The sequence below is a fragment of the Streptococcus sp. E29BA genome, from assembly GCF_041807805.1.
Classification (GTDB): Bacteria; Bacillota; Bacilli; order Lactobacillales; family Streptococcaceae; genus Streptococcus; species Streptococcus entericus.
Map to the genome: position 1 here is coordinate 1 of NZ_JBGTZA010000015.1, position 54,414 is coordinate 54,414.

The following is a 54,414-nucleotide window of genomic DNA, read 5'->3' on the forward strand; positions in this document are numbered from 1 at the left end:
AATTTGTTGCTTAAAGTCATCACTAAATTGACGACGGATTTTTCTAGACATAGAGTTCTCCTGTTTTCTTTAGTGTAACCGATTCAAAGCTTACCTCATAGTCCACAGGACATGTATGGTTATCGTTGGAAGGGCGAAGAGTATGTCATAGAACCTCATGAAGCTGAGGTTGTGAAAGAGATTTTTTCATGGTATTTAGATGGTCGGTCTGCCTCAAGTATTGCCAAAGAACTGGAAGGTAGAGGAGTGTGTACTAGAAGAGGAAATCGGTTTACCAAGCGAGTCATCCACAATATCTTGAATCAAGAAGCCTATACAGGACAGTTGGTGTTACAGAAAACCTACCGTCCAGCATTTGGTCATCGTTCGGTAGAGAATAAGGGGCAAATGAGCAAATATTTGGTAGAACAAGCCCACGAAGCGATTGTTTCTCAAGCACTTTTTAAGGCGGTTCAAGAAGAAAAACGTCAGCGAGCCAGCCGTAGACGTTCTAAGCATGAAGGAGTCGGTCTTTTTCAGGGGAGAGTCTATTGTGGACAGTGTCAATTAGATATGATTTATAGTCTTGAGAAGAAAAAGGATGGAGCAAGAAGGATTCGCTATTCTTGTCGAACACGAGCTAAAAGTGGAGTGACGGCTTGTTCTAATCGAACGATTACTGAAGAAGCTATTGTTACTCAGCTTCAGCAACAAGGCATTTCACCTCAAGAAATCAAGCGATTGGCATTTAATAATAGGACAAAGGAGTTGATTATCACTTATCGAGATAATCAAACAGGTGTCATACCACTGACGGAAAGGACAAGACCATGAAGAAAGTAACGAAGTTAGAGCCAGTTAAACAAGTCAGTCAACACTTGCCTATTCCAACACTTGCCAAACGCCGAGTGGCAGGATATGCCAGGGTGTCTACTGACCATGATGACCAAGCTACTTCCTATGAGGCTCAGGTTCAGTATTATACGAGCTATATTACAGGACGAACAGATTGGGAGTTTGTGGGGATGTATTCGGATGAAGGGATATCAGGGACATCAACCAAGCGTCGCACAGGATTCCGACAGATGGTGGACGATGCCTTGAAGGGAAAAATTGACCTTATCATTACCAAATCTGTCAGCCGATTTGCCAGAAATACTGTTGACTCTTTGACAACGGTTCGTCAACTCAAGGAGGCTGGGGTTGAGATTTATTTTGAGAAGGAAAACATTTGGACCTTTGACGCCAAGGGAGAGTTGCTTATCACTATTATGTCAAGTCTAGCTCAAGAAGAGAGTCGTTCCATTTCGGAGAACGTGACTTGGGGACGCAGGCGACAGTTGGCACAGGGCAAGGTCACCTTTTCCTACAGCCAAGTAATGGGCTTTCGTCAGAAAGAAGGAGGAGGGTTTGAAATTGACCCAGAAGAAGCCAAGATTGTCCGTTATATTTTTCAACAGGTTTTATTGGGGATAAACCCCAATAGAATCGCCTCAGACCTAACCCAGCAAGGCATTCCTACGCCAGCAGGCAAGAGTCGTTGGAGCTATGGCACTGTCAAGCGAATGCTTCGAAATGAAAAGTACAAGGGTGATGCCCTTCTTCAGAAACATTTTACAGTAGACTTCCTTACCAAACGTCAGAAAGCTAATGAGGGAGAATTGCCTCAGTATTATGTGGAAGATAGCCATGATGCCATTGTAGACCGAGAAACCTTTGACGCCGTTCAAGTTGAGCTTGATAGACTAGAGCAGAAACGGCAGACAGGCAATCATTTTTCAGGTAAGTTAATCTGTGGAGATTGTGGATCAAGTTTTGGTAGTAAGGTTTGGCATTCGACCAGTAAGTATAAGCGAACTATTTACCAATGCAGGTCCAAGTATAAAGGAAAAGACAAGTGTTCGACACCTCATTTCACTGAAACCCAAATCAAGGACTTATTTGTACAAGGGCTTAATCGCCTGCTCGTTCATCAGGAAGAAGTGTTGTCTAATTTATCTGCCTTGCTTCAGATAGTTGGGGATTGTTCTACGTTTGAAAGCACCATTTCTACTCTGGAGAAAGAATTGTCAGACCAGCATTATGCCCTGGAGTCCCTCATTGACCGACACGCTCGTACTAACTTGCCACAGGAAGACTTTCAAGAACGGTATGAGTCTTTAGCTCGCAACTACTCAATAACAAACGATAATCTCTCACAGGCTCAAGAAGAATTAGCCAGTCAAAAGCATAGAGAAATAGAGCTGAAACAGTTTATTGATGGGTTGGCGAATACCCCTCACTTAGTGGAGACCTTTGACTTAAAACTATGGCAGACAATGGTTGATAAAGTTATTATTAGAGATAAGGAACACGTCTGCTTTCATTTCAGAGATGGCAGTCAGATAGACCTATAACCTTGAGCGTACCGAGCAGGTACGCTTTTTTTGCGTTTTGTGGTATAATTTTAGAGAGATATGGGAAGTTTTATCTTATTTTTGCACCCCCTTGAAAGGTAAAAGGTTAGATTGTATGATTAAGGTAATTGCGACAGATATGGATGGCACATTTTTAGATCATAGGGGACTTTATGATCGTGAACGATTTGAAACAGTCTTAAAAGAGCTAGATCATCAAGACATCCGATTTGTTGTGGCTAGTGGGAATAATATGGGACGTTTGTCCTTGATGTTTGAGGGTTTTTTAGATAGGATTGCCTTTGTTGCAGACAATGGTTGTCATGTGATTGATCGTGGTGAAGAGCTGGTGCGCAGGACAATGGACAGGCAGTTAGTTGCTGATTTTCTAGCTTATTATCAGGACAAGCAGGCTGATTATTGCATTTCTATCACCACTGCAAACGGTCTTTATCTGTTGGAAAATGCTCATTTTCCGTTTAATCATTTCGCTATCGAAGCTGAACAAATGGCGCTCTTTTTATCTCGAATAAAACGTTTGACCAGTTTTTCTGAGTTGCCTGATGAACCGATATTAAAACTGGGCATGATGTTACCAGAAGAACAGTGTGATGACATCATTACGGTCTTTAACACTTATTTCTCAGGAAATTTGACTGCTACAACCAGCGGATATGGATCAGTTGACGTTATCGAAACAGGTTTACACAAGGCTTGGGGTCTGCAACATCTCTTGGATAAATGGGGTATTTCAGCAGAAGACCTCATGGCATTTGGTGATGGGGGCAATGATATTGAAATGCTTCAACTGGCTCATCATTCCTATGCAATGGACAATGCTCCAGATGCAGTGAAAGACGCAGCTCATTTTCTAGCGCCAAATCATCGTGATCATGGCGTTCTGAGTGTTATTGAACGAGAAGTGCTCACTAAAATTTAAGTGTGAAGGAGATGCTATGAATTTTAATAAATCAGTTGTGCTAACTGTTTTTCTATCTTTTTTATCTTGCTTTTTGCTATGGACCTATTGGTCAAGTGCGGCAGGCTTAGTTGATACAGGCTTCAAGGCTGCACAGCCCTTCTTGCTAGGAGCTGGTATTGCTTATATTGTCAATATTGTCATGAAAGCCTATGAGAAATTATGGCAGATTCTTTTTAACCAAAAAGCCCCTAAGTGGCGACAGTCTGTCTCTCTTTTACTGTCTTATCTCAGTTTCATCTTACTTGTATTCATCATTTTTAGCGTGGTTTTGCCCGATTTGATTTCAAGTATTAAGACCTTACTAACAGTGGATATTGACCATATTAGAGAGGTGATTGCTGATCTGCAGGAGAAACCTTGGGTGCAAGAGTTGCTTGAAAAAACGGGTGCGAATACGGATTTGAGCCAGCAGATTGCGAATTATAGCCAGCAACTCCTGAATCAGGTCTTAAACATTTTAACCAGCATGTTGACGTCTGCCACCTCCATTGCGAACACTGTCATGACTGTTTTTATCAGTTTAATTTTTTCCATCTATGTTCTGGCAAGTAAAGAGAGTTTGGGACGCCAGTTTTCCTTGCTGATTGATACCTTCACCGGAAAATTTGCTAAGACCATTTACTATTTGATTGGCATCTTTGACCAGCGGTTTCGTGGCTTTTTTGTCAGTCAGAGCTTAGAAGCGGTGATTTTGGGAAGTTTAACCTTTATAGGCATGAGTTTCTTGAAACTCCCTTATGCAGGGACGATTAGCCTTCTGATTGCCTTTACAGCGATTATCCCGGTTGTTGGTGCTTATATTGGAGTAACCATCGGGACCATCCTGATTTTGACCCAGTCTGTTCAACAGGCGATTATCTTTGTTATTTTTGTAGTCTTGCTCCAACAATTCGAGGGCAACCTTATCTACCCACGTGTGGTGGGCGAGTCAATCGGTCTACCTGCAATTTGGGTGTTGGTTGCGATCACTATCGGTGGTGCTGTTGCAGGGATTTTAGGTATGCTAGTTGCTGTTCCGGTCGCAGCCAGTTGTTATCAAATCTTGAAAGATTGCATTCATAAAAAAAATAAGACCACCTTGTCTTAAAATCAGTCCTCCATTGCGAATAATCGTGTGGAGGAATTTTTATGTATTCTGTTGAATTTGCGCAGGGCCCTTTACTACCCAGAGAGCGATTGTTAGCTTACGGTGCTGAACAGCTGAGCAATCAAGAGCTGTTAGCTATCTTACTGCGAACAGGCACACGAGGCGAACCTGTTTTTAATATTGCTAATCAAATCCTGGCGCGCTTGACCAATCTGGCTGACCTAAAAACCTTATCCGTTCAAGAATTACAAGCCTTGCCAGGCATCGGGCAAGTCAAAGCGATTGAGTTCAAGGCGATTATCGAGCTTGCTAGCCGCATCAAAGATGCTGAATTTACTCGCTTAGATCGTGTTCTCAGCAGTCAAGGGTTAGCTAAGAAAATGATGGCAGAGCTAGGAGATAAGAAGCAGGAGCATTTAGTAGCTCTTTATCTGGACAGTCAAAATAAGATTATCCATCGCGAGACCGTTTTTATTGGTGGTGTGAGGCGTTCCGTTGCTGAGCCGAGGGAAATTCTCTACCATGCTTGCCGTAGCATGGCGACGTCAGTAATTGTTATTCACAATCACCCATCCGGTGTCTGCACACCTAGTCCTGAGGACAAACAATTCACCCAAAAATTAAAACGCTGCTGTGATGATTTGGGGGTTATTCTACTAGATCATTTGATTGTGGGTAAACGACAGTATTATAGCTTTAGAGAAGAAGGAGATGTTTTAAACTAAACAAGAAACCTTCTGAACCTAGTTAGTCTTATCATGATAACCTTTCAAAGTGGTTGGTATTCTTCAACTGTCAAGTCTCATCCCTAAAATCTGGAAGGAAATCAGACGTAATAGCCAGTAAAAGTAGTCAATAAGGCTGTTAAGTCATGATCCTTACGCTTTTTTATCTTGACTAATCTAACTGCCATTGAAAAAAATGTGACTGAATAGATAATCCAGTCACAGGTATTTATAATTGGTTAACGACGTAATCAAACAACCGCTCGTCTTCTTGGCTGACCTCGTGCAGCAACTCGGGGTGCCACTGGACGCCTAGGAAACGGAAATTCGGCAGGCTAGACTCGACAGCTTCGATGGTTTGGTCATCCACAGCACGTGCCACCACGCGTAAGCCATCGGCGAGTCTGTCAATGGCTTGACGATGATAAGAATTGATGTGCGCACGTTGCCCATAGACCTTGCCCAGCAAAGAATCCTGTTCAATCGCAATCTGGTGTGTCTTGACATGAGGTAAGTCACTTTGCCAGTGGCTAACAATATCTTGATGGAGATTGCCACCAAGAGCGACATTGACCAGTTGAGTACCACGGCAAACCGTAAACAGAGGTTTCTGGTGTTGTCTGGCTAACGCGATGATTTTCAACTCGCAGAGGTCACGTTCCAAACTGTAGTCATCTTCAAAGGCATCTTTTTCTTGCCCGTAGAATTTAGGGTCAATATTTTGCCCACCGATGAGAATGAGTTTATCAACCAACTGCACATAAGTTGATAGAAGATCGTCTTGTGTGGTCATTGGAAAGACGAGAGGAATACCGCCAACTTTTTCAACCCCTTTAGCAAATCCTGTTGGGACATAGGTCCACGGAATATTATCAAGTGCGGTGTTGAGGCGTTGATTGGCAAAAATACCGATGAGAGGTTTTGTCATAAATTATCCTTATCTTGTGAGTTATTTGTCCAGTATAGCATAAGAGTTGACGTCTGTAAAATAGCGATTTATGATAACAGTGATAGGAAAATATAAACTAAAAAGGAGTAGGACGATCTTATCAGTCTTGGGGTGATAGGCGTCACACTCCTTTTGTCAGGATAGGCTTAACTCTCTTTTTGACGGTTCATAAAGTAGAGCAAGGTTTGAAGTTCGCTCGTTAAGTCCACATACTGGACAATCACGTCATCAGGGACATCGAGATTAACTGGTGAGAAAGACAGGATGCCTTTAATACCAGCATCGACTAAAATATCTGCAATTTCTTGTGACTTCACACTTGGAACAGTCAAAATAGCAGTCTCAATATCTGTGCCCATCAGATGTTTTTTGATGTCTGAAATCCCGTAAATCGGAACATGGTCACCAATGGTTCCTCCGACTATGGGATTCTCGTCGGTATCAAATGCCATGGTAATTTTCATCTTGTTGCGGTCATGGAAACGGTAGTGCAAGAGAGCCCTACCGATATTTCCAACACCGACAATCAACACGTTTGTCACGGCCTTGTCGTTGAGAATATCTGCAAAGAAATCGGTCAATTTTTTGACATCATAGCCAAAACCACGGCGTCCCAGTTCACCAAAGTAAGAGAAATCACGGCGGACAGTCGCAGAGTCAATCCCCATAGCTTCGGCAATTTGCTTAGAGTTGGCGCGTTCGATTTTTTCAGCATTAAATCGTTTGAAAATACGGTAATACAGAGACAGTCGCTTAGCTGTCGCATTTGGAATCGTCTTATCTGACATCACAAGCTCCTTAAACATAATCTATGTCCTATTATAAATAAAGTTTGTGAAAAAAGCAACGTTAAAATTCACAAAGTTGTATTAGTGATTGATGTTAGCCTGTTTTTATGGTACACTAAAACAAAGTGAACAAAGAGAGATAATTTTATAGTGAACAATAGACAAAAAGAATTAGGAGAATTTTATAAAGAGTTGCGTTTAGCGCGAGGTGTCAAGCAAAAAGATGTTGCAAGAGGCAATCTGACAGCTTCGCAGTTATCAAAATTTGAGCAGGGGCAATGCATGTTATCAGCAGATCGTCTATTGCAGGCAGTCGAGGGCATAAACATGACATTTGCTGAATTTGGTCATGCTTTGAATGGCTACAAAGATAGACCTTTTATGATTTTTGGCCATCGTCTTAGCCAAGCTTTTTTTGAAAAAGACCTCCTTGCTCTTGAAGCTTTATTAGCGGAATTGGATAATGATAACATTCACCAAAGGTTACTGCAAGTTATGGTCAAAAACGCTATTTTTTCACTTGATCCATCAAGAAAGATTTTCGAAGAAGACATTGAGCTGTTGACGACCTATCTCTATGATGTTGAACAGTGGACAGCTTTTGAACTCTACCTGTTTACGAATACCGTATCGGTCTTAGATGTTTCAGACATTATTTTTTTAGGAAGAGCTTTGATTAAACGGTCGATTCTTTATCACTCCTTACATAATAATAAGAGGATGTATAAATTCGCTTTATTAAACATCGTTTCAACATTATTGGAGCGCAAGGAACTGTCTCTAATTGAGTACTTTATGTCAGAGTTTTTAGAACAGTTTTACAAGTATAGTGTCCTCGGAACGATTGACCTAGAAGACCTTAAAGCTTACCTGGATGCTTTGGTGATTTTGAAAAATCCCGAATTATTAGGAATTTTACATCTAAAATTAGAGCAACTCTTAACTATCTACGATAAAACCACTGATTAGATGGAGTAGGTCGTGTAGAAGCTGGACGGATGATTGCAATATTTAGTGTGATACCGCCTAGAGTAACTAAGGCAAAGAAGTTTTTAAAACTCATGTTGGTTCACCTGACTAATGATTTTTATTTATATACTATATACATTGTACAATGGTTTTAGGGTGATGGTTAAAAATCGCATATTTGAAATTTTTCATCTATAAAATTTCAAATATGCGATTTTTTCGTTTGGCTAATAAATAGTGTTAAAATGGAATTAAGGAAAAGCGGAGTTGCTGATAAACTCTAACACAATCTTATCTTTGTAGGGAGGAAAATACAGATGAAAAAACTTATCAAAACACTTCTTGCAACATCTCTTTTGGGACTGAGCTTAGCTGGTATTGTAGAAGCGAAACAAATCGGTTACTTTCACCGTTTCACAATAACAAGGGATTATGCCAGAACTTACTACGTTCAAAAAGATCATGCAAATTATCCCTATATTCAAAACCTAGAGGATAGTGCTGGTATGGGGATTAGAGTTAAACATGTTCTAGTAAACTCTAATGGTGAAGCTCGTAGTGATGTTTATAAAACTTGGTGTGGGGATCGTACGGAGCATGCTAACTGGGCGACTGCTGGTTACATCTATGCTCTTGATATGGCTCGTGAGAATCCTTGGGATGGTCCAGCTTATATTACAGGTAGCTGGTCTCCAAACTAAAATCGCATCATAACTTCCAACTCCGTTTTTCTATTTTTATTATATCGGAGGCTACGATGTTTTATTGGAAACTCGCTCGTTACAAATGGGTGTATGTTACAATTGGTTTTTTCTTTCTTGCCTTGAGCTTTAAAGAACCTGTCATCCATTACTTAACCTTTAACCCTAATGCCCCTGATTTGGCTAATTTTGACGGTTTGAAAATCAAAAATGAGATTCTTCAATCTATGTTAAGCGTGGAGAATCGTCTCTTTGATTTTAATATGAAAAATGTGGAATTTCTAGTTTTGCTCATCGTGTTGATGGGTTATGATTATGCTAGCTTGAAAGACAAGTTCATCAGATTAGGTATCGGAAAAAATACGACCTATCATAAGATGAGAAAATTTTTGAAAATCCAGCTTGGCTTACTGGCTAGTTCAATCTATCTTTTTATGTTTTGGCTGTTAATCATTGGTTTAATGATTGCCACAGGTACAAGTTTAGAAGATCGGCACCTTCATGGTTTTTTAGATGGTAGCCTATTAGACCATTTCTTTTCAGGCAAAATATCTTATTTAATTTTCTTTTCATTATGGATGGCTTTGGGTGTTTTTATAAATTGTCTCTTGTATTTTAAAGTCTTGGATATTACAAAAAACTTCTTGCGTGGTGCAGGTTTCTATTTTATCTGTTTAATTCCTGGTTGTATGTTGTTGTATTATATTTTACCGAGTTGGTTTGTTCCTCTAACAAGCCTTTTATCTATCACTTACTTTGATTGGACAATCCCAAAACTTTTATCACCCTTCATTCCTTATCTCATTGGTTACGGAGTACTTTCTTATTATGATAGAGACATCTAAATGGAACACTTTTATCAAACCCTTGCTGATTTTGTTGGGGCGAGTCGGGCTTTTGCAGGTGTTTGTATGGCTTTTATTAGGCAGATTGAGCCGACAGTTTACGGTTTCCATAACGGGTACAACTTTTTTTAGACAAGGGCTGTGGACATTCTTGGGAATTGATGACTTTGGTAATCCTTATTTTGATTTAATTAAGTTATTGCTTGTTTTTTCTATTTTGGGGATTGGTTTTTTAAGTACGATTGCCTTTACCAGCGAGCTGTCGGAGCAGTTCTATCATGTTATCAAGTATCATAGTGCTAATCGGTTCACTTATCTATCTAAACGATTGCGGTTTCAACTTAAGTTTTTCTTGGCTGATGTTATGGTTTGGTTGCTGACATCGCTAGTGATTTACTTATACACCAAAGACTTAGGCATCGCTGTCTTGCTGGCTCAGTTTTTAGTTGTCAATTTCTTGGGAGCTTGGCTAATTTCTCTTTTAGCACCAAATACCATGTACAGTTTACTAGGATTTGTGCTACTTATTTTTAGCCAAGAGTTTTTATTTAATAATATTCTTTTAACCCTTATTCTATTTATCGTAGGTATTGGGGGATTATTCTTACTGCCTTTTGGCAGTCAATTATGAGGTGATGAATCATGACATTAACAATTTTGAATGGAAGTAAGCGTCTGGCGGATAAGGTCATCCTTGATGATGTCACAGTCACATTTGACAATGGCTATATCTATGGTCTTAAAGGCGATAACGGTTCAGGCAAGACTGTTATTTTAAAGCTATTAGCAGGTTATTACAGATTGGATACAGGAGAAGTTTATCAAGATAAAACCCTCATCAGAAACTCCAACAACTACATCACTGATGCAGGGCTAGTGATTGAACATGTCGAATTTTTACCTTATCTGACCTTGCTAGAGAACTTGAAACTCTTAAAACACCTCTCTCCCAAGATTACAGATGAGAGCATCGACTACTGGATTGATTATTATGGTCTAGGAAAATTTAAGACAATCGCTTATAAAAATCTCTCCTTGGGAACCAAGCAAAAGCTAGCGCTTATTCAAGCTTTTATCCATCAGCCAAAGATTTTGCTGTTAGATGAGCCGATGAACGCTTTGGATGAGAAAAGTGTTGCCTTGACAAAGGACCTTATCCGTTCTTATGGACAAGCAGCTGACCGATTGGTCATTATGACTTCCCATATCTCAGAAAATATTTCTGACTTATGTCACGTTACTTGTTTACTTCGAAATGGCAAACTTTATAGACAGTAAAAATAAGCGATATAGAACTAGGTCAGCTAAAAAAACGTCGTTGTCAAAGCCTTGCACGGTCTAGTAGGACAGTCCAAATCTTAAAAGATGGAAGCATAGGGTACTGTGTTTTGTTCAGATCTCAAATAGTGTTAATGTTAAATAGGCTGGGACTTTTTGTCCCAGCCTATTTACTAATTATATTGACTTCTATCCAGCTTCATCAGGTAGAAGTAGAGGTCGCCAAATTGACCAGTATAGTCAATGTCATGACCGTTTAAGGTAACTTTTGTGACCTTGTAATGGTCAGCTAATGGTGCAGAGCAGGTCAATTGAGAGCGCTCATAGTCCTCATAGCTGTCATATTTGAGTTCAAAGGGTTGTTGTGACGAGTTGAGGTAAGTAATAACTAGCATGTTGTCACCTTTCTATTGTTCTGTTTTAGTAAAAATACCACGTTCCACTAAGCTATCCATTAAAAAGTAGAACTTGTCTTGGTGCATTTTGTGCTCAGGATTTTTGAAAATATTAACCAGACGAAGACCCGAACGGTCAGTGATGTTCAGCTTGGCTCCGGTCAAATCAGCATTGATGATGAGCTTGAGCGGAAAACCATTACCTGAATTGGGCAACTCCTCTAGCAAACGGGTGAGTTCATAATTGCCGACTTTGGTTTGGGTAAAGGTTGTGTCTCGTAAGGTATAGGGCTTGACCGCTGGGTTGATGGTGTAGCGGTACTTGCAATCTTTTAATGAAATAGTTTGTTCAAAAGCCATAAGTTATCCAATTACTTTCTTTAAGGTAGTGGCAAAAGCGGTTATCTCTTCTAAGGTGGTGTGATGAGATAAGCTGATGCGGATGGATTGTGTGATTTTTGGGGACTTGTCACCGTATAGGGCGATTAAGACATGGCTGGGTTCAACATTCCCAGCGGTGCAGGCTGAGCCACTCGAGATGGCAAAACCTGCCAAATCCATTTGCGTGAGCAACAGGGCGTTGTTGGCTCCATCAATCGATAAGTTAATCACATGTGGTAAGGCCTCGTCAGGACTGTTTAACGTTATGCGCGGATGACTCAGTTGTTGCAATAATTCCTGTTTGAGATGATGAACAGTAGCTAGATGTTGCTCTAGTTGTTCCGTACAAGCTGCTAGGGCAGCGACCATACCTGAGATGCCGATTAAGTTTTCAGTTGAAGCTCTGCGACCGGCTTCTTGATTGCCACCGTGTAGGAGTTTGTCAAATGCCTCTGTTTTAGCATAGAGAAAACCGACACCTTTTGGACCATAAAATTTATGAGCAGAAGCAGAGAGGAAGTCAATCGGTAAACAATTTAGGGAAATCGGTAGTTTGCTAACGACTTGAACAGCATCCACATGAAAGGCTGCTTGATGGTGGACTAAGAGGTCGCCTATCTCACGAATGGGATTGAGATGCCCAGTTTCGTTATTTGCCCACATGAGGCTAACCAAGATAGTGTCAGGTCGTAAGGCTTCCTCAACCTGTTGAGGAGAAATCGTACCGTCCTCAGATGGTGGTAAAAGCGTTACGTCAAAGTCAAAACGTTCCTGTAGATAAGCCAAGACATCAAGTACAGCATGGTGTTCCATCTGACTGGAAATGATATGTTTACCTTTGTTTTGATTAGCTAAAGCATAGCCCTTGAGGGCGAGGTTATTGCTTTCTGTTCCACCAGAGGTGAAAATAAACGCATCAGCATTAGCGTCAAGCAACTGTGCAAGTAACTGCCGGCTTTCCCTTAGTAATTTGCTTGCCTGTCGTCCAAGAGCGTGTAAGCTTGATGGGTTGCCAAAAGTTTCAGACATGGTGGTTGTCATCGCTTGGATGGCAGCTTCTGACAAGGGACTGGTTGCGGCATAATCTAGATAAATCATCTTAGTAATCCGTATCCTCATCGTCATAGTAGACAAAGAGAGGGCTGAGAGGTTGGCGTTCGTGGATGCGGATAATGGCATCGGCAATGAGCTCACTAGCCGTCAAATAAGTGATGTGTTCTGGTACTTTTTCTTTTGTCTTAACAGAGTCGGTCACTAAGATTTCTTTAATAGGAGCAGCATTAAGGATTTCAGCTGCACCGCCAGCAAACAAGCCATGGCTAGCCACAGTATAAATTTCTGTCGCTCCGCCACGTTCGACAATTTTGGCAGCTTCCGCAAAGGTCTTACCAGTATTCAAAATATCGTCAATCAAAATAGCTTGCTTACCAGCAACATCTCCGATAATATAGCCTTCTTCACGCATCGCATCATCTTGAGCATAGTCGATAATGGCTAAAGGTGCTTCAAGAACTTCAGCCAGTGCCCTTGCCCTACGGATACCAGAGTTTTTAGGACTTACCACGACCACCTCATCGCCCCTTAGCCCCATATCGATGTAGTGTTTGGCAAATAGCGGAGCAGTTAGGAGGTTATCTACTGGCACATCAAAAAATCCTTGGATTTGCACGGCGTGCAGATCCAGTGTTAAGACGCGATCGACACCAGCCTTAACCAGCATATTAGCAACAAGCTTGGCAGTAATCGGTTCACGGTCTTTGGCGATACGGTCTTGACGAGAGTAGCCAAAGTATGGCAAAACCACGTTAATCGAATTGGCACTGGCTCGCTTGCAGGCATCAATCATAATCAAGAGTTCCCAGAGGTAGTCATTGACAGGACTGTTGGTCGACTGGATGATGTAAATATCGTCTCCACGAACACTTTCTTCAATGTTAATCATGATTTCACCATCGGAAAATTGACGCGAAGATAATTTCCCCAAGGGAATCCCTGCTGCGGTAGCAATTTTTTCAGCAATCTCAGGGTTTGAGGTCAGGGAGAAAAGTTTTAATTGTTTATCAGCATAGCGCTCTGCCATAGTCAACTCCTTTTGTTTCGATTAGTTTTATTTTACCAAAAAAATCTGATTTTGTCTTATCTTTTCTTGGGAGAAGACGACAAACACATGAAGAAAAAGACTTGCACCACAGGTGACCTGGCAAGTCTTTTATATAGAGTATATTCAGAAAAATTCATGATATTTGGCAGACAAACGTATTGCGTAAGCACTTGTGACATCACGTTGTCCTGTTAGGAGCAGGAGCTTGTCCTGCATCTCAAGACCTCTGATTGTCTTCTGCAAGGATAGCACACATCGCCAGTTTGACAAGCACTCCTTTGACTAACCGTACTTGTCGCATCACACCTTCATGTGTCATCCCTAGTTTCTCCATCATGCGCCCAGAAGCAGGATTGCGCACATCATGAACAGCCTGAATGCGGTTAAGCCCTATCTCATTAAAACCAAAGGCAAGCAGGGCTTGTCCAGCTTCTGTAACGTAGCCCTTGTTCCACCAGTGTTTACCGATACAGTAGCCGACCTCAGCCATGCTGTCTCGTTCAGAGACGGCCACAAAACTAAAGGTGCCAATAAGCTGTCCAGTTTCCTTGATAACCATGCCCCAGTTATAAAAATCGGGCCTGTCGTACTGTTTGGTCCAGAGAGACAGGAGTTCTCGAGTGTCTGCTGGACTGGCGTGGGTGTCCCAGGTCACGAAGCGTGCAACGTCCTCATCGCTAGCCCAGTTTTTGTACATCTGTTCAGCGTCAACTAGGGTCAATGGTCTGAGTAATAACCGCTGCGTTTCAATCTCAGAAGTTCCTAAATGATGCATAGCTGTCCTCCTAGTATTTCTTTTTCAAGGTGCTAGCAAATCGTGCTACTTTACTTTTGGCGTACTTGAAGTTGATTTGGTGTTTGTCTAAGAAACGTTCAAAATCAGCTCGTCCTTGCTCAGCATCAGTCACCTCAAGTTCCAGCTCATAATCTTTGATGTCAGCGTAAATATTGCTGTCAATAGCGAGCAAGCCGATGTCCAAAGGAACCTCTCGCCGTCTGGTGGTCAAATGCCCCAAGATAGAGAGTGCATCTAAAGGAAGCTTTTTTTCTAATAATTTGTCTCTAATCAGCCCGTCAGGTAGGACAAACTCTTGTTTAAGGGACTTGACAGTCTTTAAGTTCAGCGACTGGTTAAATTCGAGATTTCCAATATCTTGAGGAATTTTCAAAGTTAACTCCGCACGGTCAAGGTAAGTTCTTATACGAAGCGACAGGCGTTTTGACTTGAGGATAAAGTCTGCGCTGTCAATGTAGTAGTTTGTTTGTTGAATCGGTTTGAATTGCTGATACAGGCCATCTAGTCGTCTGAACTCATCGATGGTCAGCAGTGTCTTGTATTCAATTTCTAAATTGGTCATCACTTTCCTCTCGAAAATAGCTAATCTGTGGTATAATAAAGTGTTATGTTCATTTTACTACAAAATGAAGCTCTTGTACATGAAAGGAGTGTCGAGATGTTTGAATGGGAAGAATTTTTAGATCCTTATATTCAAGCGGTGGGGGAATTAAAGATTAAATTAAGGGGGATTCGCAAGCAGTTTCGTAAGCAGGGCTTACATTCGCCTATCGAGTTTGTGACGGGGCGGGTCAAGTCTGTAGAGAGTATCGTCGAAAAGATGGAGCGCTATGAGGTTGACCTAGCTGATATTTCAGAAGGTATCGAGGACATTGCTGGTTTACGTGTCATGGTACAGTTTGTTGACGATGTTTACAAGGTTGTTGAGCTCCTTCGTCAAAGGCAAGACATGACGGTGATTTTAGAAAAAGACTACATCGCTAATATGAAAGACAGTGGCTATCGCTCTTATCACGTGATTGTCACGTATCCTGTCGAAACCATAAAAGGTCGGCGTGAGGTCAATGTTGAAATTCAAATCAGGACCTTATCGATGAACTTTTGGGCGACGATTGAGCATTCCTTGAATTACAAGTACCAAGGCAATTTTCCAGATGAAATTCGCCACCGTTTGGAGGTGACCGCTCGAATTGCCCGTGAGTTGGACGATGAAATGAGTAAAATTAGAGACGATATTAGAGAGGCTCAGTTGCTCTTTGACCCTGTTGTGGGAACATTGAGTGATGGGGTTGGAAATAGTGATGATACAGACGAATTCTACCGTTAAACGTGTGGCAATCATTGCCAACCATAAATTTCAAAGCAAGAAAATTGCCAACAAATTATTTACAACACTCCGTAAGGATGAGCGATTTTACTTGACAAAAAAATCACCTGACATTGTGATCACCATCGGTGGTGACGGGGTTCTGTTATCGGCCTTTCACACCTATGAAAATGAGTTAGAGCATGTGCGATTTGTTGGTATCCATACTGGTCATTTGGGATTTTACACTGACTATCTGGAACATCAGGTGGATGAACTGATTACCACTTTGCGCGAGGATACAGGAGAGAAAATTTCTTATCCAATCCTTCAAGTTTCCATCGCCTTAGCTGATGGTAGGCGCATTCGCGGGCTTGCTCTCAATGAGTCAACCATTAAGCGGATTGAAAAAACCATGGTCGCTGATGTGCTTGTTCATAATGTCAAATTAGAGCGTTTTCGTGGCGATGGGCTATTAGTGGCTACTCCGACTGGTTCTACAGCTTATAATAAATCACTCGGTGGTGCAGTTCTCCATCCGACTATTGAGGCGCTTCAACTGACTGAGATTGCTAGTATTAACAATCGGGTTTACCGTAGCATCGGTTCATCGATGATTGTGCCTAAAAAAGACCATATTGAGGTCTATCCTAAAAAAACTGGGCGCTACATCGTTTCTGTCGATAACAAAACCTATACCTATAAGGACATTGTTAAAATAGAGTATCAGATAAGTCCTCAAAAAGTTCATTTTGTTTCGACCCCTTGGCATACCAGTTTTTGGCAACGGGTTAAAGATGCCTTCTTAGGAGATTTGGATAGATGAGATTCACCTTTACCGCGGATAGGATCTGTCAGGTCAAGACCTTTCTGAAAGCACAGGATATTTCCCGAGGACTGTTAGCCAAAATCAAGTTCCGAGGTGGTGGGATTTGGGTCAATGGCAGAGCCGAAAATGCTGTTTATCATCTGTCAATCGGAGATGTGGTAACAGTTGATATTCCTGATGAGACCGCTTTTGAAAATTTGGTGGCTATCGAGCACCCTCTGACCATTGTTTATGAAGATGATCATTTTCTAGCCATTGATAAACCTGTCGGCTATGCGTCGATACCGAGTGCTATTCACAGCAACACCATCGCCAATTTTGTCAAACATTATCTAGTAAGCCAAAATTATTCTAATCAGCAAGTGCACATCGTGACCAGATTAGATCGTGATACCAGCGGGCTCATGCTCTTTGCCAAGCACGGCTATGCGCATGCCAGGCTGGACAAACAGCTCCAGTCTAAAACTATCGAAAAGCGCTATTACGCCCTCGTTGAAGGAGAAGCAGAACTTCCAGATGAGGGTGAGATTGTAGCACCGATTGCTCGTGATGAGGAATCTATTATCACCAGACGGGTTCATGACTCTGGCAAGCCAGCCCATACTAGTTTTCAAGTGATTGGGCGTTATGGAGCGGTAAAGTTGGTGGATATTCAACTCCATACCGGGCGTACACATCAGATTAGGGTACATTTTTCTCACATTGGTCACCCTTTGTTGGGAGATGATTTGTATGGAGGAAATTTATCCTATGGCATTCATCGGCAGGCGTTGCACTGTCATTCCCTGAGCTTTTTTCACCCCTTTGAGGAGAAACAAATCAACCTGAGTTCAAACTTGACAGATGACATGGAAAAGGTTATTATAGAAACTGTTGAAAAGCGGATACCCACTGACCAAAGATAAAACATAGGAACAAGGAGTTAGAGATGGAAATTCGGAATTTATTTGGTGAATTAAAGCAGAAAATTGTTGGTAAGCACATCAAGATTGTCTTCCCTGAGGGCAATGACCATCGTGTGGTTCGTGCCGCAGCTCGTATGAAATTTGAAGGTCTGGCTGAGCCAATTATCCTTGGTAATCCTCAAGATGTTCATAGTTTATTGACAGACCTTGGCTTTTCTAACCCTGGTATCGAGATTATCAACCCAAATGACTATGCTGATTTTAATCAGATGAAAGAGCTTTTTGTTGAGATTCGTAAAGGCAAAGTCAGCCCAGGAGATGCTGAAACTATTTTGCGTGATGTGAACTATTTTGGCGTGATGCTGGTGCAAATGGGCTTGGCAGACGGGATGGTTTCTGGTGCTATTCATTCAACAGCGGATACGGTTCGTCCAGCCCTACAAATCATTAAGACAAAGCCAGGTATCTCACGGACGTCAGGTGTTTTCCTGATGAACCGTGAAAATACTAATGAACGTTACATTTTTGCTGACTGTGCGATTAACATTGATCCAAATGCTCAAGAATTAGCTGAAATTGCAATCAGCACAGCTGATACTGCAAAAATCTTTGACATTGACCCTAAAGTCGCTATGCTCAGTTTCTCAACGATGGGAAGTGGTAGCGGTGCTCAGGTTGAAAAAGTTGTTGAAGCGACTCGCCTGGCAAAAGAATCTCGCCCTGACTTGGCCTTGGACGGTGAACTCCAGTTTGACGCAGCTTTTGTTGAGGCTACAGCTAAACTCAAAGCTCCTGATAGCCCAGTTGCCGGTCAGGCAAACGTCTTTATCTTCCCAGACTTGCAATCAGGTAATATCGGCTATAAGATTGCACAACGTTTGGGCATGTTTGAAGCCGTTGGTCCAATCTTGCAAGGTCTTAACAAACCAATTAATGACCTATCACGCGGATCAAGTTCAGAAGACATTTACAAGCTGTCAATCATTACCGCAGCACAAACGTTAGATAACTAAAAAAAGAAGTGACCTCACTTCTTTTTTTAGTTATCCATGGTTTATTCAAATGTTTTCCAGAAACCGCGACCGACAAACCAATAGGCGATGATTAGAATGACGAAAGCGAGGGCGGTCAGTCCTGCGCTAATCAGGTGAGCTGAGACAAAGCTACTCATAATGATTGAGCCAATGATAATGAACATTCCAAGAAACATCACACCAAGCATGGTAAAAGCGACAACCCACTGGCCATGGCCACGACTAAAGAGCTGGTTAATGTTTTGCCAGTTAAGGTCTAAGAGTTTGTAATCTCGTCGGTAAGCCCTTAGACCGACTAAATAAGCGGCTGCCAAATAACCAATGGTGTAAGCAAGGATGAGGAGTGGGGATAGTCTTAGTATCAGTCCACCTAGAATATGAAGTGCGAGAATTGGAACGATTTGAACCAAGAGAAGGGTATAAAATTTTGACTGTAAAAAGCTAATAAAATTAATCGGTAGCGTGCGGATAAAGTTTAGATTTTCCCGTTCGAGGGAGATCCCCACAGACAAGAGGCTTGTCGCACCAGTTGTCAATGCGCCTAGCATTAAGCCTAAAACCAAAGCAGTACCATAGTAACTTGGCGCAATAGCTGAAAAGTTAGCACCCTCAGAGCCGACAATTGGCATCAAGCCGCTAAACCCGACAATCAAAGGCATCAAGAAAGCCTGCATGAGTAAATTACCATCCTTGATTGTGCTAAGATGCTGACGAACGATGGCCTCTTTTAGGCTGTATTCTTTTGAGTTTGTTCGTTTTTTGCGTGTCACCTGCCCTTGGTTGGCACTGATTTTTAGCATTTGGTCAAAGTATGTCGGAATAACTCGTTTTAGAATATAGATGACCAAGGCAATCAGGAGGGCATTAGGTAACCAGAAGTGCAAGACGCTGTCGAGGCTAAATGGGTTTGCCACAACATGATAAAATCCAATAAAGTAAGGAATCTTAGCCGTGATTAGACCACCGTCTTCAGCCAGACGAACACTAGTTGAGCTACTTTGCACTAAAAAAATTAGACCAACAGACAGAAGAGTTGATAGGACAACTAGACCTGTTGAGATGATTTTTTTATGGCGACTTTTTTCAAGGACTTGACCAATTCTATCCAGAAGAAGGAGTGACACCGTATTGATGGCCAGTAGCAAGAGTAAAAACATAGGAAGTGTCAATACTATTGCAATGACTGGCGATCCAATCTGCCAGTAGGCGATGGCTAGCAGAGACAAGAGAGGAATGAGGTAGGTCAGAATAGCAGGCTGAGCGGCTAGTAGCTTAGCCAGATAGACTTCCTCTGACTTGACTGGCAAAGAGAGGTAGAGCTTGGTGTCTTTACTGTCGTAAAAGACGGCAAACAGGCTGTTAAAGCCAGTTCCCAGTGCAATCAAGCTAAACAAGGCAAGTTGTATTGAGAAATAGCCTGGTGACTTGCTGTAATCAATACCGATAAACATGGTTGAATAGAGGACAAAGAAAACGAAGCTGAGTATGAGAAATTGGTTACGAACGCCCCTAATCACTGAAAACTTTTTCTTTGGTTTCTGGGCTTGCTTGGCTTGAACCTGTGAGGTGACTTGAGGATGGGCAGATAGGAAGTTAATATTTAAAAGTTCTTTGACATTGTTCCAATTCATCTCAGCTACCTGTACTTTCTTGCTGACGACCAGCCAGCTCCAGATAAATGGTCTCTAAGTCCTTGTCTGGGTAAGTTTGGCGCAAGTCGTCCAAGGTTCCAACAAAGATAAGTTGCCCTTTTTTCAAGATCCCGATACGGTCACACAGTTGCTCTGCTACTGATAAGACATGGGTTGAAAACAGCACGGTATGTCCAGCTTGGGCATGTTCTTTCATGAGACGTTTGAGGTCAAATGAGGCTTGTGGGTCTAATCCAGTCAAGGGCTCGTCTAAAATCCAGATGTCAGGATTTGGAATGAGGGCACCGATGATGATTGCTTTTTGCCGCATCCCATGCGAAAAGCTATCGATGAGATTATCCTGCTTATCAGTCATGTCAAACAGAGCACAGAGGTCACTAATACGCTGCTCTGCCATGTCCTTAGACACTCCATAAATGCTCGCTAAAAACTGCCAATACTCACGTGCAGTCAGATGTAGAAAGATGTCAGGTGAATCAGGCACATAAGCAATTTGTTTTTTAATGGCATCGCGGTGCTGGGTCAGGAGCAGGTCATCAACATAAATCTCTCCATAAGTCGCCTGAATAATGGAGGTTAGAAGGCTGATCGTTGTGGTTTTGCCAGCACCATTGTGACCGATAAGTCCAAAAATTTCCCCGTTGTTAATGGTTAGATTGAGGTCAGATAGTGCCTCAAATTCTCCATAAAGTTTAGACACATGGTCAAAACGAATCATAACATCATCTCCTTTAGATTTAATAGTTCAAATTTATTGTACTGCTATCTCAAAACAAAGTCAAGCCGCAGTCAACTCTCTCACGAAAAATGTGGTATAATACATCGTAGAATAGGAGGATATGACATGACAAGTATTTTAGTAACGGGCGCTTCCGCAGGTTTTGGGCGTGCCATTTGCCATGATTTGGTGAGCGCTGGCTATACAGTTGTTGGTGCAGCGAGGCGTTTTGATAAATTGCAGAGCTTAAAAGCAGAACTAGGAGAACGGTTTATTCCAATTCAGATGGACGTGAGCGATAAGGCTTCTGTGACGGCTGCGCTGTCGGAACTGCGTGAGCAAGGTGTGGTGATATCAGGCTTAGTAAATAATGCTGGTTTAGCCTTGGGGCTTGATAAGGCACAGGAAGCAGATTTTGCTGACTGGGAAGTCATGATAACAACAAATGTTGTTGGTATGACTTATCTGACGCACCAGCTCTTGCCTACCCTTGTTGAACAGAAGGGCTATATCATTAACATTGGCTCTATTGCAGGTACTTACCCTTATCCAGGTGGGAATATTTATGGGGCGACCAAGGCGTTCATGAAACAGTTTAGCCTGAATTTAAGGGCGGATTTATCAGGCACGGGTGTTCGTGTGAGCAACCTTGAACCTGGTCTTTCAGGAGGTACAGAATTTTCGACTGTTCGCTTCAAAGGTGATGCCCAGCGTGCACAAGAACTTTATGACGGCACAAACAGTCTCCAACCTGAGGATATCGCGCAGATGGTCACATGGTTGTTTCAACAGCCACCACATATCAACATCAATCGTTTAGAAGTTATGCCAACTAGCCAAAGTTTCTCTCCATTAGCTGTTTACAGACAGTAAAAAAAGAATGCTGGGTATGCCAGTATTCTTTTTCTAATTAGTCAGAGAGACCTTGTTGATTTTTAGTTTTGAGTGCATTGTTCTCAAAGAGGAGCTGAAGTTGCGCTTGATTGTCTGTTTTCAAGCCACTTACCCAGAGTGCTTGGAGTTCTTCCTTGTCAGAGGATACTCCTTGAGAGAGGACATCAGGTTCACCTAAGAGGTCAACTGCTTGTGTATAGGTCATGCCTTCTTTAAGCTGTTCAAAGGTTTTTGCATCAATCTTGGGATCTCTGATAAAGTAAAAATTAGAGATTGAACGTGCGATGGCGCTGTCTTGGTAGAGTTGGACAAGGACTTCAACATGTTCAAACTGCCAGCGGTACACGTCAAGCGTGACATCTCCAGCTGGTACTTGTTCATGAGAAACAGGTTCGCCAAATAATTCTTTCAGTTTTGAGAGATTTGTCCCGCCTTTAAATTCTTGATCTGCTTTAGCAAGACTAATGTCATTAAATTTTAGTCGAATATCAGAGTGCTTGGCTACAATCTGTTGAGATTCAACAGAAGAAGTTGTGTCATCAGTCTGATTGGTTTTTGAACAGGCCATTAACCCAAGCGACAATATAGTAACAATCATCAGATTAAAAAAGCGTTTCATAAAAAATTCCTTTATCCTATAAACTATAGAGATATTATAACATAGAACTTATTGTTTGTCACTTGTTATAGGAAGGGCTAAATATGGTATAATGGAGGGACGAGATGTTGCTCCAATTTTTATGAATAGAAAAGAGAAAACATGCTAAAAAAGAATGATGTGATTGATGTTGAGATTGTAGACCTGACCCATGAGGGGCAGGGGGTGGCTAAGCACGAGGGGCTGGTCTTTTTTGTGGACAATGCCCTACCAGGTGAGCAGATTGCCATGCGGGTCTTGAAGGTCAAAAAATCGGTTGGCTTTGGTAAGGTGGAGACCTATCACAGCCTGTCACCCCACCGAAATCAGGCACTTGATACGAGCTATCTACGGACGGGGATTGCAGATCTGGGTCACTTGACCTATGACCAGCAGCTGGTGTTTAAGACTGCTCAGGTTAAGGCTGCTCTAAGCAAGATTGCAGGGATTACGGATGCTCCTATTTTGGATACTCTCGGTATGGCGCAACCTCTGGCTTATCGCAATAAGGCGGCTATTCCTGTCCGCCGTGTCAATGGACAGCTTGAGACGGGCTTTTTCCGAAAAGGGTCGCATGACCTCATACCGATTGAGGATTATTATATCCAGCATCCAGAGATTGACCGCTTGATTAAGGTGACGCGAGACTTGCTTCGTCGGTTTGACCTAAAACCCTATGATGAGGCGACGGGAGCTGGACTGATTCGCCACCTCGTGGTCCGTCGTGGCTATGCGACAGGGCAGCTGATGTTGGTGATTGTGACAACCCGTCCCAAGATTTTCCGTGTTGAGCAGCTCATCGAGCGGCTGACCGCTGACTTCCCTAATCTCGTTTCTATTATCCAGAATATCAACGACCAAGCGACTAACGTGATTTTTGGTCAGGAGTTCATCACGCTTTACGGTCGCGACACGATTGAGGATCAGCTCTTAGGAAATACTTACGCCATTTCAGCCCAGTCCTTTTATCAGGTTAACACGGAAATGGCTGAGCAACTCTACCAGACGGCGATTGATTTTTCAGAGTTGAGTACAGACGATGTTGTCATTGATGCCTATTCTGGGATTGGTACCATCGGCCTCTCTATAGCAGGTCAAGTCAAGGCTGTTTACGGAGTCGAAGTCGTGGACAAGGCTGTCGCAGATGCGATGAAAAATGCCCAGAACAACGGCATCATGAACGCCCATTATGTCTGTGATACGGCTGAGTCTGCGATGGAAAAATGGCAGAGCGAGGGGCTTCGCCCCAAGGTCATTATCGTCGACCCACCACGAAAAGGGCTAACCGAAAGCTTTATCCGTGCCAGCTCTGCCATGTCCCCAGAAAAAATCACCTACATCTCCTGCAACCCAGCCACCATGGCACGTGATATTAAGCTTTACCAAGAACTCGGCTACCAATTGACCAAGGTGCAACCAGTGGATCTTTTTCCACAGACGCATCATGTGGAGGTAGTGTGTTTGCTGGTGAAAGCCTAGAAACCCTTGAACGAAAGTATGTTAAAAAGCCTTGGAGACAAGGCTTTTTAGCTTGGAGTGGGGTAATATCAGAGTAACTACCTCAGTTGAGGTAATTGAGTTGCTGGGGGATTTGAGAGAGATTTATTTCCGTAGACACATGGTGGGGACATGGAGTAAGGAGTATGAGGGAATAGATGTCCCCCCTCTCTTAAGTCACCGATATGGTCGGTAGAAGTGAGTGTATAGAAAATGATACAAATATCGGTTCTGAAACCCTTGAAATATCTTGATTTCAAGGGTTTTATGATTGTGGACCAGTTTTCCTTATGACTATCTTTTTTACCGATTAAGACAGTGTTTTGGTATTTGCACCCCCTTTGCTTAAATCGTTAAAAAGTATAGGTAAAAAACTTCAAAAATATCGCTTATATCGCAAAATATAACTGGACTTATTGTGGTTCTAACGGTAATATGTACATACAAAAAAAGAAAAGAGGAAAACAGTATGACCAGCACACAACCAAGATTGAACGCTTTTGAGGAACTTGCCGAGGTATTCCGCAAGACCTACCTTGAGATGGAAGTTGGAGAAGAAGTTGAAATTGGCAAGTTAGCACCCCTTGAGGTTGATTACAAAGCCTTGATTGAGGAGGGTATTTTTACAGCCACCTACCAGATGGCAGAGGACAAAACTTTAACCTACACCTTCGAATGCCTAGACTTCGAAGCCATCCAAAGTATTTTTGGACCAAGCGGAAATCGTGATTCAACTAACTTCTTCAAGCAAGAGGTCAAAATCCTCAAGAGAGAAGTAGCTTAGAGACTATTACAAGAGGGCATTACCTTAAGGAGTAATGCCCTTTTTTCTTTACACGAGTTACGGGATATCAAAGCCTATATAGTTTGTCGAAGATGGGTGCTGCTGTGTTATAATAGTGTTATTGGGTCATAAAAATTTTATCGTTTTCTTTCGTATTTACGAATAATTAGGTAGAAGTCTATCACGGTATACTAGAATGGAGATAAGATTATGACACGCTCAACCCTTGAATTTATCACTTGCCCTAAATGTAACCATCAAAGTGGCTTTACAGCCTATCAGAGTATTAACGCTACCCTTGCACCAGAATTGAAACAGAAAATTGTTGACTGGGAGCTGTATAAGTTTTCCTGTTTGAATTGTGGTGAACCAAGGTTTGTTTATTATGAGACTTTGTATCACGATATGGAGCACCGACTTATGCTTTATTATGTACCTGCTATGGCTAACAGAGAACGGGAACAGATAAAGATGGAAGATGTATTCAGTCAAATTAAGCAGGTCGAAGGCGATAGGTACTCTAACTCTTTTGATACCTACAACTTCCGTATTGTTTCTGATATGGAGGCATTCATTGAGAAAGTGCAGATATTTGATGCAGGGTATGATGATAGGCTTGTTGAATTGATGAAGTTTATCCTCGCACCCAAGGAGGAAGAGGATATCCAGTTCAGCTATGACCATATGGTATTCACTAAAGTAGGTGATGACAGGTATCAGTTTATGTTCATCTATGAAAAACGTGCTGTCGCTTCGCTCAAATTTTCAGAGGAGATGTATGAGCATTTTCAGTCGGAATATTCTGGTCTTCTTGATGATTCATACTTTGTGGATGAGGCTTGGGCTTATGGGACGATTGCTAGAGGTTAGAGTTTATGTCTTATAAAATTTACACTCTCGCCTTGAGATTCCGGAAGGCAATCGAAAAAACACGAGATAAAGGCGAACTCGATATTGATTCCACTTTAAAATTTTTCATTCGAGCCTGTTGCAGCTCTGCTAGTTCTCTTGTGGCAAAGTTTCTTTTTGAAAATGCTATTAAGATCGATATTGTTTATGAAGCAGAAGGCTTTGACACCATCTTGTTGGCTGCTTGCTGGCTCTGAGGTGAACTTAGCTGTCAAGGTGGGCAAGGAATTGGAAGCACAGGGTGTTAAAGTCCGAGTTCTTTCTGTGCCCTCCACAGAGTTCTTTGATGCGTAAGATGCAAGTTATAAAGAAGAGATTCTGCTAGATACCATCCCTCGCCGTCTGGCAATCGAGATGGGCACGACCCAAAGCTGGTACAAGTATGTCGGCCGAGATGGTGCGGTTCTCAGTATCAAGGCTTTTAGGGCCTCAGCACCAGCAGCAGAAGTGATTGCCAAGTAAGGCTTCACTGTCGATAATGTGATTGCCAAAGTAAAAGGCTTAAGTTGGCTTTATAAGACAACTAAAAACTCTGTCAACAGATTCAATGTTGGCAGAGNAGAAGATACTCGCATCTCGTTGTCTTATGACCATTTGGTCTTTACAAAAGTAGGACCTGAACACTATCACTTTCTCTTTCTTTACAGGAGTGAGGCTATTGCTTCGGTTGAAGTTGATCTGGATTTATATGATCAATTAGAGGATGAGTATCGCTTTGTTTACCAAGATGCGATTTATCACGTTGATGAGAAGTGGGCGCATCATGTTATTGCAAGTAATTAGTTAATGACTGCCATTCGCTTATCTGCTCTTCAAGGTTTGCCAGTCACTTATGTTTTTACCCATGACTCGATTGCGGTTGGTGAAGATGGCTCTACCCATGAGCCGATCGAGCATTTGGCAGGTCTTCGTGCGATACCGAACCTGAATGTCTTCCGTCCAGCGGATGCACGGGAAACCCAAGTAGCATGGTATCTCTCTTTAACGAGTCAGTCAACACCTTCTGCCCTCGTTCTTACTCGCCAAAACTTGACAGTAGAGGAAGGGACAGACTTTGCCAAGGTTTCAAAAGGTGCCGATGTGGTCTATGAAGCAGAAGGCTTTGATATCATCTTGTTGGCTTCTGAATCTGAAGTCAACCTAGCTGTTAAGGTAGCCAAGGAGTTGGACGATCAAGGTAGCAAAGTACGTGTCGTATCCGTTCCATCAACAGAACTCTTTGATGCCTAAGATGCAAGTTATAAGGAAGAAATTCTGCCAAATACTATCCGTCGTCGCTTAGCCATTGAGATGGGGCAACGCAAAGTTGGTATAAATATGTTGGCTTGGATGGGGATGCTCTAGGTATAGATAGTTTTGGGGTCTCAGCACCAGTAGCAGAAGTGATTGCCAAGTAAGGCTTCACTGTCGATAATATGATTGCCAAAGTAAAAGGCTTAAGTTGGCTTTATAAGACAACTAAAAACTCTGTCAACAGATTCAATGTTGGCAGAGTTTTTAGTTGCAAAAGAATAAATTGAAAGAAAAAGTGATTTTTAGAATATTATTCTGTCAAGTCGTTCATATACTTTTCAATCTGAAGATGCATTAATTTATTACCATAGATCCTAGATAAATCACGAGCTTCCAAGTAATAATCCATTACTTTATCATTGTCTAGGAACTCCTTGCTTCCATTACCAACTATGATTAATAAAGGAGCCAGTTGATAACTAGTCTCATATTCTTTACAAACCTCTATCGTTTCCATTGCAATTTGTATAGCCTCTAATGCTTGACCTTTGGCAAGTAAATGATGAGCATAGTTATATCTCGTTCTTATATAACCAAAAAGAAATTCCTGAGAGTCAAAGTCTTTCTCACTATATAGTTGGGTGAGTTTTTGATAGTTCCTTTCATATTCTTCATCACGTCCAACTAGTGAATAAAAATTAGCAAGGGTATTAAGTATCTTTAGATAGACAGAATGCTTTTCGCTCACAGAAGTCATTGTTTTTTCTAATAAAGAAATAGCCTTATCTCTTTCATTGTAGGTGTAGAATAAAATGATGGTATGAACCCAAGTTAGGTAGGCCTCCTCATCTAGTGATAAAAATGATTGTTTTTCCTTTTCGAGATTGTAGAGATACTCAAGGTCTTTATAATTTCTGTCTTCTAATAACTTAGTTGATAACCTCATGAACTCCTTTAAATTAGAGACAGACTCGATCTGCTCATCGAAAAAATAATCTATTGTGACATTAAGCCGACCTGCTAATTTGTGTAAAAGAATAGCTGTAGGCATATAGTTGCCTCTTTCAATTTTACTAATTTGGCTTTGTTCACAAATGCCTTCAGCTAATTCAGACTGTGACAAACCGTACTCTTTACGCTTAGTTTTCAATTTATCTGCAATATTGACCATTATTTCTAGTCCTTTCTATAATAATACGAAAACGCCCTATTGAAGTGTATTATATATTATACAACTTGTGTTTTAATATTTCAAATCAAAACAAAATTCTTAGGAGAATAAAAAAAACTTTATATACATAAAATCTGTTGACTATTTCATGTTTATATGATAATATGATTGCATGAAAAAGAAAAGAGGTAACTTTATGAACCGCAACCACAAATTTATTAAACTAGTATTACTTTCACTATTTATTTTTAGTTCAGGGTTAAGTTTACCTCGTACCAGTGAAAAGAATCGGAGCCAGAAACTCCCAAACATTATAGTTATAAGAGAAAAGTTATAGTTATAAGAGAAAAAGCGACAAAGTCTACAGGACTTGATGTCGGAAAAGCTGATTGATACATTTTTTTAAAAAACTAAAGTAAGAATGATTCATCTATCCATAATTGAGTAAGGGGCTGTACATGTTTAAAAAATATGCCTGTACTATGCAACATGACCAATCTGACTGTGCTGCAGCAGTTGTTTCAACAGTACTTTTATCGTATAAAAAAGAACTGTCAATCATGAAGATTCGTGAGATTATCGGGACTGATATGTATGGAACAACTGTGAGTGGTATCGTTTCAGGACTTGAGAAGTTGAACTTTACTGTTAAAGCAGTCCGAGTCGCACAAGAAGATTTGACTTCTAAATTAACATTTCCTGCAATTCTTCAGATTAAGAACGATTTAGGGCAGAACCATTTTGTTGTTTTACATCGTATCAAGAGGAATGGAAAATTTCTTGTAGCAGATCCCGCCAGGGGGATGCTTAAAATGACTCGTGATGAATTAGAAGAGGTTTATCAGGGAATCACTCTCTTTATGGTTCCTAATTCGGATTTTGAAAAGGGGAAACTAAAAGGGAAAGGTCTACTAGAATTATTCGGTACGCTGATATTTAGCCAAAAGGGACTGGTTGTTACCGTAATATTGGCTTCCTTTATATTGAGTATCATTGGCATTCTATCTAGTCTATTTTCAAAGGTCATTATGGATGAAGTTATTCCTTATGGCTTGAAAAATAGTTTATACCTTTTCTTGATTGTCTTTGGAATTGTGTCATTTTTACAGAGTCTACTATCTGCCTTCCGCCAACATATTTTGTTATTTCTATCCAGAAAAATAGATATCCCTGTTCTGATGGGATACTATGACCATATCATTCACTTACCATACAGTTTTTTTGGTAGCCGAAGAGTAGGGGATGTCCTAACACGCTTCCAAGATGCGATGACGATAAAGAATGTTTTTACGTCAGTATCAATTTCATTAGTTATGGATATCACCTTGTCCGTTATCAGTGCGATTGTTTTGTGGACCATTAACCAGTCCTTGTTTCTTATTTTAGTGTTAATGGTCATTGTGAATATTATTCTTATTTACTGTTTTAAGAAGCCGTATAAGAAAATCAATCATGAACAAATGGAGGCAAATGGCCTTCTAAATTCTCAACTAATTGAGTCCATTCGTAATATTGATACCATCAAATCACAACATGATGAAGAGCAACGTCTAAACAAGATTGAAGAAAAATTTGTGCACACTTTAGAAATCGGTTACAAAGAAGGCGTGTTACAAAATATTCAATCTACAGTCTCTTCAATGGCCTCTACTATAGGTGGATTACTGTTTATGGGTGTGGGAGCATTATTTATCATTGATAGCAAGATGACGATTGGTGATCTTCTGGTATTCCAAACCTTGAGTCAATATTTTACAGAGCCTGTACAAAATTTGGTTGGTCTCCAGTTGACATTTCAGGAGGTACAAGTCGCAGTTAGTCGCCTTCAGGAATTGATGGAAGTTGACCGAGAAGATAGCAATCTGGACTATAGTGTCAGAAATTTTTCCTTACAGGATGATATCACGTTTAATAATGTAACCTTTGCGTATGGTTCAAGACCTCCTGTCATTAAAAAGTTTGATTTGACAATTAAACAAGGTGAAAAAATAGCTTTTGTTGGAGAAAGTGGTGCAGGTAAAAGCACACTAGTTCGATTATTACTACGTTTTATTAATCCGAGCGAAGGGAGTATCCGCATTGGGCATCATGATTTATCTGATCTTGACTATGGGGAGTTACGAAAGAAGATTTCCTATATCCCCCAGACTATTGAACTCTTTACAGGAACCATCATTGATAATTTGAAAATTGGTAATCCAGATGCAACCTATGAAGATATGATGCGAGTTTGTCGTATTGTGGGTATTCATGACACTATCCAGCGCCTTCAAAATCGTTATGGCTCTTTCGTAGAAGAAGGTGGTCAAAACTTTTCCGGTGGAGAGAAGCAACGATTGGCTATTGCAAGGGCTCTACTGAGTAAAGCTGATTTGTATATTTTTGACGAGGCAACTTCTAACTTAGATTCGTTTAGTGAACAGATTATTCAAGATTTAATCTTTGACAAGATTATTGGTAAGACAACAATTGTAGTAGCTCATCGATTATCCACCATTCTTCGATGTGATAAGATATGCTTCCTAGAAAATGGAACCATTGTGGAATATGGTACTCATGAGGAATTGATGGCTCAAAATGGGAAATATGCTCGAATGGTTGGTTTACAGAGTATTCAGGTGAAGCAACAGTTCCAGTCACGGGTAGTGTTAGATACAGAGGAGGTTACTTATGGCTAAACTAGAGGTAAAAGACAATAAAAAACTTGTTCTGAAACAGGTCATTTGTAAAAAGGTACATGGTGCTAAAGTAGAAAATGTTGATCATGAAATTGACAAATTTCATCAGCACTTGCAGTTAGTTAAAGCACAACTATTTGGTCCGCTCATTGTAAAAAGTTGTGGAACCGCCATTCATGATGACGGAACTATCACAACGGATTTTGAGTTTTATGTTCAAGCACATAATGCGCAACAGTACAGCAATATGTACGATGTTCAGGATATGGTATCTGTCCCACATTGTTTATATGTGCATTTTGAAGATAGTCCAGAGTATCTTCAGTTTGCATATTCAAAGTTAGACTTGTATCTATATGAGAATGATATTCAAACAGATGGAACAGTCTATACTGTTTATATCAATTCTTCTCCTGAAAAAATGACTGTGGATATTTTTAGACCAATAATAAGCCTATGAAACTATATAACAAATCAGAATTACGCTATTCTCGGATTTTCTTTGATAAGAAACCACCAGCCTATGCTTTTATTCTTATCATCTCTACTGCTTTAGTTTTAGTCGGTGCATTGATTGGTGCGGCCTATATCCCTAAAAACTATATTGTGAAGGCGAATGGAAATGCGGTGATAACTGGGACAGAGTTTCTGTCTGCCATGGGATCAGGTAAGGTCGTGACCATGCATAAATCTGAGGGAGATACGGTCAAAGCTGGAGATGTTATTCTTTCTCTTTCAAGTGGCGAAGAGGGATTGCAGGCCGGTTCCTTGACGAAACAGTTAGAGAAGCTACGCGCCAAAGAAGCTATTTTTCAAAAATTTGAACAGTCATTAAATGAGAAAGTCAATCATATGGCCAACTCTGGAGAAGAGCAGGAGTACTATGGCAAAGTGGAGTATTATCTGTCTCAACTAAATTCAGAGAGTTATAATGATGGTTCGCAGTACTCCAAACTTCAGGATGAGTATGTAAAATTGAATAAACTCATCGGTGAACGAGATCAGTTAAATATTGATCTTCAGATTGCTCAAAATGAATTAGTTCAACTACAGCAACAACTAGACTCACTACCTGCGCCAGATCCGACTACAACAACTACAAATGGTACTGAGCCATCTACACCACCTGTAGCGACTACGACTGATGCTAGAACTGAGTTAGAAACCAAAATATCAGATCTAACGACAAAAATTGAAACAATAAAAACGAATACTACTGCTAAAAATAGTGAGATAGAGGGTCAGCAAAGTAATATTAAGGATATGGAACGTACTTATAATAATCCAACATCTCAAGCTTATAACATTTATGCGCAACTAATTAGTGAATTAGGGACTGCTCGCTCAAACAATAATAAAAGCATCACTGAACTTGAGGCGAATCTTGGTATCGCAACAGGACAAGATAAGACCCACAGTATTTTAGCGTCTACTGATGGAGTGATTCATTACATTGTTCCCTTAAAGCAGGGGATGTCACTTCAACAAGGACAAACAGTAGCTGAGGTTTCTGGAAAAGAAAAAGACTACTATGTGGAAGCATTTGTATATGCAAGTGATATCTCTCGTGTTTCCAAAGGTGCTAAGGTTGATGTGGCACTGACAGGTGTGAATAGCCAAAAATATGGAACCTTAAAAGGGAAGGTTAGACAGGTTGATTCAGGGACAATTGCCCAAGAAACAAAAGAGGGAAATATCAGTCTTTACAAAGTGATAATAGAATTGGAGTCCTTAACTCTAAAACATAAGGGTGAGACGATTATCCTTCAAAAAGACATGCCAGTTGAAGTTCGCAGTGTGTATGATAAAGAAACTTCTCTTGATTGGATTTTAGACATGTTAAGTTTCAAACACTCATTTGGGTTTAGCCCTTAGATGACCTATAACATATAATAAGACAGAGAAAGGTTGTCTTATCTAGGTAGCTACGGAGATATAAACTAAGTTGTCTATCACTTGTTAGGGAAATTCCCTAGCTCTACTTATTTACAAGGAGAATTCTTATGGAATTAGTATTACCAAACAATTATGTAGCTCTTGAACAAGAGGAAATGATGTACACTGATGGTGGTGGCTTTGGAAAACACTGGTGGAACAGTAGAGGTGCTGTGGGACTCGCAATTGATGGAATTGCTACGTTAATACCAATTTTGGGTGCTTATCATGGGATGAGGGCCGTTGGAACGTTAGCTAAACAAGGTAGGGTCTATATCCGTACCAATATTGATAAGGCTCTAAGACAAGCTAGAGTTGGTTTTGCAACTGCCATAGTTGGAGGGATCGTTGATGCACTATTTTTGGTATACGGTGGCAGTGTAGGCTCTTGGATTGCAGCAGCAGCTGATTATGCAGACAGATGGGCTGGAAGTTACGGCTATGATGGGTATATTCTGGCATAACAGATATTAAGGAATGTTAACATTATGGAAAAAGTAATTGTTTCCTTGGGCTTATTAAGTTTTGTATTTTTAGGAGTTGTTTCCTATAAAAACATAAAAAAATTAAAAACAATGAAAGATGAAAACTTGGATAGTTAAGATGAAGCATTTTTTTGCAGGCCTCGGAGAAATAAGTTTATTTAGTTTCGTGATATTATCATGTATTGGGATAGCTCCACTAGTCCATGTCTATATCATTGGAACTGAACTAAGTTTTGGAAGATTGCTACTTACTATCATTGGTATTTCTTTCGTGCTTATTTTACTACTTTCTCGTCTTTATAGAAAGTTCTTCTATAAGGATAGTGAATAACATATACTAATCTATAAATTTTTGAATCGGTTACACTAAACTAGACAGAATTTATAAAGTGTTCTACACTAAAGAAAACAGGAGAACTCTATGTCTAGNCGCATTGTGTATGATAAAGAAACTTATCTTGATTGGATTTTGGAAATGTTAAGTTTCAAGCAATAATTGGGTTTAATCCTTAGATAAACTATAAAATACAATAAGGTAGGAGGAAGGCCATCTTATCTAGTATCTAAGGAGATATAAACTAAGTTGTCTATCACTTGCTAGGGAAATTCCCTAGCCACGCTTAAAAAAGGAGAATTCTTATGGAATTAGTATTGCCAAACAATTATGTTGTTCTTGAACAAGAGGAAATGATGTATATTGATGGTGGTGGTTTTGGTAAAAATTGGTGGAACTCAAGAGGGACTTTAGCTACAGGAATTGATGTAGCTTTGGCAGCATACTCACTTGCTTCAACGATTTCGGGTATTGGACTGAAAGCAACGATACGAGCGCATCGTGGGACTATAACTAGAGTTTTAGAAAGAGAGCTGGGGAAATACTTACCATCTAAAATTGGAATTGCAACAGGAGTGGTCAATTTGGCACTTACAGCTGTTGGTACTAGTATAGGCGGGTTATTAGCTTTCGGAGCTGATTGGATAGATGGTAGAATTGATGGATACATTTATGCGTAAATGCAATGATTTTAGTTATTTTTTTGTTAGTGGTTGCTTTATTATTCCTCTTTTTGTTCGTCAGTTCTTTCAACGTCCTACGAATAAACTTTTGTTAGTAATCAGTTTTTTATTTTTGTTAATATGGCTAATTACATTGCTTGTTTATATAAAAAGAAACAACAAATGAGATTTAGAAAAATTGGGAAAAGAAGTGATGAAGCTATAAAAGAGATTTGAAAATAGGGTAGGGTTATTTTAGGGGATTATTATGTTATACGAATAAAGTTTTTTTAAGTCTCTACAGGCATAAAATTTCCGATAATTTTTCCAACGATACGAGGTTCCTCTTCTGCTGGCGCAAAGAGATCCTCGTATTTTTTATTGATAGATACAAGGCGATAGCCATTTTCTTCAATATAGACTTTTTTGATGTAAAGTTGGTCGTTCCATGAAATGACATAAACTGCGCCATCGTAATCGAAACCACCTTCACGGATAAGGGCTACTTCTCCATCTTGGTAGACAGGCTCCATTGATTGACCTTCAATCCAAGTCGCCACGTCGTAGAGGTATTCTCTGTCTGTGAAGACTTCCTTGGTCTCGTATTCATCCCAGAAGCCGTTTCCATGCCCGGCGGATAGGGCGATGTTGTCAAGAACCTGTACACTAAAGAGTGGTACAACTTTTTGTTCCATAAGAAGGTTATGAGTTAGCTCATCGACCTTCTTTTTGTTTGTTTTGTTGAGCTGTTTGTAGAGGGCGAGGTGGGGGTGTTCTTTTTGTAGATCCTCTGTTTTTATATGAAGTAGTTGAGCCAGTTCCTTGAGGTGTTTCTTATTGGGGACAGTTTTGCCTGTTTCCCAAGCTGAAAGAGTGGCTCTGGTGACATCTAGTTTATTTGCTATAGCCGTCTGAGATAGGTTATTAGCCAATCGGTAGTGTTTTAATTTACTCGCAGAGAACATCAGTAATTCCTCCTTTTTATTTGTCATTTTATAACTTGACAAAATTATACCATAGGCTATAATAGAATTCAAGATAAAAGAAAAGGAGTCCTGTCATGTCCAGACCATGTGTCTACGGAAATAAATCTCTCTCAAATCCCCCAGCAACTCAATTACCTCAGTTGAGGTAGCTGAAGTTCTGGGAAATTTATAAGGTATCTATTTCCGTAGACACAAGGTGGGGACATGGGTAAAGGAGTATGTGGGAATAGATGTCCCCCTCTTAAATCGGACGGAAATCGGAATAAGGTAATTGATACAATAGAATACAAAGAAAGCCTTGGAATAAGCTGTTTCCAAGGCTTTTTAACTGTCTATAGGTACTAGGGTAAAATTATTAGAGAGGTTGCTAGTTTAGAGAGGCACCTTGATTTGTAAAAAGTTAAATTTTAGACAATTATCCCCTTTAAAAAATCTATTTAAATCTTAGCTAATTGAAGTGAATTTTTATAGAACATAATTCCAGATTATAATCATTTTTTTCAGAAGAAATGTGTTGTTTCCTCTTCATGAGTACGTTGTGACTTTTTTTTATAAAAAGCTTGACAAACGAAAAGAAATCGTTTACAATGATATTGTAAAAAATAATAAGGATGATGATGAAATGGATAAACAGAGAGATTTAGATATTTCTTTTCTTGATGACTTTGAATTTGAAGTCATCGAACTTGATGACGTCTCTGTGCTTCCTGAAACTGCTGCTTCAAGTGGTAGTACTGGAGATAACGTTTATTCAACATGCGGTTCTTGCTCATGTTGTTCATCGTGTTGCACATAGTTAGTCGGTATATTTTAGCCGGTTAGCTTTAGTCTGCCTGCTAAGTTTAAAGGTCTTAGCAGGCTTTTCTATTATTAAAACTATGGATAATAATATTTTTTTTAAATTAGAGAATTCAGGATTAGTAAGTGTCTTTGTAAATAATATCCCTATTGAAAAATGTACGTATTATAAAGTTTTAAGTATAGCTCGGAGATTATATGGGGACATTATTATAAAATATCCGAAAAGTTATTCTATAATAAGGGATAATCTAAGCTTTCTCCTGTTTAATGATTTTTTTATTAAATTCCGTAAACATATTATTTGGGAACCGTATGAACATAATTTTGATATTGATTTTTCAGTATTTAAAAATGGTTTTTTGTGTTTTTATACAGGGATATATCCAATAGAAAAGAAATACAGTGGTGTAATTCATTTATCAATTGATAATTTTACAAATGTAGATTTAGACTATCTGCTTTTAAATAGTAATGTAAATAGTTCTTTTATTACTGATAATACTTCAACTTTTTGTAACTTTGGGTTAGTTAATGTAGTGCAATTAGCTGACCAGATACAAATTTGGGATAAATCGAGTAGCATTAAAATTGATTCTTTTCCTATCAGTTATCATAACTTTAAAAACTACAAGAATACAGATGTTAAAGTATATGATGGGAGAGAAGTCTTAGTTGATTTATTTACTTTTCAAGAAAGATATGAATTTCTAGAAATGCTTTTTCAGTTTTATTTAACTGGGGAAATACTCGTGAAATTTATTATTCCATATTATAAAAATGAGAATTTTATTGTAGTAAATAATGAATATTTCATTGATATCGCACGTTTGTCAATTTCTAGCACAAAAGATTTGATTAATTTGGATCTTTTTAATTATTTAAATTATAGAAAACAAGCTAGTAGATTCGCTTTCAAAGATGGTGATTTGGATAATTGCATGCTTCAATTTGAAGATTTTAATCAATTGAACGATGATAAGAATGAAAATGAACTTATTAATGGAAATAAACATATACTAGATAGTTGGAAAATAAAAAATCTATTAAAAAGTTTGGTGATATCACTTCTAATAAAAAAAGAAATTTCAATAATGGATAAAGTATATGTTGAACCAAAAAATTTTACTGAACAATATTATCGGAGATATATAGTATTTTATATAAATCAAGTTAGATACGTAGTAGACAGAGTTAACTTAAAATATTATATTTCCTCAAAGTAAATTAATTTAGAGGGGGGGCTATGTCGCAAATTTTTTCATCGGTTGAAAGAGAGAGATATAATAATCTGCTAGTTATTGATGGTCACGATGGGTGTCACGTCTATTCCAAAGGTAAGAAGTATTTAGATTCAATTAGCTGCCTTTGGAACAAAAATTTAGGGTACAATGATGAAGAAATCACTGAAGCAATAACAAACCAAATTAAAGTGTGTGGATCATTGAATCCATGGATATCTACCACTGAAATAAATAAGAGCTATGCAGAAGCCCTTTTGAGGTTTGCTGAATATTTGGATGGTAATGTATATTTTTCTTTATCTGGTTCTGAAAGCATCGAGGTTGCTATCAAGGCTACTCGAAAATATCATAATTTAAATGGAAATGATGAGAAAAAATTGATTGTTTCATTTGATAAAAGTTATCATGGAGGAACGATAGGTGCTTGGAGTATATCTGGGACGCAACGCCGATTATTTGAACCCTACTCTCCATTAATGGGAGGACATGTTTTTATTCCTTTTATACATGATAAAGTAACTTTAGAATTCTTCAGAGAATATGTCAAGCAATATCATAAAAAAACGGCAGCAATTATTATTGAACCTATAATTTGTTATGGCGGAGGTTTTGAAATTCCTAAGTGGGTGATGGAAGAAATTGTGAGTATTTGTAAAGATTATGAAATTCAAATTATTTTTGATGAGGTATCAACTGGATTTTATAGAACTGGTGAAAAGTTTGCATATATTGATTTAGGTGTTAGACCGGATATAATTTGTTTATCAAAAGGTATAAACAATGGTATATTACCATTTGGTGTTACAATCTTTAAAAATACCGTTTTTGAAAAACTATCTACTACGGATACCTTTGAACACTTTTCTACACAGAATTTTAATCCGATATTAACAGCGAGTGCTATGTATGTTCTAACAAAATATAAAGAGAAAGACTACAAGAAGAAAGTTCTAAATTTATCAACTCTATTTAAACAAGAAATCGAAATGCAGTTAGCTCCTTATCTTAGTAGATTCTTTATTAAGGGATTGTTTATAACTTTGGAATTCTATAATATAGTAAATCATGAGGTATTGATGTGCTTTTTTGAAGAACTGTTATGTAATGGATTAATTACATATGTATATAGCAATGATACTAATTATGGAATTACACTTGTCCCTATGTTTATTACGGAAACTGATGAAGTTACTGCAATAGTAAATATAATAAAGAAGACGTATGAGGAGATGTTTAAAATATGAAATTTGTATTAGTCACTGGGGCATGTAGCGAAATTGGGAAAAGAACAATTTTTGATTTAATAAAGGAGAATTATTTTGTAGTTGCTTCTGATTTACCCGCTCGGGAGGAAGAATTTTATAATATATTTCGAAATCAAACAAACGTTGATTTTTTTGGAATAGATATACGCAAAAGGTCTACTGTAAAAAATATTATAAGTAAAATCTTTGAAAAATATAAAATTGAATCTTGTGTATTTATAATTGGTAAGAATTTACTAGTACCCTTTTTTCAGTGGGACTATAATAAATTGTGTGATGTTTTTGAATTAAATTTTATATATGCTTCACTATTTATAAAGGATATTGCAGAAGAATTTGTCAGGAGGAGAACAGAAGGGAGTTTTGTTGTAATTTCTTCTCAGCACGGAATAGTTGCAAATACTCAAAGGTTGCCTTATTGTGTCAGTAAGTCTATGCTGAGTCAGCTATGTAGATGTTTAGCTTTGGAATTATCTCTATTTAATATTAGAGTAAATTCAATCTCCCCAACATTCATTGAAACAAAAGATAACTTTGAACTATTAAACAGTTCGTATATGTTATTAGATGCAAAAGAGAAAATACCGTTGCAGCGTTACGCCTCTCCTAAAGACATCTCAGGTGCTATTTTATTCTTAATAAGCAGTAGGGCAAAAATGATAACTGGACATGATTTAGTTATTGATGGTGGATGGACAATTCAGTAACAATTGGAGGTAAAAATGATTGAATTAAAAAATATTAAAATTGCTTATGGGGCAGATACTATTTTGGAGAATATTAATCTTAGAATCAATGAAGGCGAAAAAATAGCAATTATAGGAAAAAATGGAAGTGGAAAGACCTCTTTACTAAATGCTATATTAAAATTAAAAAGTCCTAAAGTTGGAGAAATAAAATATTCTTTAAATGATGGACAATTCTATAGAAACTTTGGAGTACAACTACAGGATGCTAGTTTTGATGAAAGATTAACAATAAGAGATTATTGTGATTTAATGGAGAGTATTTATAACATAAAAGGCAAAGCTGATTTTTATTTAGAACTGTTTGAATTAAAACAATTGATTCGAAAAAAAATTGCCAATCTATCTGGAGGTGAGCGACAGAAGTTAAATATTGTGTTTTCATTGTTCCATGATCCGCATATACTTATTTTTGATGAAATAACAACAGGTCTGGATTCACTTAGTCGGTCTAAAATAAGAAATTATATAAAGAAATTTTCAGAAGAGCGAACACTTATTATTGTGAGTCATTATATGGAAGAAATCGAGGAACTCTGCGATAGGGTTGTACTTATCAATAATAGAAAAATTGAAATTGATAAAAAAATATCAGCAGTTATAGAGGAATATGGAAGTGTTAGTAATATGTACGAAGTAGTGCTAGGAGGAACTTTTAATGAATAAATTCTTTGGATTGTTTAAAGTTGAATTTTTGAAATTAATGAGAACACCAGTAATTTTATTTTTTGGCTTCATTGCTCCTCAGTTTTTTTTATGGATGCAGTCGACAAATTTTTCTGAAATTACTTTGGAGGGGAAAAAAGTTGCAACGGTTGACTATAGTTTCTCAATGTATGTTTTTTTGACAATATTAGTTATTGGAGTTGGGAATGTTGGGGTTGGTATGTCATATAATCGATTAATCCGATTTTTTAAGCGCTTAAAATTATCTGGAGTATCAACCTTTGATTTTATTATTGCAAATTTTTTGTTGCAACTGTTTGTTGTTACTATCTCGGTAGTTTCTCTTCTTTTAACAGCAATTTATATACTGGATATGAATTTAAATGGAAAAGCAATTTTTTCAATGATAGGAATTTTCTTTGTGGTATGGTGTATGGTTTACTTGCTAGGAATGATATTTGCAAATTTGACAAAAGATGCTAAAACGTCCCAATCAGTTGCACTTGTTTCATATTTCTCTTTGATTTTTATAAGTGGTGCAACATACCCAGTGGAACTTATGCCTGAAATTTTACAAAAGATAAGTAAAGTATTGCCTACTTATCCTGCTCTAAGTTTATTGAAAGATACTTGGATAAATGGAAGCGCTTCGGCTGTGGATTTTGCTGTGGTGCTGACATTTACAGTAGTATTCTTATTTATCGCTATAAAAATTTTTAAATATGACTAAAAATACTATTTAAATAGTCTAGTAGCAGCAATGAAGTATGAAATTTGAATAATCTTTATTAGGTTGAGATTTCAATTTATATTTTGTGTAGGAGGCTTCTAGCTCCTAAATGATAGGTATTAGGGGGGTTATGAAAGAATTTCCAATAACCATAATGAGAAAAATCCTTTACGTCCCAATTGGTTATTTCAATTATCTTCGGAGAAACTACAGTCTTTATATATCCTACGAAAGTTAGAACAAAAAGAGTTTGATCACTTGAAAGAACTTTTGTTGGAAAAATTAGAACAAGAGATTGCAACTATTTCAGGGAAAAACAGAAGTGATTTAGTCGGACTTAAAAGAAAAATTTTTAATGACAATATTTCGAAGATACCTTTAGAAGAATTAAGTTTTGATTTAAAGGAAAAGGTAGTTACGCTAAAGGATTGTAAGAAAAAACTGGATTCTATAAAATTAGAGATTGAGCAAGTAATCGAAAATGAATATCTAAAAGAGAGAGAAATTATTTTCAAAGTTAGTAAAAATCCAAATATTCGAAATGGGATATGCTTTCTATCTTCAAGTGCATATAGTCGATACAAACGGTATATTATTCTCTCCTACAAATTGCAAGTTTGTATTTGGAGAAGAGGTTCCTTTATTTAGCTATCCTACATCAGGTGCGTTAAATTCAATTACTCCTTTTGTTTATATTGATAATATGGATGAAGTAAAGAATGGTATATATGAAGTAAAGTATGACGGACTTGAATTTAAAAAAAGTATGAATATTATAGACTTAGAAACATTTGCCCCAATAACAAGTAAAAACAGTGACGTACAAAATAATTCATTTAAAAAGGTAAATATGATAATTATGTTATGTTCGAACTATGAAAATATTTTCAATAAATATGGATTATTAGCTTATCGACTTTTGCATTTAGAGGCTGGTCATATTGCACAAAATATCCAGCTTGTTTCTACTGCGCTAGGAATAAAAAGTTTACCGATGGGAGGTTGGTTTGATGATAAAATAGAAACTTTTATTAATGAAATTAGTGATAAAAAAAATATTTATCTCTATGCAATTGCAGTTGGATAAATTTAAGGAGGAAGTGTAGATGAACGCAGAGGATAAATTCCGCGAACTAGAAAATGAAAATAAACTTCTAAAACTTCATAACAAGGAGCTTGAGAATGAAATTCAAAATGGATGGAAATTTTGGATATGGGTAGCTGTCCCTATTTTAGGTTTGATATATGCTATTATTCAAAAAATTTTTTAATTATGCTAGTTTGTCAGGTTGAGTAGTTTTTGTTCAAAATTTAATAAACTTTTTTCAATGAAGATTATCTAAAGATTGCTTCTCAGATGAGAATGGCTTCTCTATCTTATATAAATTATCTTCATAGAGTGTCCTGTTATTCATGTTATCACAGAATAGATAGTTTTTTTTGAATCAATAGAAAAATCAGCCTGAATCATTTAGGCTGATTTTAATATCTGCAGTAACCATCATTCAATATACGGTATAATTTCCATAATATCCCCAATCTGACAATCTAGTACTGTACAAATTTTTAAAAGTACATCAGTAGTGACATTCTCTCCCTTGCCTAACTTTGCAATGGTTGAAGTGCTGATTCCTGTTTTTTGCTTAAGCTTGGTTTTGGTCCAACCTTTATCAATAAGAAGTTTCCATAATTTATTGTAGCTAAACTTCATCTGAGTTTTCTCCTTTGTTCCATGAAATACCGTAGAGTTCATTTCCGTCACTAGAGAGTCTCAATACAATATTTTCTGACAAGAGTTTATTCGCTTCTGGAGAATATGAGCTTGCTTTATCGAAGGCTAAAAATACTTGTTTATTCAATGAGTTTGATTGGTCATATAGTTTTAATAGAGCTTCGGTTGCTTGGTAACTAATATTACTCAAGAGTAATGAGTCGTGTGCCAGTGCTGGCAGGTTAGTGAGATAGAGTATTGCTAAGTCGAATCAAATTACCCTTATATATTATTGAATCCTCATATCTTAAGAATGATTTTTCTTATCATAATGTTAAATTTTTATGTCTTTCGTATAATATGTGAAGTAGGTTCGGAAAAGTTTTGATGAATTATACTATTCTATAGGCATAAAATTCCCAACTATTTTCCCCACAATCCTTGGCTCATCCTCTGCTGGTGCGAACTTATCTGGATAATCTTTGTTGATGGAGACGAGACGGAAGCCGTTGGCTTCAAGGTAGATTTTCTTGATATAAACTTGCTCATTCCATGCCACCGCATAGACGGCTCCGTCGTAATCAAAACCTCCTTCACGGATGAGGGCGACTTCCCCATCTTGGTAGACAGGTTCCATGGAATGACCAGTAATCCAAGTTGCCACATCGTAGAGATATTCCTTGTCGGTAAAGACCTCTCTGGTCTCGTATTCGTCGTAGAAACCAGAGCCATGTCCTGCTGAGAGAGCGATATTATCAAGAACTTGTACACTAAAGAGAGGCATAACTTTTTGTGCCCTGAGAAGGTCGTGAGTTAGCTCATCGACCTTCTTTTTGTTTGTCTTGTTGAGCTGTTTGTAGAGGGTGAGGTGGGGGTGCTCCTCGTACAAGTCTTGGATGTTAATATCTAGGACTTGAGCGAGTTGGTCTAAGTGTTTTTTATTTGGGACAGCTTTCCCAGTTTCCCAGGAAGATAGGGCAGACCTTGTAATCCCTAGTACACTCGCAATAGCAGTCTGGGAAAGATTTTTTTCTTGTCGATGTTGTTTGAGTTTTGTGGGTGAGAACATGGTCTTTTCTCCTTGTCGATTTATAACTTGACAAAATTATACCATAAGCTATAATAGAATTCAAGATAAAAGAAAAGGAGTCCTGCCATGTCCAGACCATCTCTTGAAACCTATATCCAAAAGAAGTATTATAATCTCCTTTTTACTAAGGCCAGGGCGTTTTTGATTGAACACAGAGAGGAGATTGATTTATCAACTAGAAATATCCGAAATCCCAGGAATTATATCGAGTTGATAGATATTGATGTCTATGCTATTTACACCTCTATGTTAGACAATAACCGTTTGGAGATGGAGATTGTGGTGACTGCCTTTGTGGAAGTGAGCGAACGGTATAAGGGAGAATTAGAGGTAGATGAGAAAACCATCTGGCTCTCAATGGTCACAGAAGTTGTCCTAGATAATGGTATTCAGTCTTTTGTGGTTCAATCCGTTGACCTGAAAGAACAAAATAGACGGTGTAGCCGTTTCCTCAGTCGGTCAGGTGTACCCTATATCAAAAAGACAGATTTTGATGAGTTGGCTAACGCTTTTCTAGCCAAATACTATCCACAAGCTCTCAAGTCACCTACCAAGATTGACGTGACTGAACTTGCGGCTGCTATGGGGCTTACCATCATGGAAACCAAGCTCTCTTCTGACTTTTCCATTTTTGGTAAGATGGTTTTTAAGGATACTGAGATAGAGACTTATGATGCTAACAATCAAGCTATTAGGCGATTAATCAAGAAAGGAACAATTTGTGCAGATGAGGAGGTTTCTCAAAAACGAAATATTGGCTCCCTAAACAATACTATTATCCACGAGTGTGTTCATTGGGAGTTTCATCGCATTTATCATGAATTGCGTATGCTTGTGGATGAAACTCATGATTCGGTATCCTGTCGAACACAGGAAAACCTGTCAGATGTGGCCAACTGGACTGATTTAGACTGGATGGAATGGCAGGCTAATAACCTAGCTCCTAAAATCCTTATGCCAAAGAAGCAGACAAGACAGAAAATTGAGGATTTCTATCGTGCCTTATCATCCATTTATAGTAATCTGTCTAAGATTGAAGTCATCACAGAAGTGGTAGATAGTCTGGCAAATTTCTTTGGGGTATCCAGACAAGCCGCAAAAATTCGGATGATTGAGTTAGGCTATAAAGAAGCTCATGGTGTCTATAATTATTTGGATGACCGTTATCTGAGAAACTACAGTTTTGAGCTAGATGCCTTTAAGGACAGGCAGACCTATACGATTTCTTTCACCGAGTTATGCTTTCAATACTTTTCTAATGTTCGTTTTAAGGAGGCCATTGATAGTCAGAAGTTTGTCTTTGTGGATAACCATGTCTGCTTAAATAATGATAAGTATATCGAGACTTATGAGAACACTATTATCATGACCGATTATGCTTATGAACACATGGATGAGTGTTGCTTACGCTTTACTTTTTCAGACCGTAATGCTAAGAAGACGATTAGCTCGGAAGAGTTTAGTGATTATGTCCTCAACCGTACAAGAGTCAAATCTGCTTACGACATCAAGGTCGATTTTATGGAGGATATGGGCAATAATGGTTTGGTAGAGAGCTTAGCTCCTGAGAATTTCATGAAAAGGGGTGCCTTTTCATAAAATAGATACGGTTATCTCTGAGATAAATCATTTCTTTAATATTGACTGACATATTTAAGCTCCTATAACAGGCATAAAGTGACTTACGACAAGTCCCACGATACGAGGATTGTCTTCATAAGGAATCCATTTATCAGGGTAGTTATCGTTGAGGGATACCATTCTAAAGCCATGTTCTTCTCGATAAAGTTTTTTGATATAGACAGAGTCATTCCAGGATAGGGCGTAGACGGCACCATCATAATCAAAACCGCTAGCACGGATAAGGGCTACTTCGCCATCAAGATAGATGGGTTCCATAGAATCTCCTTTAATCCAGGCAGCAATATCATAACCATACTGTTCTTCCTCAGCATAGACGGTTTCTGTCTCGTATTCCTCAAAGAGCGATTCCCCAAGACCAGCAGAAAGTGAAACATCAGATAAGACCTCAACTGCAAAAAGAGGAATTACTTTCTCTTGTGATTGTTGTTTTTGAAGTAACTCATCAGCATACTGATCAACCTTTCCTTGATTTTCTGATGAGAGCTTGAGGTAAGTATTGACTATATTGTACTCAGATTCAAAATAAGTTTCTGAAACATCCAAGATAGTCGCTAGTTGTCTGAGATTATTTTGATTTGGCTTCGTTTTTCCATTCTCCCAGTTGAAGTAGGAGGAACGATTGATATGAAGTTTATCTGCCATAGCAGATTGTGAATAACCTAAAACTATTCGTCTTTCTTTTAAACGATTTCCTGAAAACATACAACCTCCTAATCCATTTGTTGTTTTATAAACTAACAAAATTATATCAAAAAAATTTAAAGTTGCAACAGAAAATATCACTTCCTAAGTCACTAATATTTTAATAATTATAAATAAAATAGATAACGCACCATTTTTGGTGCGTTATCTATTTTTGTGATATAATAAAGAAAAAATCAAAGGAGACTTTTTATGATTGGAGAAAATATCAAATCGTTACGAAAAACGCATGATTTGACCCAACCTGAATTTGCCAAGATAATTGGAATTTCTCGAAATAGTTTGAGCCGTTATGAAAATGGGACAAGCTCGTTATCAACAGAGCTCATAGACCGTATCTGTCAGAAATTTAATGTATCCTATGTTGATATTGTAGGAGAAGAAAAAATGTTAACACCAGTGGAAGATTATCAATTAACCTTAAAAATTGAAGTTATCAAAGAGCGTGGCGCAGCGATTTTGTCCGAACTATATCGCTATCAAGATAGTCAAGGAATTACTTTTGATGATGAGACTAGCCCTTGGATTTTGATGAGTGATGATTTGTCTGATCTTATCAATACCAAGATTTACCTTGTCAATACTTTTGATGAAGTGGAGCGTTACAATGGTTATTTAGATGGTATTGAGCGAATGTTGGAGCTTGCTCATCATCAGGTGGTGGCTTAATGCGGTTAGAAGAATTTAGCAAAGATGACTTTGACTTAGCCTTAAAACGAACTATTCGTTCCTTAACTCGTGGCAAAACGACATCAGTTACCCCAAAAGCCATCTTACTTGGTGGGGGGGGGATTGTGTCATAATAATGACAGGTGCTTAAAACGCTGTTAAATCAAGGATTTGAGCGTTCTACAATCTGTTCTTAAGGAGGATATTATCACATTTAGAAAATATAATTGCTTAGGCAAGAACAATTTAGAGCGTTCTTGCCTTTATTATGTGACTTTAAGTCCGTTACGCTCCGAAGGTGCGTAACCAATAAACCACCCGCTATGCTGGTGCGCATCGAAGGTTATACCAAAAAAACTCCAAACGCGATACAATAAAGGTGTTCAAGCCTATTGTAGAGCGAAAGGAGAAAAATGAAAAGGGTTGCCTTTTCAAAGAATCAGCGTTTCCAGTTTCATGGGCTATTTAAAAGGTAAGAGTGCTCTTATGATGTTTGATAAACCCGCCAATTTGAAATATAAATTTGGCAATCGCCATTTTTGGGCAGAGGGTTATTATGTAAGCACAGTAGGACTTAACGAAGCCACGATTAAAAAATATATACAGGAGCAAAGAAATTATCCAGTGGATGATTTCTTCATGAGCTTAAAAATAAGAAGGCGAATTAACATGACATTGAAAAGGGTTGCCTTTTCACCTTTAATTAGGCTATAATAGAAATAGCAATCAAAAATAACGATATGGAGTTATCATGGAAAGAAAACATAAATTTTCAATTAAAAAATTATCTGTCGGAGTTGTCTCCGTCTGTATTGGTTTTGCCTGGTCAACTCAAACGGTTCAAGCCGAGGGGGTTGCAGAGAAGCCCTTGTCCAATCAAGAACATGCAACGGGTGTGCCTGATTTGGCAAGCGAAAGCCCTCAAATACCTGAGGTGACTACAGTAGTTGTCAGTGATCAGGTCTTGCCCAAAGAATCTGCTGAGGCTAAATCTTATGCAACCAATATGGCGGACTCTGTTATCTCAGAGAATTCAGAAAATGCTACCTTTGAAGTAAAAGTATCAGTAGAAGAGGAAGCAAGCCCAGCCCGAGTAGTGTCAGGAGAGGCTAGAGAACTAGCAGAAGCACCCGAGTCAGTATCTGAACCGTCAGATGATGCCCTCAATGAAACCACAAGAACCGACGACAAACCACGTCTCCGTCGTACTAGAGAAGTCCAAAACGAAGAAAGTTTAGAGAGTTACTTTACCAAGGAAGCTACTGAGCGAGGACAGGAGATCATCACTACTGATTTGGCTAAACAGTATGCTGGTGTCATTCACTCAAAAATCAATACTGAGACTGAAAATTATGCCTTGAGTGAGGTAAAAGAAACAAAAACAAGATTAGCTGTTTCAGATATAGGTAAAGTGATGGTTCCGATTTTAAATCAGTTAAAAAAGGAAGCTGGATTACCACATGCTGTGACAAATTACACTCCTGAACAGCAACGTTTATTACGGACATTAAGTGAGAAAGCCACTCAACTAGCGTTGGATAAGGTTAATGCTGAAATTACTCAAGTTGATGAATATGAAGTCCTCGCTCCTGAAGTGAAAACAATCTTTACCCCAACTTTATTGGAACAGATTATTGCAACACAGCCTATTTCGGTCGGTGAATTTAAGACAAACTTACCCGCTTATTTGCGCGGAATGTTTCACTTAACACAGCAATACCATCTTGAAGAAGGCTTGATTAAGGAGTTGTTGTTAACACCTCAGAACTTGAACCCTACAGTGGCTAATGAAACCCCACTTGAGAGATTAAAACGTTTAGGTGGTACAAGAACTGACAATAACTACCGTACAGGCTCTTATTTATCTCATAATACTGAGCTATTCACTGGTCGTGGCATGAATCGTCTAACTGGATCAGCTAGTCCCGCCGACTTAATTGAAAAGTTAGCAAGACGAAAAAATAAAACTGTTGCTCAATATTTTAAGGAGCAGACGGAAGCTATTGTTTATGAAGCAAAAGGCGAACAGTCACAGGAAAATTCTGCTTATAACCTTTTGAAGAACCATAAGTCTGCTTTTCTCTTACCTTTATTGAGTTCTGGGAAAGGTGTATTCGTCGGCACAGCGACTAATCACTTGACTATTGGTATGACAGAGACTTATGGCGACTTGTACACCGAAGATCAATTGTCTAGTCATAGCAAGGGTACTGCACAATCACAGACACCATTTATCAAGCCTTACATGGATAGTTTTGAACGTTTTATTGGTTTCTTAAATGATAATCCCAAGCAGCCTATTCTGTTTAGCTTTGCGATTGATTCAATGAATCATAATTATACTGCTAATAGTGACAAAGTTACCCGTGTATGGTCAGCTAAAGAAGGAGATACAGCAGCTAATGCTGTTAGACGTTTCCTTGGTCCAATAGGTTTATGGCAAACCTATCAAAACAGTCAAAATTTTGGTGGTGTTTATGATGGCAATGGTCAGTTGAAGGCTTTTGAATCACGTCTGATGCACACTAACTATTCTGGTGTAACGTTGTTTACGCATGAGATGACGCATGCTAATGAAAAAGCGATTTGGGGAACCAATAGAACTGGTCAAGGTGCAGAACTTTATGCCCGTGGTATGTTTGAGGATATTGACAATACGCCTGGAAAAAGTGAATTTGAGCCTGTTTTCAATTTAAATACTTCTATTAGTATTGGGGATGTTCCTAACCGAGTTCAAGCGTCTTCGCCTCAATCAACCAAAGATAGCCTTGCGAATTATCAGAAAAATTTGCTTGAAGTGATCATGTATATGGAGGCTTTGGAAGCTCAAATTTTACAAGAGTCCAAAACACTTGAAAAAGAGCAATACTTCAATCAAGTCAACCAAGTAACGCCAACTAAAAATCCTAATCGTACCATGTCAACCAATGATCAGTTTGCTGATTTTACAGGGCAGTTAGATAGCAGCAATTATGAGGCATTCCTGCGTGGTTTAGTATCACAAAATCTTGTGGCAGGGCAATTTGTACCACATGGTCGTCATCCTTATATTGACGAATTACAGTCAGACCAATATGATAATGTTCCCCTTTTAGAGTCTTTCTGGGCTTCTGCCAAAGCACTTGACAATAAAAATACGACAGGAGATGTTTCCTTTAAGCGTAAAGCCTATGAGGTTCTAGGGTTAGATGGCTGGGATGCTTTCACAAGGTTTTTGAATAATTCTGCAAACAATGACTTACAAGCTCTCAATAATCAAGATTGGACTGATAAAAAAGTTACACAATATCAAAAACTTCTGACTAAAACAAGTGATCACTTTGATTTAGTTGTGTTTAAAGAAAAATTAAAACAAGCTGTTGAGTCAGATTTGGCTATTTTAAAACAATTTAAACAAAATCCAACTCCTAATAATTTAGCGACTTTTGAAAGAGCTACAGCTGTTCGTCGTGCCAAACGAGAGTTATTGACATCACTTCTAAAAAATGATTTGACAACATCTGTTTTTAAAGATAAGACGCCAGACTTACTAGACATTGTCTATGTCAAAAGTTCTGGAAATGGTAATGGAAAAACCCCTGAAAGTCCAGTTAGTCTGTTAGAGGAGGCCTTTCAATTAGTCAAAGCAGGCGGTAAGATTGTTGTTGTGGACAGTTTGGTAGATAGAACTTTTGATACCATCACTAAAGCGGTGACGATTGAAGGTCATACTGAAAATGCTAGCCTGACTTTGAATCGCCCAGAATTAGTAATTAATGCTGCAAGTACGCTTAAAAACCTAAATTTACAGATAAATCCAGACCTATCTGTAATGCCTAAAATAACAGCGAATGCTCCTCTAACTCTTTCAGAGATAACTACTGGCAATCGTCCTCCTGCTATTAAGGCACAAGAACTTATGATCACAGGGACTCGTGATGCTCAGTTTACTACGATTGAAATGACAAGTGGTCAAATTGGCTCAAATGTTACGGCGGAAACCTTAAAAGGTTCTGGTACTAGCAAATCCAATAGAATCATTCAATTTGAACCGACTGGAACAATTACACTAGACGGTGTTAACTTATCCAATGTTACAACCAATGGTGGTAGTTTAGAGCTCACTAACAATGCCAATATCAAATTGAGTAATAATCGTCAAAGTAACAGCGCTTATGTTGTTTCAAGAGATTCTATATTAGATGTTGATAATGCTAAAACAGACGCATGGGATCTTTCGGGAGACGGAACAGTCCGTATAGCTCCTCAAAACAAGTTAACAGCTAAGACAGGTGTTAGCATGAATGGTTTGAGATTTGAAGTAACCGCTCAAGATAGTCAAGCTACCCTTCATAATCATGTTTATTTAGATTTAGACACTGAAAGCACTGCGACGATGGTCATGAAAGGTAATGAGCGCCTTATTAGACAAGATAGTAATAATGACTTTGTCTACAAACATCCTTACGATGTGTATTATGAATTTTATCATAACGACAAAGAGATTGTAGCCCCACATCCCGTAATGGCTATTCTTCCTTCAGAGAGCTTGGATAATGAACAAGAGCCTGAGACTCCGAAAAATCCTTCGGATATCCAAACGGATTCAGGAACTTGGACTTTTGTTAATTGGACTAAAGAAACAGAGCAAGATACTCCAACTATCATTATTTATAAAGGAAACTGGAGATTTGCACCTAAGGTAGTAACGCCGATTTCAAATCGTGTTACCTATGTCTATGCCTTTACTAAGGGTGAGGAAAGTAACTTTAACAAAAATCAAGTTTCAACGGTTCCTGTAGCAACAACTGTTAAACAAGGTGATGTTATTCCTATTCCAGAAGCTCCACAACCGAGTCTGGTTGAGAGTATTGATCGATTAGGAGAATGGCAGTTTAAAGGTTGGACCTCGTCAGATGATGTATCAGAAAACCATGATATTACAGTCACTGGTACCTGGGAGTTTGTGCCTTACAAGCCTGTTGATTTTTCGATTGCTTATGAGGCGGATCAAGAGCGTGACGCAGGTACTGACAATGTTATTAAGATTTCTGGTGTTCCTGGAAAACAATCAGCGATTACGGGTAAGGTAGTTGTTCTACCAACGCTTCAGGTTGTTACCGTTGGTACTAAACCAAAGGTTGAGGTTAGAGAAGCAGCTACAATTCCTGTTACTTATGTTAGAGATGATGCTAAAGAAGCTAATATTAAAACAGAAGTTAACCAAGGTCGCCCTGAAAAAACAACAATCCGAACCACTTTTGACATTGTCGATGGTAAAGCTGTGCCTAAAATCACAGAAACCACGGAAGAAGCGATTCCAACGACGATATCAGTTGGTACTAAGCCACTTGTGACCGAGGAAATATCAAAAATTCGATTGAAATTTGTAGCAAACGAACAAGATTCTGCAGGGCACATGGTCATTACTGATGTGGGTAGCCAGACTAGAACTAAGGTGACAACCCCTTATGAATTAGTTAATGGAACAGCTGTTCTTGATGAAGTTAACAAACAAACCGTTGTTTATGAGGGTTCTCCTCGAATTGTGACTGTCGGTACTAAACCTGTTACCACTCAAATAAGTCAAGATTTAGCAGAAAAAGTGGTTGAGGATTCAAATGTTTTAGCAGGAACACCTGATAAAGTAACACCTGGTCGACCAAAACTAACTGAAATCCGTAAGACTTATACTCTCAATAAGGATACTGGTAAAGTAGTTGAAAAGGTTGAGGAAGTTATCGTAGATGCTGGCCTTGCCCCTGAGCGTATTGTTGGTACTAAAGCAATGGTTATCAATCCAGCAACATCGATTAGACAACCTAGAAATTATCAGATTTCGTATCGCTATAGTTTTGAAAATGGTCAAGAAACTAATTTTGATGTCCAAAAAGCTCCTCTACCTAGTGGAAAAACAGTGGCTGAAAATGAAACTATCTCAGTACCAAATCTTTATACAGATGTAGTAATTGAAAGTAAAGATGCGACAGGTGAGTGGAAATTCAAAGGATGGAATCCGGCAAATGAACAAGTGGTTTCAGGACCACTTACGTTCACTGGAACGTGGGAATATAAAGCTTACTCTATCGTAGAGCCATCAATTCGATATGAGGCAAATGACCAACTCGCTTTTGCTAGCCAGCCTGTTACTATTTTAGGTCAATCTGGTAAAGCCTCTGCGTTCACTGGTCGATTGATCGAAAATCCTACTGATACAGTGATACAAGTCGGTACTAAATCTCTCATTCAAGAGCTGGTGGGAACAGATATTCCTGTTCGCTATGTTGCTGATGATAATATTGAAGCCAACAAACGAGTGACTCGCATTGAGGGAAGTCCTGCAATCACTACGACTCGAACCTCTTATCGTCTTGATGGCGATAAGGCAGTGGTTGTTGATCAAACAACTATTCTAAGCACCAAGCCAGCTGTTGCTAAAGAGATTGTTGTCGGTACTAAACCTAAACTTGTTCGTCAAGAAGAAGTGCTTTCTGAAATGGTTGAGTATGATGGTAATAACCTTGTTGGTAGTCCAGATAAAGTTATTCCAGGACAACCAAGAGTCACAGAAACCCGAACGATTTATAGTGTGGATGAGCAAACAGGTGCTCTATCAAGGCAAGTAACCACTGTGGTCACTGATCAAGGTCTAGCTCCTAAGCGTATTATCGCTAGTAAGGCGCTAACCTTGGCACCAATTCCTTCTCCAACTGTACCGACTATACCTCAACCGTCTAAGGATGTCTCAGAAAGCTACACGATAGTTGTTTCGGCTGATGGTAAAGAGGTTCAAGTATCAGCATTTGATGATGTGGTTTATGCTGTCTTTTTGGAGCATCTCTCTGCCCTTATCGAAGCTAAATTGTCCGAAGGTCTTGTTTATGACTCAGCTGCCCATGAAGACAATACGGTTTATCTCTTCTTCCATCATCCTATGGATGACCAGTCGTCAGGTGACGCTCATGTTGTTTCTTCCGTCAACCCACCAGTGGAAAACTATGAGATTACAATCCTGATTGATGGGAAATTGGCTCAAATATTATCCTTTGATCTGATGGCCCATGCTGTTTTCTTGGAGCATCTCTTTGCTCTTATCGAAGTAAAACTATCAGAAGGCTTAACTTATGTGTCAGCTGATTATAAGGGCAAGGCTGTTACTTTAAGTTTTATAAGGCCAAAGAAAGTGACGAAGGGCACTGCTGAGACAATAAGCTCTCAGTCGTCTTCGACAGACCAGCAGCTAGCGACGATTAAACCGACTCTAGCTGTAAAGGATGCTTTTAAAAAAGAAATGGCTTTAAAACAACATGACGAAAAGTCTCTTCTCAAAGGAGGAAGCGCTGCCGCTGGTGGTTCTAATCAAGGAGAGTCAGCCTTACTGTCATCCAAAAACAGTCAAGGGACGCCTTTGACTTGGAGAAATGGAACTTTTAACAAGCCTAATCAATCATCGGTAATACCTACTTATCAAGCGATGTTACCTAAAACAGGTGCTAGCAACAGGCACTTACTGGCAGTCGGAGGTCTTACTCTGACAGGCCTGACCTTTATGTTTATTTCTCTCAAACGTCGTCAAAGCTAAGTTACTGATGACTTGTAGATTCAGTTTGACTCTAAAACCAGTTCCTGTTGGGACTGTTTTTTTAGATAGGGCGATGGGATTGGCTTATGGAGTCGTAAGATATATAGACTCTATAATTTCTGTAGTGGGTAAATCCACCACGGAGATTATAGAGCCTTTTGAGTATGAAAAAAGCCCCATATGACCTATAATGAAAAGCGACCAAACCATCATTAGAAAGGTGTCATATGGAACAGTTTAATTTTATCACAAGCCTACTGGAAATTAAAGACCCTAACATTACTATTTTGGAAGTCGTTGATGCTGAAAGTCACAAGGAAGTCATTGCTAAGCTGGACTACCAAGCCCCAAAATGCCAACATTGCCAAGGACAGATGGCGAAATACGACTTCCAAAAACCGTCTAAAATTCCTTATCTTGAATGTGCTGGCTATAAAACGTTGATTCGTTTAAGAAAGCGTCGCTTCCGCTGCCAAAAATGCGGAAAAATGGGCTCTTTGTCAACTGTAGTGGGTTGACCCACTTAACACCGAGAGAGGACAGTTCTTGTCTTCTCTCGTTTTATGT

The 54,414-nt window shown here is 38.9% G+C and carries 51 protein-coding genes and 6 pseudogenes; 40 read left to right on the top strand and 17 right to left on the bottom strand.

The genetic code is table 11. The annotated features are described in order from the left end of the window. Positions 1-111: 111 nt before the first annotated feature. The 5 genes from ACERC8_RS04930 to radC all read left to right on the top strand — a co-directional run bounded on the left by ACERC8_RS04930 (position 112) and on the right by radC (position 5,169). Positions 112-813, top strand: coding sequence for a recombinase family protein (locus ACERC8_RS04930; protein ID WP_373658785.1), 702 nt, complete (start codon positions 112-114; stop codon positions 811-813). After that, positions 810-2,375 carry a recombinase family protein gene (locus ACERC8_RS04935; RefSeq protein WP_373658786.1) on the top strand — a complete coding sequence of 522 codons (1,566 nt, stop codon included), beginning with the start codon at positions 810-812 and terminating at the stop codon, positions 2,373-2,375. Before ACERC8_RS04930 ends, ACERC8_RS04935 begins: the two co-directional genes overlap by 4 nt. A gap of 115 nt (positions 2,376-2,490) precedes the next feature. Beyond that, complete coding sequence (locus tag ACERC8_RS04940; protein WP_373658787.1) at positions 2,491-3,315, top strand: Cof-type HAD-IIB family hydrolase; 825 nt, start codon at positions 2,491-2,493, stop codon at positions 3,313-3,315. 16 nt (positions 3,316-3,331) lie between these two features. Further along, positions 3,332-4,444 carry an AI-2E family transporter gene (locus tag ACERC8_RS04945; RefSeq protein ID WP_373658788.1) on the top strand — a complete coding sequence of 371 codons (1,113 nt, stop codon included), beginning with the start codon at positions 3,332-3,334 and terminating at the stop codon, positions 4,442-4,444. A 41-nt stretch (positions 4,445-4,485) separates the two neighbouring features. Beyond that, positions 4,486-5,169, top strand: a complete 684-nt coding sequence (gene radC, locus ACERC8_RS04950; protein ID WP_373658789.1) for a DNA repair protein RadC — start codon at positions 4,486-4,488, stop codon at positions 5,167-5,169. 229 nt (positions 5,170-5,398) lie between these two features. Here the strand turns inward: radC and ACERC8_RS04955 are convergent, their stop codons facing one another. Both ACERC8_RS04955 and ACERC8_RS04960 read right to left on the bottom strand, forming a co-directional pair. Further along, the gene (locus tag ACERC8_RS04955) at positions 5,399-6,097 is read right to left on the bottom strand and encodes a gamma-glutamyl-gamma-aminobutyrate hydrolase family protein (RefSeq protein ID WP_373658790.1); all 699 of its coding nucleotides are present in this window, start codon (positions 6,095-6,097) and stop codon (positions 5,399-5,401) included. A 167-nt stretch (positions 6,098-6,264) separates the two neighbouring features. After that, positions 6,265-6,906 carry a redox-sensing transcriptional repressor Rex gene (locus ACERC8_RS04960; protein WP_373658791.1) on the bottom strand — a complete coding sequence of 214 codons (642 nt, stop codon included), beginning with the start codon at positions 6,904-6,906 and terminating at the stop codon, positions 6,265-6,267. Positions 6,907-7,056: 150 nt separating this feature from the next. On the opposite strand from ACERC8_RS04960, the gene ACERC8_RS04965 reads away from it, so the two are divergent. From ACERC8_RS04965 to ACERC8_RS04985, 5 genes are all read left to right on the top strand, one after another. Then, complete coding sequence (locus ACERC8_RS04965) at positions 7,057-7,875, top strand: Rgg/GadR/MutR family transcriptional regulator (RefSeq protein ID WP_373658792.1); 819 nt, start codon at positions 7,057-7,059, stop codon at positions 7,873-7,875. Positions 7,876-8,192: 317 nt separating this feature from the next. Then, positions 8,193-8,576: a hypothetical protein gene (locus ACERC8_RS04970; protein WP_373658793.1), complete on the top strand. Its 384-nt coding sequence runs from the start codon at positions 8,193-8,195 to the stop codon at positions 8,574-8,576. Positions 8,577-8,632: 56 nt separating this feature from the next. Continuing rightward, positions 8,633-9,421 (top strand): hypothetical protein, encoded by a 789-nt coding sequence (locus ACERC8_RS04975; RefSeq protein WP_373658794.1) that lies wholly within the window; start codon positions 8,633-8,635, stop codon positions 9,419-9,421. Then, on the top strand, positions 9,405-10,052 hold the full coding sequence (locus ACERC8_RS04980; RefSeq protein WP_373658795.1) for a hypothetical protein: 648 nt from the start codon (positions 9,405-9,407) through the stop codon (positions 10,050-10,052). Before ACERC8_RS04975 ends, ACERC8_RS04980 begins: the two co-directional genes overlap by 17 nt. Before the next feature lie 11 nt (positions 10,053-10,063). Next, positions 10,064-10,699, top strand: coding sequence for an ATP-binding cassette domain-containing protein (locus ACERC8_RS04985; protein ID WP_373658796.1), 636 nt, complete (start codon positions 10,064-10,066; stop codon positions 10,697-10,699). 173 nt (positions 10,700-10,872) lie between these two features. Here the strand turns inward: ACERC8_RS04985 and ACERC8_RS04990 are convergent, their stop codons facing one another. The 6 genes from ACERC8_RS04990 to ACERC8_RS05015 form a co-directional block, all read right to left on the bottom strand. Beyond that, positions 10,873-11,094: a DUF4649 family protein gene (locus ACERC8_RS04990; RefSeq protein WP_018367884.1), complete on the bottom strand. Its 222-nt coding sequence runs from the start codon at positions 11,092-11,094 to the stop codon at positions 10,873-10,875. Between the two features lie 12 nt (positions 11,095-11,106). Then, positions 11,107-11,454, bottom strand: a complete 348-nt coding sequence (locus ACERC8_RS04995) for a DUF1831 domain-containing protein (protein ID WP_018367885.1) — start codon at positions 11,452-11,454, stop codon at positions 11,107-11,109. 3 nt (positions 11,455-11,457) lie between these two features. Then, positions 11,458-12,573 (bottom strand): cysteine desulfurase family protein, encoded by a 1,116-nt coding sequence (locus ACERC8_RS05000; RefSeq protein WP_373658797.1) that lies wholly within the window; start codon positions 12,571-12,573, stop codon positions 11,458-11,460. Position 12,574: 1 nt separating this feature from the next. Continuing rightward, on the bottom strand, positions 12,575-13,555 hold the full coding sequence (locus tag ACERC8_RS05005) for a ribose-phosphate diphosphokinase (RefSeq protein WP_373658798.1): 981 nt from the start codon (positions 13,553-13,555) through the stop codon (positions 12,575-12,577). Positions 13,556-13,793: 238 nt separating this feature from the next. Continuing rightward, on the bottom strand, positions 13,794-14,351 hold the full coding sequence (locus tag ACERC8_RS05010) for a GNAT family N-acetyltransferase (RefSeq protein ID WP_373658799.1): 558 nt from the start codon (positions 14,349-14,351) through the stop codon (positions 13,794-13,796). A gap of 10 nt (positions 14,352-14,361) precedes the next feature. After that, entirely contained in the window at positions 14,362-14,934 is a 573-nt protein-coding gene (locus ACERC8_RS05015) for a CYTH domain-containing protein (RefSeq protein ID WP_373658800.1), read from the bottom strand. Between the two features lie 96 nt (positions 14,935-15,030). Here ACERC8_RS05015 and ACERC8_RS05020 point away from each other — a divergent pair, with 96 nt between their 5' ends. The 4 genes from ACERC8_RS05020 to pta are packed head-to-tail and all read left to right on the top strand — an operon-like array spanning position 15,031 to position 18,425. Next, positions 15,031-15,699, top strand: coding sequence for a GTP pyrophosphokinase family protein (locus ACERC8_RS05020; protein ID WP_018367890.1), 669 nt, complete (start codon positions 15,031-15,033; stop codon positions 15,697-15,699). Further along, a complete protein-coding gene (locus ACERC8_RS05025) occupies positions 15,674-16,504 on the top strand; it encodes an NAD kinase (protein WP_373658801.1) in 831 nt (276 codons plus the stop codon). Before ACERC8_RS05020 ends, ACERC8_RS05025 begins: the two co-directional genes overlap by 26 nt. After that, complete coding sequence (locus tag ACERC8_RS05030) at positions 16,501-17,412, top strand: RluA family pseudouridine synthase (protein ID WP_373658802.1); 912 nt, start codon at positions 16,501-16,503, stop codon at positions 17,410-17,412. The genes ACERC8_RS05025 and ACERC8_RS05030 overlap by 4 nt, the downstream gene beginning before the upstream one ends. Positions 17,413-17,435: 23 nt before the next feature. Continuing rightward, positions 17,436-18,425 (top strand): phosphate acetyltransferase, encoded by a 990-nt coding sequence (gene pta / locus ACERC8_RS05035; protein WP_373658803.1) that lies wholly within the window; start codon positions 17,436-17,438, stop codon positions 18,423-18,425. Positions 18,426-18,466: 41 nt separating this feature from the next. Here the strand turns inward: pta and ACERC8_RS05040 are convergent, their stop codons facing one another. Both ACERC8_RS05040 and ACERC8_RS05045 read right to left on the bottom strand, forming a co-directional pair. Further along, a complete protein-coding gene (locus ACERC8_RS05040) occupies positions 18,467-20,077 on the bottom strand; it encodes an ABC transporter permease (RefSeq protein ID WP_373658805.1) in 1,611 nt (536 codons plus the stop codon). Position 20,078: 1 nt separating this feature from the next. Then, positions 20,079-20,816, bottom strand: coding sequence for an ABC transporter ATP-binding protein (locus ACERC8_RS05045; protein ID WP_373658806.1), 738 nt, complete (start codon positions 20,814-20,816; stop codon positions 20,079-20,081). Positions 20,817-20,942: 126 nt separating this feature from the next. Between ACERC8_RS05045 and ACERC8_RS05050 the strand changes: the two genes are divergently transcribed. Further along, positions 20,943-21,689: an SDR family NAD(P)-dependent oxidoreductase gene (locus ACERC8_RS05050; RefSeq protein WP_373658807.1), complete on the top strand. Its 747-nt coding sequence runs from the start codon at positions 20,943-20,945 to the stop codon at positions 21,687-21,689. Positions 21,690-21,726: 37 nt separating this feature from the next. Here the strand turns inward: ACERC8_RS05050 and ACERC8_RS05055 are convergent, their stop codons facing one another. Beyond that, entirely contained in the window at positions 21,727-22,329 is a 603-nt protein-coding gene (locus tag ACERC8_RS05055) for a DUF3862 domain-containing protein (protein WP_373658808.1), read from the bottom strand. Between the two features lie 141 nt (positions 22,330-22,470). Here ACERC8_RS05055 and rlmD point away from each other — a divergent pair, with 141 nt between their 5' ends. From rlmD to ACERC8_RS05080, 5 genes and pseudogenes are all read left to right on the top strand, one after another. Further along, positions 22,471-23,826: a 23S rRNA (uracil(1939)-C(5))-methyltransferase RlmD gene (gene rlmD / locus ACERC8_RS05060; RefSeq protein WP_373658809.1), complete on the top strand. Its 1,356-nt coding sequence runs from the start codon at positions 22,471-22,473 to the stop codon at positions 23,824-23,826. Between the two features lie 487 nt (positions 23,827-24,313). Beyond that, positions 24,314-24,628 (top strand): hypothetical protein, encoded by a 315-nt coding sequence (locus tag ACERC8_RS05065; RefSeq protein ID WP_373658810.1) that lies wholly within the window; start codon positions 24,314-24,316, stop codon positions 24,626-24,628. A 210-nt stretch (positions 24,629-24,838) separates the two neighbouring features. Continuing rightward, the gene (locus tag ACERC8_RS05070) at positions 24,839-25,498 is read left to right on the top strand and encodes a CpXC domain-containing protein (protein ID WP_373658811.1); all 660 of its coding nucleotides are present in this window, start codon (positions 24,839-24,841) and stop codon (positions 25,496-25,498) included. A gap of 179 nt (positions 25,499-25,677) precedes the next feature. Then, a pseudogene (locus ACERC8_RS05075) lies at positions 25,678-25,999 on the top strand (transketolase C-terminal domain-containing protein); the annotation flags it as partial. Positions 26,000-26,329: 330 nt separating this feature from the next. Then, positions 26,330-26,934 (top strand): annotated as a pseudogene (locus ACERC8_RS05080) (transketolase C-terminal domain-containing protein); the annotation flags it as partial. Positions 26,935-27,080: 146 nt separating this feature from the next. On the opposite strand, the gene ACERC8_RS05085 reads toward ACERC8_RS05080, so the two are convergent. Then, entirely contained in the window at positions 27,081-27,941 is an 861-nt protein-coding gene (locus tag ACERC8_RS05085; protein ID WP_373658812.1) for a helix-turn-helix domain-containing protein, read from the bottom strand. A gap of 458 nt (positions 27,942-28,399) precedes the next feature. Between ACERC8_RS05085 and ACERC8_RS05090 the strand changes: the two genes are divergently transcribed. The 5 genes from ACERC8_RS05090 (at position 28,400) to ACERC8_RS05110 (ending at position 34,053) form a co-directional block, all read left to right on the top strand. Continuing rightward, positions 28,400-30,619, top strand: coding sequence for a peptidase domain-containing ABC transporter (locus ACERC8_RS05090; RefSeq protein ID WP_373658813.1), 2,220 nt, complete (start codon positions 28,400-28,402; stop codon positions 30,617-30,619). Beyond that, entirely contained in the window at positions 30,612-31,079 is a 468-nt protein-coding gene (locus ACERC8_RS05095) for an AraC family transcriptional regulator (RefSeq protein WP_373658814.1), read from the top strand. Before ACERC8_RS05090 ends, ACERC8_RS05095 begins: the two co-directional genes overlap by 8 nt. After that, the gene (locus ACERC8_RS05100; protein WP_373658815.1) at positions 31,076-32,494 is read left to right on the top strand and encodes an HlyD family secretion protein; all 1,419 of its coding nucleotides are present in this window, start codon (positions 31,076-31,078) and stop codon (positions 32,492-32,494) included. The genes ACERC8_RS05095 and ACERC8_RS05100 overlap by 4 nt, the downstream gene beginning before the upstream one ends. A 128-nt stretch (positions 32,495-32,622) precedes the next feature. Continuing rightward, on the top strand, positions 32,623-33,018 hold the full coding sequence (locus ACERC8_RS05105) for an argininosuccinate lyase (RefSeq protein ID WP_373658816.1): 396 nt from the start codon (positions 32,623-32,625) through the stop codon (positions 33,016-33,018). A 660-nt stretch (positions 33,019-33,678) separates the two neighbouring features. Continuing rightward, the gene (locus ACERC8_RS05110; RefSeq protein ID WP_373658817.1) at positions 33,679-34,053 is read left to right on the top strand and encodes an argininosuccinate lyase; all 375 of its coding nucleotides are present in this window, start codon (positions 33,679-33,681) and stop codon (positions 34,051-34,053) included. Between the two features lie 272 nt (positions 34,054-34,325). Here ACERC8_RS05110 and ACERC8_RS05115 read toward each other — a convergent pair whose 3' ends face one another. Next, on the bottom strand, positions 34,326-35,000 hold the full coding sequence (locus ACERC8_RS05115) for a S24 family peptidase (protein WP_373658833.1): 675 nt from the start codon (positions 34,998-35,000) through the stop codon (positions 34,326-34,328). Positions 35,001-35,559: 559 nt separating this feature from the next. Between ACERC8_RS05115 and ACERC8_RS05120 the strand changes: the two genes are divergently transcribed. The 9 genes from ACERC8_RS05120 (at position 35,560) to ACERC8_RS05160 (ending at position 41,741) form a co-directional block, all read left to right on the top strand. After that, complete coding sequence (locus ACERC8_RS05120; protein ID WP_373658818.1) at positions 35,560-35,817, top strand: thiazolylpeptide-type bacteriocin; 258 nt, start codon at positions 35,560-35,562, stop codon at positions 35,815-35,817. Positions 35,818-35,899: 82 nt separating this feature from the next. After that, complete coding sequence (locus tag ACERC8_RS05125; protein WP_373658819.1) at positions 35,900-37,045, top strand: hypothetical protein; 1,146 nt, start codon at positions 35,900-35,902, stop codon at positions 37,043-37,045. Positions 37,046-37,065: 20 nt separating this feature from the next. Further along, positions 37,066-38,307, top strand: coding sequence for an aminotransferase class III-fold pyridoxal phosphate-dependent enzyme (locus tag ACERC8_RS05130; protein WP_373658821.1), 1,242 nt, complete (start codon positions 37,066-37,068; stop codon positions 38,305-38,307). Beyond that, on the top strand, positions 38,304-39,035 hold the full coding sequence (locus ACERC8_RS05135) for an SDR family oxidoreductase (RefSeq protein ID WP_373658822.1): 732 nt from the start codon (positions 38,304-38,306) through the stop codon (positions 39,033-39,035). The genes ACERC8_RS05130 and ACERC8_RS05135 overlap by 4 nt, the downstream gene beginning before the upstream one ends. Positions 39,036-39,050: 15 nt before the next feature. Beyond that, on the top strand, positions 39,051-39,740 hold the full coding sequence (locus ACERC8_RS05140) for an ABC transporter ATP-binding protein (RefSeq protein ID WP_373658823.1): 690 nt from the start codon (positions 39,051-39,053) through the stop codon (positions 39,738-39,740). Then, on the top strand, positions 39,733-40,470 hold the full coding sequence (locus ACERC8_RS05145; RefSeq protein ID WP_373658824.1) for an ABC transporter permease: 738 nt from the start codon (positions 39,733-39,735) through the stop codon (positions 40,468-40,470). The genes ACERC8_RS05140 and ACERC8_RS05145 overlap by 8 nt, the downstream gene beginning before the upstream one ends. Before the next feature lie 273 nt (positions 40,471-40,743). Continuing rightward, positions 40,744-41,118, top strand: coding sequence for a hypothetical protein (locus ACERC8_RS05150; RefSeq protein ID WP_373658825.1), 375 nt, complete (start codon positions 40,744-40,746; stop codon positions 41,116-41,118). Next, positions 41,012-41,557: a SagB/ThcOx family dehydrogenase gene (locus tag ACERC8_RS05155; RefSeq protein ID WP_373658826.1), complete on the top strand. Its 546-nt coding sequence runs from the start codon at positions 41,012-41,014 to the stop codon at positions 41,555-41,557. The genes ACERC8_RS05150 and ACERC8_RS05155 overlap by 107 nt, the downstream gene beginning before the upstream one ends. A gap of 19 nt (positions 41,558-41,576) precedes the next feature. Next, positions 41,577-41,741 (top strand): hypothetical protein, encoded by a 165-nt coding sequence (locus tag ACERC8_RS05160; RefSeq protein ID WP_172643155.1) that lies wholly within the window; start codon positions 41,577-41,579, stop codon positions 41,739-41,741. A 230-nt stretch (positions 41,742-41,971) separates the two neighbouring features. Here ACERC8_RS05160 and ACERC8_RS05165 read toward each other — a convergent pair whose 3' ends face one another. The 3 genes and pseudogenes from ACERC8_RS05165 to ACERC8_RS05175 form a co-directional block, all read right to left on the bottom strand. Further along, positions 41,972-42,181, bottom strand: coding sequence for a helix-turn-helix domain-containing protein (locus ACERC8_RS05165; RefSeq protein WP_373658827.1), 210 nt, complete (start codon positions 42,179-42,181; stop codon positions 41,972-41,974). Beyond that, positions 42,171-42,452: pseudogene (locus tag ACERC8_RS05170) on the bottom strand (DUF2326 domain-containing protein); the annotation flags it as partial. The gene ACERC8_RS05165 and the pseudogene ACERC8_RS05170, both read right to left, overlap by 11 nt. Positions 42,453-42,578: 126 nt before the next feature. Then, complete coding sequence (locus ACERC8_RS05175; protein ID WP_373658828.1) at positions 42,579-43,250, bottom strand: S24 family peptidase; 672 nt, start codon at positions 43,248-43,250, stop codon at positions 42,579-42,581. A gap of 87 nt (positions 43,251-43,337) precedes the next feature. Here ACERC8_RS05175 and ACERC8_RS05180 point away from each other — a divergent pair, with 87 nt between their 5' ends. Continuing rightward, complete coding sequence (locus ACERC8_RS05180) at positions 43,338-44,870, top strand: ImmA/IrrE family metallo-endopeptidase (protein WP_373658829.1); 1,533 nt, start codon at positions 43,338-43,340, stop codon at positions 44,868-44,870. A gap of 54 nt (positions 44,871-44,924) precedes the next feature. On the opposite strand, the gene ACERC8_RS05185 is transcribed toward ACERC8_RS05180, so the two are convergent. Further along, on the bottom strand, positions 44,925-45,617 hold the full coding sequence (locus ACERC8_RS05185) for a helix-turn-helix domain-containing protein (protein ID WP_373658830.1): 693 nt from the start codon (positions 45,615-45,617) through the stop codon (positions 44,925-44,927). A 192-nt stretch (positions 45,618-45,809) separates the two neighbouring features. On the opposite strand from ACERC8_RS05185, the gene pezA reads away from it, so the two are divergent. From pezA to ACERC8_RS05210, 5 genes and pseudogenes are all read left to right on the top strand, one after another. Further along, positions 45,810-46,286 carry a type II toxin-antitoxin system antitoxin PezA gene (pezA, locus tag ACERC8_RS05190; protein ID WP_256770380.1) on the top strand — a complete coding sequence of 159 codons (477 nt, stop codon included), beginning with the start codon at positions 45,810-45,812 and terminating at the stop codon, positions 46,284-46,286. Continuing rightward, positions 46,286-46,402, top strand: a pseudogene (locus tag ACERC8_RS05195) (toxin PezT); the annotation flags it as partial. The gene pezA and the pseudogene ACERC8_RS05195, both read left to right, overlap by 1 nt. A 319-nt stretch (positions 46,403-46,721) precedes the next feature. After that, positions 46,722-47,000, top strand: a pseudogene (gene tnpA, locus ACERC8_RS05200) (IS200/IS605 family transposase); the annotation flags it as partial. A gap of 37 nt (positions 47,001-47,037) precedes the next feature. Further along, positions 47,038-53,847 carry an SHIRT domain-containing protein gene (locus ACERC8_RS05205; RefSeq protein ID WP_373658832.1) on the top strand — a complete coding sequence of 2,270 codons (6,810 nt, stop codon included), beginning with the start codon at positions 47,038-47,040 and terminating at the stop codon, positions 53,845-53,847. 227 nt (positions 53,848-54,074) lie between these two features. Next, positions 54,075-54,338 (top strand): annotated as a pseudogene (locus ACERC8_RS05210) (transposase family protein); the annotation flags it as partial. Positions 54,339-54,414: the final 76 nt, after the last annotated feature.

What these genes read in the sequence shown, in the direction of transcription:
- ACERC8_RS04930 (WP_373658785.1), top strand. Translation starts at nt 112, where the DNA reads ATGTATGGTTATCGTTGGAAGGGCGAAGAGTATGTCATAGAACCTCAT.
- ACERC8_RS04935 (WP_373658786.1), top strand. Translation starts at nt 810, where the DNA reads ATGAAGAAAGTAACGAAGTTAGAGCCAGTTAAACAAGTCAGTCAACAC.
- ACERC8_RS04940 (WP_373658787.1), top strand. Translation starts at nt 2,491, where the DNA reads ATGATTAAGGTAATTGCGACAGATATGGATGGCACATTTTTAGATCAT.
- ACERC8_RS04945 (WP_373658788.1), top strand. Translation starts at nt 3,332, where the DNA reads ATGAATTTTAATAAATCAGTTGTGCTAACTGTTTTTCTATCTTTTTTA.
- radC (WP_373658789.1), top strand. Translation starts at nt 4,486, where the DNA reads ATGTATTCTGTTGAATTTGCGCAGGGCCCTTTACTACCCAGAGAGCGA.
- ACERC8_RS04955 (WP_373658790.1), bottom strand. Translation starts at nt 6,097, where the DNA reads ATGACAAAACCTCTCATCGGTATTTTTGCCAATCAACGCCTCAACACC.
- ACERC8_RS04960 (WP_373658791.1), bottom strand. Translation starts at nt 6,906, where the DNA reads ATGTCAGATAAGACGATTCCAAATGCGACAGCTAAGCGACTGTCTCTG.
- ACERC8_RS04970 (WP_373658793.1), top strand. Translation starts at nt 8,193, where the DNA reads ATGAAAAAACTTATCAAAACACTTCTTGCAACATCTCTTTTGGGACTG.
- ACERC8_RS04975 (WP_373658794.1), top strand. Translation starts at nt 8,633, where the DNA reads ATGTTTTATTGGAAACTCGCTCGTTACAAATGGGTGTATGTTACAATT.
- ACERC8_RS04980 (WP_373658795.1), top strand. Translation starts at nt 9,405, where the DNA reads ATGATAGAGACATCTAAATGGAACACTTTTATCAAACCCTTGCTGATT.
- ACERC8_RS04985 (WP_373658796.1), top strand. Translation starts at nt 10,064, where the DNA reads ATGACATTAACAATTTTGAATGGAAGTAAGCGTCTGGCGGATAAGGTC.
- ACERC8_RS04990 (WP_018367884.1), bottom strand. Translation starts at nt 11,094, where the DNA reads ATGCTAGTTATTACTTACCTCAACTCGTCACAACAACCCTTTGAACTC.
- ACERC8_RS04995 (WP_018367885.1), bottom strand. Translation starts at nt 11,454, where the DNA reads ATGGCTTTTGAACAAACTATTTCATTAAAAGATTGCAAGTACCGCTAC.
- ACERC8_RS05000 (WP_373658797.1), bottom strand. Translation starts at nt 12,573, where the DNA reads ATGATTTATCTAGATTATGCCGCAACCAGTCCCTTGTCAGAAGCTGCC.
- ACERC8_RS05005 (WP_373658798.1), bottom strand. Translation starts at nt 13,555, where the DNA reads ATGGCAGAGCGCTATGCTGATAAACAATTAAAACTTTTCTCCCTGACC.
- ACERC8_RS05010 (WP_373658799.1), bottom strand. Translation starts at nt 14,351, where the DNA reads ATGCATCATTTAGGAACTTCTGAGATTGAAACGCAGCGGTTATTACTC.
- ACERC8_RS05015 (WP_373658800.1), bottom strand. Translation starts at nt 14,934, where the DNA reads ATGACCAATTTAGAAATTGAATACAAGACACTGCTGACCATCGATGAG.
- ACERC8_RS05020 (WP_018367890.1), top strand. Translation starts at nt 15,031, where the DNA reads ATGTTTGAATGGGAAGAATTTTTAGATCCTTATATTCAAGCGGTGGGG.
- ACERC8_RS05025 (WP_373658801.1), top strand. Translation starts at nt 15,674, where the DNA reads ATGATACAGACGAATTCTACCGTTAAACGTGTGGCAATCATTGCCAAC.
- ACERC8_RS05030 (WP_373658802.1), top strand. Translation starts at nt 16,501, where the DNA reads ATGAGATTCACCTTTACCGCGGATAGGATCTGTCAGGTCAAGACCTTT.
- pta (WP_373658803.1), top strand. Translation starts at nt 17,436, where the DNA reads ATGGAAATTCGGAATTTATTTGGTGAATTAAAGCAGAAAATTGTTGGT.
- ACERC8_RS05040 (WP_373658805.1), bottom strand. Translation starts at nt 20,077, where the DNA reads ATGAATTGGAACAATGTCAAAGAACTTTTAAATATTAACTTCCTATCT.
- ACERC8_RS05045 (WP_373658806.1), bottom strand. Translation starts at nt 20,816, where the DNA reads ATGATTCGTTTTGACCATGTGTCTAAACTTTATGGAGAATTTGAGGCA.
- ACERC8_RS05050 (WP_373658807.1), top strand. Translation starts at nt 20,943, where the DNA reads ATGACAAGTATTTTAGTAACGGGCGCTTCCGCAGGTTTTGGGCGTGCC.
- ACERC8_RS05055 (WP_373658808.1), bottom strand. Translation starts at nt 22,329, where the DNA reads ATGAAACGCTTTTTTAATCTGATGATTGTTACTATATTGTCGCTTGGG.
- rlmD (WP_373658809.1), top strand. Translation starts at nt 22,471, where the DNA reads ATGCTAAAAAAGAATGATGTGATTGATGTTGAGATTGTAGACCTGACC.
- ACERC8_RS05065 (WP_373658810.1), top strand. Translation starts at nt 24,314, where the DNA reads ATGACCAGCACACAACCAAGATTGAACGCTTTTGAGGAACTTGCCGAG.
- ACERC8_RS05070 (WP_373658811.1), top strand. Translation starts at nt 24,839, where the DNA reads ATGACACGCTCAACCCTTGAATTTATCACTTGCCCTAAATGTAACCAT.
- ACERC8_RS05085 (WP_373658812.1), bottom strand. Translation starts at nt 27,941, where the DNA reads ATGGTCAATATTGCAGATAAATTGAAAACTAAGCGTAAAGAGTACGGT.
- ACERC8_RS05090 (WP_373658813.1), top strand. Translation starts at nt 28,400, where the DNA reads ATGTTTAAAAAATATGCCTGTACTATGCAACATGACCAATCTGACTGT.
- ACERC8_RS05095 (WP_373658814.1), top strand. Translation starts at nt 30,612, where the DNA reads ATGGCTAAACTAGAGGTAAAAGACAATAAAAAACTTGTTCTGAAACAG.
- ACERC8_RS05100 (WP_373658815.1), top strand. Translation starts at nt 31,076, where the DNA reads ATGAAACTATATAACAAATCAGAATTACGCTATTCTCGGATTTTCTTT.
- ACERC8_RS05105 (WP_373658816.1), top strand. Translation starts at nt 32,623, where the DNA reads ATGGAATTAGTATTACCAAACAATTATGTAGCTCTTGAACAAGAGGAA.
- ACERC8_RS05110 (WP_373658817.1), top strand. Translation starts at nt 33,679, where the DNA reads ATGGAATTAGTATTGCCAAACAATTATGTTGTTCTTGAACAAGAGGAA.
- ACERC8_RS05115 (WP_373658833.1), bottom strand. Translation starts at nt 35,000, where the DNA reads ATGTTCTCTGCGAGTAAATTAAAACACTACCGATTGGCTAATAACCTA.
- ACERC8_RS05125 (WP_373658819.1), top strand. Translation starts at nt 35,900, where the DNA reads ATGGATAATAATATTTTTTTTAAATTAGAGAATTCAGGATTAGTAAGT.
- ACERC8_RS05130 (WP_373658821.1), top strand. Translation starts at nt 37,066, where the DNA reads ATGTCGCAAATTTTTTCATCGGTTGAAAGAGAGAGATATAATAATCTG.
- ACERC8_RS05135 (WP_373658822.1), top strand. Translation starts at nt 38,304, where the DNA reads ATGAAATTTGTATTAGTCACTGGGGCATGTAGCGAAATTGGGAAAAGA.
- ACERC8_RS05140 (WP_373658823.1), top strand. Translation starts at nt 39,051, where the DNA reads ATGATTGAATTAAAAAATATTAAAATTGCTTATGGGGCAGATACTATT.
- ACERC8_RS05145 (WP_373658824.1), top strand. Translation starts at nt 39,733, where the DNA reads ATGAATAAATTCTTTGGATTGTTTAAAGTTGAATTTTTGAAATTAATG.
- ACERC8_RS05155 (WP_373658826.1), top strand. Translation starts at nt 41,012, where the DNA reads ATGGGATATGCTTTCTATCTTCAAGTGCATATAGTCGATACAAACGGT.
- ACERC8_RS05160 (WP_172643155.1), top strand. Translation starts at nt 41,577, where the DNA reads ATGAACGCAGAGGATAAATTCCGCGAACTAGAAAATGAAAATAAACTT.
- ACERC8_RS05165 (WP_373658827.1), bottom strand. Translation starts at nt 42,181, where the DNA reads ATGAAGTTTAGCTACAATAAATTATGGAAACTTCTTATTGATAAAGGT.
- ACERC8_RS05175 (WP_373658828.1), bottom strand. Translation starts at nt 43,250, where the DNA reads ATGTTCTCACCCACAAAACTCAAACAACATCGACAAGAAAAAAATCTT.
- ACERC8_RS05180 (WP_373658829.1), top strand. Translation starts at nt 43,338, where the DNA reads ATGTCCAGACCATCTCTTGAAACCTATATCCAAAAGAAGTATTATAAT.
- ACERC8_RS05185 (WP_373658830.1), bottom strand. Translation starts at nt 45,617, where the DNA reads ATGTTTTCAGGAAATCGTTTAAAAGAAAGACGAATAGTTTTAGGTTAT.
- pezA (WP_256770380.1), top strand. Translation starts at nt 45,810, where the DNA reads ATGATTGGAGAAAATATCAAATCGTTACGAAAAACGCATGATTTGACC.
- ACERC8_RS05205 (WP_373658832.1), top strand. Translation starts at nt 47,038, where the DNA reads ATGGAAAGAAAACATAAATTTTCAATTAAAAAATTATCTGTCGGAGTT.